This window comes from Corynebacterium singulare (assembly GCF_000833575.1).
Classification (GTDB): Bacteria; Actinomycetota; Actinomycetes; order Mycobacteriales; family Mycobacteriaceae; genus Corynebacterium; species Corynebacterium singulare.
In genome coordinates this window covers 1433188-1489657 of sequence record NZ_CP010827.1, presented here as the reverse complement: position 1 = coordinate 1489657, position 56470 = coordinate 1433188, and the positions used below count along the sequence as shown (strand labels likewise).

Sequence of the window (56470 nt, the reverse complement as noted above, 5' to 3'; positions counted from 1 at the left end):
CCTGCGCGGCAACGCGCTGTGCGGTGGAAGAGGACAGGGCGCGGGCAAAGACAGACTCAGCAATGCCGGTAATGGGCACACCGAGCTCGAGGCCATTGATGGCGGTCCAGCGGCCGGTGCCCTTCTGTCCGGCGGCGTCCACGATGACGTCGACAAGCGGGGCGCCCGTCTCCGGATCCTTCTGTGCCAGAACCTCGGCGGTGATTTCAATGAGGTAAGAGTCGAGGTCACCGGAGTTCCACTCGCGGAAAATTTCTGCGATTTCGGCTGGTTCCAGCCCTGCACCGTAGCGCAGCAGCTGGTAAGCCTCACCGATGACCTGCATATCGGCGTATTCGATGCCGTTGTGAACCATCTTGACGAAGTGGCCGGCGCCATCGGGGCCGATGTGGGTGACACAGGGAGTGCCATCAACGTTGGCCGCGATGGACTCCAGGATGGGGCCGAGGGTCTCCCAGGACTCGGCTGGACCTCCTGGCATGATGGAGGGGCCGTTGAGCGCGCCTTCCTCGCCACCGGAAATGCCGGCACCGACAAAGTGGCGGCCCTTTTCAGCGACCTCCTTCTCACGGCGAATGGTGTCCGTGAACAGCGCGTTACCGCCGTCGATGATGATATCGCCCTCATCCATGGCGTCAGCCAGCTGGTTGATGACGGCATCGGTAGCCTTTCCTGCCTGAACCATGATGATGGCCTTGCGCGGGCGCTCCAGCGAGGCAACGAAATCCTCGACGGTTTCAGACGGAATGAAGTGACCTTCCTCGCCGTGCTCTGCGATGAGTGCACGGGTCTTCTCGGGGCTGCGGTTGTACACCGCAACTGTGTTGCCATTGCGAGCAAAGTTGCGCGCCAGGTTAGAGCCCATGACGGCAAGGCCCACAACGCCAATCTGAGCGAGATCTGTCTTTTCAGCAGTTTGAGTCATGTCCACCATCCTACGTCACCACAATCGACTAGCCTTGTGTGGCATGGAACACTCTGAAATCTTTACTCAGCTCCTCGGAGCCGCCCAAAACCGCCCGCTCAACGAAGAAGAACTTGGCCTCATCAACTCCAACCCACAGGGCTTGGCAGGACTGATCGGCCTGCGCTATACGCACGTCTCGGAAGACGAGATTCGCTCTGAGGTTGAGGTTGTGCCGGATCACCACCAGCCGTGGGGCGTGGCGAATGGTGGTCTGTACTGCACCATCACAGAATCGACGGCGTCGGTAGGCAGCCTTATCGTGGCCGGCAAGCCGGTGGTGGGCGTTAACAACAACACGGACTTCCTCAAGCCCGTGGCGGACGGGATCGTCACTGCGGTTGCTACCCCCCTTTACAAGGGGCGCCGCACGCAGCTGTGGGAGGTCAAGATCAGCCAGGGTGACGTCCTCCTCGCCGCCTCCACGCTGCGTACGATGACCGTTCAGTAAGCACTGCGGCCTACAGCCAGTGGTTGCGGCGGAACCACCACCACATGGCTGCTACAACCAGCACCATGAGGCCCAGTGCTCCGAAGTAACCCCACCTGAAGTGAAGCTCTGGCATGACATCGAAGTTCATACCGTATACGCCGGCTACCAGCGTCGGAGCCGCCCACATGCCGACGACAGCGGAGATGGTGCGCATGTCGGAGTTCTGTTGCATGGTGACTTTGGCCACGGAGGCGTCGATAAGCGAAGTCAACCGTTCATCGAAGCCCGCCACCTGGTCTTTCACCACGAGCTCATGGTCGTTAACGTCACGCAGATAGGAGCGAATTGTCTTCGAGATGAGATCCTTATGGTCGGAATTCATCGCGCGCAACGCCGCCGAAAGCGGATCGATAGCGTGCTTCATCTCGAGGATCTCGCGCTTGAACATGTAGATACGGTCAATGTTGGGCAGCGAGTTGGGGGTGAAAACCTCCTCCTCGAGCTCGTCGACCTCGATGGCGATGAGGCGACAAATCTCGGAGTACCGGTCCACCATCATGTCGAGGATTTTCCACGCCATCGCGACGGGGCCTTGCTCGACGAGATCCTGTTCGTCCTGCACCACATACGCCAGATTCGGCAACTTGGCAGAGTGGCGCACGGTGATGATGAACGTGTCACCAATAATCATCTGCACCTCACCGGTGGAAATGATCTGGCGCTTATCAGTCACTTCATCATGGTCGCGGTAATTCACCGAGCGCGCGACGACGAAGAGCTGGTCATCGTAGCGCTCCAGCTTGGGACGCTGATGCGCTTGGACAACGTCTTCAACGATGAGTTCGTGGATACGAAACTCTGAGGCGACCTTCGTCATTTGCGATTCGAAGGGCTCATAAAGGCCGACCCAGACAAAGCCGCGACCGTATTCTTCGATGGTTTGCACCGCGCTATGCGGCGTAAATTCGCCGGGCAACGCCTCGCCATCGACGAAGACACGGCAGTGCTCGATTGCGCGCTCTACGGGCACGGAGAACGTAGGTGAGGAGCTGGGGGGATCGTTCTTTTTACGTGGCCTAAAGGGCGACGGTACAGACGGCATCGTGGGACAGCCTCCTTCGCGTGTTCTGGGCCCGGGAGGCGTGCTTCCCCGGCGGTTTTATGTGAGCGGGTAAAGCTTACACCGTGTGAGGGCATATAATCGCTTTTATGCCTACCTGGAAAGAAGTTACCGCAGCTAACCCGGCCCATTCCCACAATTTTGCACGGAAGTGGAAGACGCTTCGAGCCCAGGGCAAGGACATCGACGGCGAAGCCCGGCTTATCGACGCCATGAGTGAACGCTCCTCCCGTGTCCTTGACGCAGGCTGTGGATCGGGGCGTCTCGGCGGCGAGTTGGCCAAGCGCGGCCACATCGTACTTGGCGTTGACGTCGATCCAATCCTCATCGAGCATGCAGAGCATGATTATCCGGAGGCCGAGTGGCACATCGGGGATTTATCGGAAGATGAGATCCCTGAGGGAAATTTCGACATCGCTGTGGCCGCTGGCAACGTTATGACTTTCATTGCGACCGAGGGCCGCGGGGCCGCCTTGCGCAATGTTTTTACGGCACTGCGTCCGGGTGGGCGTTTCGTCGTGGGTTTTGGTGAGGGCCGTGGATGGGGCTTCGGCGAGTTTCTCGAGCTCGCTCAGCAGGTGGGCTACCGCGTGGACTTTACGTTCTCATCCTGGGACATGAAGGTGTTCAAGGAGAACTCAACCTTTATGGTCGCCGTCCTCGCCCGCCCCGGCGCGGACCTGCTTGGCTAGACAAGCGCGCTAACCCTGCGCCGCAAGCCGGCGCATACGGTGGCCGTGGTCAATCGGGCCATGGCCCTTGCCCACGTGCAGTTCGTCGGCATGGGTAATGGCTTCGTGGAGCCAAGCAGTGGCCCATGTGAGGGCATCATCAAGTGAATCGCCCGCACCCAAGCGCGCCGCCAGCGCGGAGGAAAGGGAACAGCCCGTGCCGTGTGTATTTTTTGTCGCCACCCGCGGGCAAGGAACCCGTTTAACCTGGCCTTCCGGGCTCACGGTGGCGTTATCAGCATGCTCGCCGTTGAGGTGTCCTCCCTTGACCACGACCCACGTGTTGTTCTCCCGAGCCCACTCAGTGGCCACGGCGATCGCCTCATCCAAGGTTAGGGGCTCTGCAACTCCCGCCAGCACCGCCAGCTCCGGGAGGTTTGGCGTGACGACGGTGCAGCGGCGTGCCAGCTCCTGTACTGCACGCTCGGCGTCCGCATCGAGGAGACGATCTCCGCTGGACGCCACCATGACCGGGTCGCAGACCACAGGGACACCCTCCGGCAGCGAGGCAACGAACTGACTCACCGTTTCGGTGATGGGGACAGAGCCGAGCATGCCGATCTTGAGGGCGTCGATAAGCACATCGTCCTTCACCGAGTCCAACTGCTCCTGCAGGAAGCTCACCGGAGGAGTATGAATGCTGCGAACACCCTGGGTGTTCTGGGCCACGAGCGCCGTGACCACCGCCATGCCATAGGCACCGGCTGCCTCAAAAGACTTGAGATCCGCATGGATGCCCGCGCCACCGGTGGGGTCAGTGCCGGCAATGCTCAGGACTCGGGGCAATGTCATGGTGAAACTCCTTGGGGCTTGGCAACTCTGATTCTTCTCCACCGTATCTGGGAATGCGCCTCGGTATCTGAGAAAGCGTTGCTGTGGCAGAAAAAAGGGGGAGAGGATTTCTCCTCTCCCCACTGCCGTGAGCCTTATTTAGTGAAGGTCGCGGTCAATTACGTTGCGAGCCACGCGCTGCTGCTGAGTAATCTCCAGGTTGCCGCGGTCACGTGAGACCGCATTGAGCAGCCAGTGCAGGGCCACCAGAACGCGGCTGCGGAAGCCCACGATGTAGGCGATGTGCAGGCCCAGCCAGGACAGCCATGCCGGGAAGCCGGAGAACTCCGTCTTACCCAGCTTGACCACGGCGTTGAAGCGGGAGATAACTGCCATGGAGCCCTTATCAAAGTAGTCAAACGGCTCAGCCTCATTCGCGGTGGACTCCTCATCGATCTTGGCCTCGATGAGCTTGCCCACGTGGTTACCGCCCTGGATGGCCACCTGGGCAACGCCCGGAAGGCGGTTGAGAGAAATCATGTCACCGACGATGTAGACGTTCTTGTACTCGCCGACGGTCAGGTCCTCGTTGACGGCGACGCGGCCTGCACGGTCGGCTTCCACACCAGCCTGGTCAGCAATGAGCTTGCCCAGCGGGGAAGCGGCCACACCGGCGGACCAAATCTTGGTTGCAGCCTCGATGGTGACCTCTTCGTCGTTCTTCATGTTCTTGTAGGTCACAGCGTCCGCAGTTACGTCCGTCACCATGGCGTTGAGGCGAACATCGACACCGAGCTTCTCCAAGGTGCGCTGAGCCTTGCGGCCGAGACGCTTGCCGAACGGCGGCAGCACCTGCGGGGCGCCGTCGAGGAGGTAAATCTTGGCGGACGTGGATCCGAAGTTCGAGTACTCGCCGGCGAAGGTGCGCTGCGCAAGTTCAGCGATCTGACCGGTGAGCTCCACACCGGTCGGGCCAGCACCAACGATGACAAAGGTGAGCAGCTTCTCGCGCTTTGCCGGATCCTCTTCCAGCTCTGCCTTCTCGAAGGCGGAGATGATGCTGGAGCGGATCTCAAAGGCATCATCCAGGGTCTTCATACCCGGTGCGTACTGGGCGAAGTGGTCGTTACCAAAGTAGGACTGGCCGGCACCAGCAGCGACGACGAGGGAGTCATACTCGTAGGTGCGGGTAGCCCCATCGAGCTCAGCGGTAACGGTTTGGTCCTTGATGCTGATATCAGTGACCTCGCCGTTCACGAAGTGGGCATTGTCCTGGTTGCGCAGGATCTGGCGCGTGGACGGGGCGATCTCGCCCGCGGAGATAACACCGGTGGCTACCTGGTAGAGCATCGGCTGGAAGAGGTGGTGGTTCTTCTTGTCGATGAGGGTGATCTCAACGTCTGCGTCCTTGAGCTTCTTAACGGCATTGATGCCGCCGAAACCTGCACCGATAACAACGACGTGGTGGCGGCCGTTAGCTGGACGGTGGGGAGTGTGCGCCATAGCGATTGGTTACCTTCCTCAGAAAGCTAGAAAATTTTACGCGAGTTAGTCTAAACCTTTCTAGCGGTACATGCATACTTTTTGGGGGATTAACTGGCTTTTTGGGCCGCGCCTCCGTCCCTCCCAGTGCCCCGCGCTTTATTGTTAACGATACGTGTGTGCGATGAGGAGGCTGGCTTGACCGTGTATTCCCACTTGGCTTCGATTGATGCTGAGGCCTGGCCGGGTGTGGCGACTGTGCCGTCCTCACGCCTGTTGCGGTTCTCGGCGGGGCGCGCCGAGTCGGAGTTTGCGCAGGCCTGCGCCAAAGCGGGGGTGGAATTAGAAGGCAGCGACCCCGATATCGCTGTGCTTCACGACGCCCTCTTCTCCCGCATCGCCGATTCCGGTTGGCTTGGCCTTGCGGAGTCCTACATGGCAGGGGAGTGGACTACCCCCGATTCAGACCGATTGGTCAAGGTTCTTCTGCGTTTGCTGGGCGTAGGCTACCGCCCGAAGGCAAAAGACGTTGCGGTGGAGGAATCCACTCCGGGGGAACTTCCACTAGATGTGGTGAAGCTGTATGCGGGGGATGCGCTGAGTCATTCCGGCGGAATTTTCGCCAGCGGCGTGCCCACCACTGTGCGTGAGGCCGTGCGCAGCTATAGCGCGCATGCGGGCCGCAAGGAGCCCAAAGAGCACTTCGTCGATGTGACGTCAGTGAGCGAGCCCACCTCGACGGACCGCGAGGATTTGGGTGATGCCCAGCGTCGTTCGGCGCAGTGGCTTCTCGACGCTACCCATACCGGCGCCGGCACACACCTTCTGGTTTATCCCGCCACCGGCCTTCAAGTGGCGGTGCAGGCGGTCGTCCGGCGCGCCACGGTAGACGTGCTCACCGGCGATGAAGAGCAGCGCGCGCTTTTCGACGAACAACTGCTCCTTGAAGGAGCCGCCGATTCGGTGCATGTCCAGACGATTAACTCCCCGCTGCCGGATCCGCGGCAGTGGCGCGGTCGCTATGACGCCATTGTGAGCGTGGAGAAGCTTGAGACGTTGTCGCCACAGGAGCGTCGCCGCTTTGTGCAGGTGTTGGACCGTTCCCTCGTTCATGGCGGCCGTGTGGGCTTGGCGTCGCTGTTCGCCACGGAAAAAATGTCCCCGGCGGCACGCTCCGCAGTGCAGGTTATGCGTGGCTATATCTGGCCCGGGCTGGACTATCCTACGCTGGAGGAAACCCACCAGCTCTTTGATAAGCGCGCCAACCTGCGCATTGTGGCGCAAACCCACGTGGGTACGCACTATCTGGAGACCGTGCGCTTTCAGCGCAGTTTCTTCGACGGACGCCTGCGGGAGGCAGCAGCCGCCGGCTTTGACCACGTCTTCCGCCGTCTGTGGACCTTTCAGTTTGCCCTGCGTGAGGCTTTGCTCACCCTAGGTATGTTGGACGCGGTCCATGTTGTGGCGACCCACCGCCACCGCGAAGGGCGCCGTTAGCGGTCTACACTGGGCGGCGCCACCATCACAACCCACCTCGCAGCCTGGAGGAAAAGCATGTCAGACCGCACAGGAATTATCGCACACCGAGGTTATAACGGCTGGTACCCGGAAAATACCCGCCGCTCCTTCGAAGAAGCCCTCAAGCTCGATGTCGCTGGTGTGGAGTGTGACGTCAACCTGACCAAGGACGGGGAGGTCGTGGTCATCCACGACCTGACGGTGGACAGGACATCTGACGGCAGCGGTGCAGTAGGTGATATGACTCTCAAGGAGCTGCGCGCACTTAATGTCGGCACCGCTGAGGATCCGCAACGCATCATGCTTCTCGACGAACTGCTTGACCTCGTCGAGTCCTATCCCGGCAAGCAGCTACTCATTGAGACTAAACACCCGTCCCCGTTCGGTGCGGGGCTGGAGGAATCGGTGGCGGAGGTTATGCACAACCGGCAGCTCGATGCCGATCCACGGATTAGCCTGATTTCCTTTGACCCTGAGGCAATTGCCCGGTTCCGAAATCTGCTGCCGTCCCTGCAATCCTTTTTGCTCCTAGAACCGGAGGACGTACGTCCGGCGTCGCGTGAGGGCGCGACAGGTTTCGGGCCTTCCATTCGCCAGGCACGGAGTGAAGCTGATTTCTTTGGCGGCGGTGAAAGCCCGTTATACGTGTGGACGGTGAACTTGCCCAAGGACATGGCGTGGTGCCGCGATAACGGAGTAGAGCTCATGGCAACAGACTTGCCTGAGCTGGCGCTCGAGGTGCTTTCACACAGCTAACCAGCACCAAGCTATGCCTGCATAGACTGCGCGCTTGAGCTGTAAAGGTCTAGCCATAAAAGCAGTGGAGTTCCTTCTTGAGTAGCGCGTGACTCGACCCATTTCACGGCTGTGCATGTGACTGAAACCACTTTTATACTGAGATTTCGTGGGTCAGCCCCTTGAAATTCGCCCGCAGTTTTTCTTAGCAAAACTTTCAGTCAACTTTTTGTTTACCGCCTTGGTCTAGCTTTCTCTCCATGGCAGTATCCAACCCGGCACACGGGCAAATGACTGCAATCCCTGCAGTCACCGAGAAGCCGGTCGTCTCCGAGGAGTACGCGCGTCACCCACGCAAGCAGAAGCTCGACTGGAGACAGATCGGCCTCGCGGCATTGCTCATTGGACCGAACCTTCTCCTTCTCATTCTTTTCACCTATCGGCCGCTCATCGATAACATTCGAATCTCCTTCTTTAACTGGAATATCTCTTCGCCGGCGATGACCTTCGTCGGCCTGCAGAACTACATCGACTGGTTCCAAGCGCCGGATACCGGACGCGTGGTGTTCAACACTGTCGTGTTCACCTTCTTCGCAGTGGCCGGCTCGATGGTGCTTGGACTAGCGCTGGCATTACTGCTGGATCAGAAACTGTTTGGTCGCGCGGCAGTGCGTTCGATGGTCTTTGCACCTTACGTTATCGCTGGCGCGGCCATTGGCGTGGCGTTCCAGTTTGTCTTCGATCCTAACTACGGTCTCATCCAATATTTTTTGGGCCTTATTGGGGTTGAGGTGCCCAACTTTTATCAGCAGCAGAACTGGGCACTGTTTATGATCACGGTGACGTATGTGTGGAAGAACGTCGGCTACGTCTTCGTCATCTATCTTGCAGCCTTGCAGGGCCGCCGCCGTGATCTTGATGAGGCCTCGGAGATTGACGGAACCCCGGCCGCGCGGCACTTCTTCCGCGTGGTCCTTCCGCAGCTTCGCGGCACGACCTTCTTCTTGTTGATTACTGTGCTGCTCAATTCCTTCCAGGTCTTCGACATCATCAATGCGATGACCGGTGGCGGGCCCTTTGGCTACGGAACTTCCACGATGGTCTTCCAGGTATACCAGGAAACCTTTATCAACAATCGCGCCGGCTATGGCGCTGCCGTGGCCACCATCATGTTCCTCGTGGTGCTAGTCATTACGGTGCTGCAGATCAAGCTGCAGGAAAGGATGGATAAGTAAATGTCCGACAATCGCGCAATTCCGGCGTCCGTACGCGTAGGCCTGCCACAAGCTCAAGGTGAGCTGCCGCCGGTTCCCGGTTCCCAGTCCATCGCAGCGCCCGTCATCACCGAGGCCCAGCGTAAACGCAAAGGCGAGCCAATCGATCACAGCCATCCAGCAACGAAGGTCGTCGGCTACATCGCCCTCGTTCTTACAGTGCTGATGATTTTGGTGCCGCTGTACTTCATCTTTATCACCAGCTTTAAGTCTTTCCAGGACGTCTACTCAGATCCGATTTCCTTCTGGCCAAATCCTTTCAAGGCAGAAAACTACTCCTACGTCTGGCAGACCTCTGGCTTTTCGAGCTACCTGAAAAACTCCGTCATCATCACGCTTGTCCTGACGGTGGTGGAAGTGGTCCTCGGCGTTCTGACTGCCTATGCTTTCGCCTTCATTCGCTTTCCAGGTCGAAATCTGCTGTTCCTGCTCATCATTGCCTCGCTGATGGTGCCCAACCAGATCACCATTATTTCGAACTACTCGCTGGTTGCGTCATGGGGTTGGAGAGACACCTACGCCGGCGTCATCATCCCACTGGCGGGCGTGGCGTTTGGTGCCTTCCTCATGCGCAATCACTTCCAGTCATTGCCCCCGGAGATTCTCGAGGCCGCTCGCATGGACGGAGCGGGATTCTTCACCACCTTGTTCCGTGTGGTCCTGCCGATGTCGTGGCCAACGCTATCCGCGTTTGTCCTCATCACCGTGGTCAATGAATGGAACCAATACCTGTGGCCCTTCCTGATTACGGATACACCGGCTGCAGCCACGCTGCCGGTGGGCCTGACCCATTTGCAGGACGCGGAAGGCGTCACCAACTGGGCGCCGGTGATGGCTGGCACGGTGCTGACAACCCTGCCCATGATCATTATCTTCCTGATACTCCAGAAGCCGATGATTAAGGGCCTGACTGCGGGCGCAGTCAAGGGTTAGTCCGCCGGCCTGTCATCCCAACGCCCAACTCAATCAAGTCCCCCTCTACTTTTCACTTTTCTAGGAGAACCTCCACCATGTCTCGTAAGACTTCTACCCGCATCGTTGCCGTTTGTGCAGCACTCCTGACCACTGTGTCCCTGACCGCCTGTGCTGGTGGCTCGACCACCGCAGGAAGCGGTTCCAAGGACGGCGGCGACGCCAACACCATCACCTTCTGGTCCAACCACCCGGGTTCCTCCCGCGACTTGGAGCAGGAGCTCATCGATGAGTTCGAGAAAGAAAACCCCGATCTGAAGGTTGAACTGGTCACCGCCGGTTCCAACTATGAGGAAGTTGCACAGCGCTTCAACGCTGCCCTCGCAGGTGGCGACCTGCCTGACGTCCTCGTTGCGTCTGACGTCACCTGGTTCAATTTCGCGCTGAATGAGGCCACCACGCCGCTCGATGAGCTGTGGGAGATGAACGATATTGACTCTGAGAGCTACGTGGACACCCTGCGTGAGGACTACAAGTACAAGGACAAGCACTACGGCGTTCCGTACTCCCGCTCCACGAACCTGATGTACTGGAATACTGATGACCTCAAGGCAGCTGGTCTTCCCACCGACCGTGGTCCGAAGGACTGGGAAGAGTTCGACGAGTGGGCAACCAAGATCAAGGACAAGCTCGACAAGCCTGCCGTCACCGTACCGGATGGCTCCAACTACCTCGACTGGTACTTCCAGGGCATGATTTGGGCCTTCGGTGGTTCTTACTCTGATGAGTGGGAACCGAACTTTACCTCCAAGGAGTCCATCGAGGCCGGTAAGTTCCTGCAGGACCAGGTCAAGGCCGGTCACATCGAAATCTCTACCGACCCGACCGTCGCATTCGGCTCCGGAAAGGCCTCCGGTCTTCTGGAGTCCACCGGTTCCCTGGGTGGTCTGAAGGAGACGGCGACGATCCCGTTCATTACCACCTACCTGCCGGGCCCGGGCCCCTCGGCAGCCACCGGTGGTGCTGGTCTTGCCGTCCCGGCTGGCATTTCCGACGAGCGCAAGGCTAATGCGGTCAAGTTCATTGACTTCCTGACGAACACCGAGAACACCATCAAGTTCTCCCAGAAGACGGGTTACATGCCGGTGCGCAAGGACGCCCTGGATGATCCGGAAGAGAAGAAGTTCTTGGAGGAGAACCCGAACGCTCAGACCGCAATCGAGCAGCTCAACGAGAACACTAAGCCGCAGGATTACGCACGCGTCTTCGTGCCAGGCGGTGGACAGCGTATTGGTGGCGTTCTTGACCGCATCACTGTGGGCAATGAGGACGTGGAGTCCGCATTCGGTGACCTGCAGAAGGAGACTCAGAGCGTTATCGACCGTGACATCACCCCGAAGCTGAAGTAACTCTTCGCATCGTTTGAAAGGACATCATGGCTACTGTTGAATTCCGCCAAGCTTCCAGGATTTACGATCCGAAGAAGCCTCCGGCGGTCAGCCGCATTAACCTCGATATCAAGGATGGCGAATTCTTGGTACTCGTCGGACCGTCGGGCTGCGGTAAGTCGACGACATTGCGCATGCTCGCTGGCCTTGAGCCAATCGACGAAGGGCAGATTTTCATCGATGGGGCTGACGTGACTGAGACCCGTTCGCGGGACCGCGATGTAGCCATGGTGTTCCAGTCCTATGCGCTGTATCCCAATATGACAGCGCGCCAGAACATGGCGTTTGCATTGCAAAACGCCAAGGTGGATAAGGCAACCATCGAAGAGCGCGTGAACTTTGCCGCAAAGATGCTCGAGCTGGAAGACCTTATCGACCGCAAGCCGTCCGCGATGTCGGGTGGCCAGCGCCAGCGTGTGGCCATGGGGCGCGCTATCGTGCGCCAGCCCAAGGTCTTCCTTATGGATGAGCCGCTGTCTAACCTGGATGCAAAGCTGCGTGTCTCCACGCGTGCGCAAATCCTGCAGCTGCAGCGCGAGCTCAACACCACAACGGTCTACGTTACCCATGACCAGACTGAGGCGATGACCATGGGAGATCGCGTGTGCGTTCTCAAACAGGGCATCATCCAGCAGGTTGATGCGCCGAACACGCTGTATGAGAACCCCGGCAACTCCTTCGTGGCGACGTTCATCGGTTCGCCGGCTATGACCCTCATCGAGAACGTCCCGTTCGTTGACGGGCGTGTCGTTGGCGGCAAGGACCATGCTCTGGACTACTACATGCCACAGGAGCAGGCGGCGAAGGTGAATTCGGATCGCGTTATCGTCGGCGTGCGCCCAGAGAACTGGGAAATCGTCGGCGTGAACCAGCCCGGTGAGCAGTATGGTCTCCCGGTCCGGGTCGATATTGTCGAGCACCTAGGCTCCGAACTGTACGTCTACGGCAGCCGCGAGGAGTCGGCTGACGACGTCATCGCGGTCCGTGGTGACCGGATCACGGTGAAGGTACCGCGCGGCATTGACGTGCACCAGGGCGACACGATCTACTTGCGCCCGATGAAAGGCGGTTGCGTGTTCTTCGCCCCAGATACCGAAATCAACTACGACTACCTCTAAAACTGGTTTCACCACATCCGACGCGCCGGTGGTAGGGCTTCCCGCGCAGGGAACCGCCACCGGCGCGTTGCTATGGGGTCACGACCGGGCGAGACGCGCGTTCGAGAAGCACAGCAATAGAATCATAGGTCTTGCCCGCGATCATCTCGAGCCCCATCTCGCAGGTGCGGTTATCGGAGACGTACGCTTCGAAGTGCTCAGCGTCGAGCGAGGCGCGTTCCTCGCGAGTAGCGGACTCGACGAGCTCCGGGTGGAGCATGACGCGGTCACCAGCGGAGCCGCAGCACATCGCACCTTCGGGTACTTTGGCGTCACCGCAGAGGTTGGCCAAGTCGACAAGGTCTTGGCTGATGCCCATGTGATCCGTCGAGCACGTGGGGTGAACGGCAATGGATCCCATGTTTTTGACAATCGGTAGGTGCGGTGCAATCTCATCTCGTAGCCACTCCACGAGATCAAGGATGCGCAGGTCCTTCCAGAGTTCTTGGTCGGCCGCAGACAGTGCGTCCGGAACCGAATCCAGCAGACCGTGGGTACAGCTGGCAGCATCGACCACGATGGGCAGGCGGCCATGCTCAGACCAGTGCCACAGGTCGCGAACGATCTTCTGTGCTTGGTATTCGAAACCTTCTTTGTAGCCCTTGGAGGACCACGGCGTGCCGCAGCAATCACCGGCGACATCCTCCGGGATCCACACCGGCTGGCCCGCACGGCGCCCGAGTTCCACGACGGCGCGGGGCAGGTCCACTGAATCCTGGGCCGAACCAGCCGGGCGGCCGAAAATGCGGTTGATGCAGGCAGGGAAGTAGAGCGCCTGGGCACCCGCGCGCGGGGTCTGTGGCAGGCGTGATGCGCCCTTCGGCAGCGGGCCGGGAACAGTCGGCAGCAGGTCGGGCGCCACGACGTTGCGGGCCATGTTCGCACCCAGCTCTAGCGGCTTGTGTGGCACCCTGTTGGCGGAAATAACACCGGCGCGCGCTAGTTTTTCCACCACATCCCAACGCTGGGCCGTGGTCAGCGCCACCTTCTCGCGGGCGGGCGTCGCCTGCTTGGTGCGCAGCTGCTTCATCACTGCACCAGTATCGATGCTGATGGGGCAGGGGATTGAACACGTGCCGTCGGCCGCGCACATGTCCACCGCGTCATACTGATACTCCTGCTGTAGCTGGGCGAGGACTTCAGAGCCCTCTTCCTGGCGCGCCATCTCGCGGCGCAGCACAATACGCTGGCGCGGGGTCACCGTGGCATGCCGCGAGGGACACACCGGCTCGCAGAATCCGCACTCCACACACGGGTTAATCTCGTCTTCGACCTTGGGGAAGGACTTGAAATTGCGCAAGTGAATGGTTTCATCCCGGGTGAGCTTCACATTGGGAGCGAGGATGCCCTTGGGGTCGATCATGTTCTTGACTTCCCAGAAAAGCTCAAAAGCCTCCGTACCCCATTCGTGCTCTAGGTAGGGAGCCATGTTCACGCCGGTGCCGTGCTCGGCCTTCATTGATCCCTGGTACTTGTCGATGACCAGTTCAGCGAGGTCATCGAGGAAGTTAGCATAAGACTCGCGTTCTTCTTCGCGGTCAAAGCGCGGGGTGAAGAAGAAGTGGAGGTTGCCAAAGGCGGCGTGGCCCATAACAGACTCGGGATACCCGTACTTGGCCTGCAGATCCATAAGATCTGCTGCAGCTTCGCCCACCTGGGACGGTGGGAAGCAGACGTCTTCGGTGATGTAAGCCGTCCCATTGGGACGGTCAGCGCCGAGCAGACCATAGAGGCCATTGCGCAGCTCCCAGGCTCCACGCATCCCCTCTGGGGTGGTGAGGAATTCGAGGGGGCTCAGCAGTGGGGCGTCGGCAAGCACGGCGCGAAGACGCTCCATAGCCTGGTTGAGTTCCTCTTCATCGCTGCCGCCGACCTCCACGAGAAGGGCCGCCGCGTCATCGTCGAGGGTGCGCCAGGACTGCGGTGCGTGGGCGTAGTGCTCGGCGGAGCGGCGCATCACAGGAGCAACAAGGAGCTCGCAAGCTTCCGCACCGGTCTCCATGATGGGGTGGACAAAGTTGGCGGCATCGCGCAAGTTCGGCAGCTCGACCCACGTCGTGGCCTTCACGCGCGGCAACTTCACTGTGCGGATGACGGACTCGGTGATGGCACCAAAAATGCCCTCGGAGCCCACGAGCAGGCGCTTGAGAATGTGCACCGGCTCGTCCTCATCCAAGAACGCGTCGATGCGCAATCCGTTGGTGTTGCGGATGGAGAACTTCGTGCGCAGGAACTCCACCATTGTAGTGTTGGCGCGTAACTTGTCCCGGAAAGCCAACAGATCAGCGTGGAGCTTCGGCTCTTGGGCGCGGAAGACCTCATCGCCGCGAGCCGTGTCCACGATGGTGCCGGAGGGCAGGACGAAGGTGAGGTCCTCAACGCAGTGATAGCTATCGCGCTCGAGCGAGCAGCGCATACCACCAGAGTTGTCCGCGAGAACGCCTCCGATGGTGCAGACCGAGGTCGACCCCGGATCGGGGCCCAGCATGAAGCCGTGGCGGGAGAGCACAGCTTGGGCATCACCGAGGATCACACCCGGGCGTGACCAGAGCTTGGTACCGCCATCGCGCACCTCCATGCCGGAGAAGTGCGTTTTGACGTCGACGAGGATGTCATCGCTCATGGCCTGGCCGTTGAGGGAAGTACCGGCGGCACGGAAGGTCATGTGGCGGTCGTTGGCCTCGCAGTACGCCATGAGTGCGGAGAGGTCAGCGGCATTGCGCGGGGAGACCACGATGTTGGGGATGGAGCGGTAGGGGCCGGCGTCGGAAGAGAAACGAACGAGGTCGGTGAGGCGCCCGTGGACGTTATCTGCCCCAACGATGGCTTCCATGTCCGCGACGAGCTCGGCGGGGGAGCCGTGGCGGTAGCGGGCGGAGACGGCGTCGGCCTGGCTGGTGGTTCCTTCTGGGCGGGTAAGGCGAGAGGTATCGGGGCTGAAGAGCTTTGACATATCTCTAATCTATCGCTTGACAGTAAATAGGGACTAAATGGGGTACACCTCGACTGTGATGTGGGATACTTAGTTCACTCAATGAGATGTGATAAGGAAAGGACACGTTATGAACAGCCCGCGCACGGAGGGGGAGGCTGGCGAGAAACTCGCCGTCTATGCCTTCCCCCTCGTTATTGTTGCCTGCGCCGCCGTGGCCTTTATGTCCCCGAGTACTTTCGAGCCGGTGGGGCAGTACACCAAGCAGTTGCTCATGGTGATCATGTTCTCCATGGGTCTCACGCTCACCTTTCCGGACTTGGCTCTAGTGGCGAAACGCCCGCTGCCCATTTTCCTCGGGGTTCTCTGCCAATTTGCCATTATGCCGACGAGCGCCCTGCTGGTGGCGAAAATACTGGGGCTTTCCGACGCCGCCACTGTCGGCCTCATCCTCCTCGGCTCCGTCCCCGGCGGCACGGCCTCCAACGTCATGGCCTATCTGGCGAAAGGAGACGTTGCATTATCCGTCGCAATGACGTCGGTGTCCACGCTGGTATCACCCATCATGACTCCGCTGCTCATGCTGTGGTTGGCCGGTGAGACGGCGGATGTCGACGGCGCCGGCATGATGTGGTCACTAGTGCAGACCGTTCTGATCCCCGTGGGACTCGGCCTGCTACTGCGGGTCATCGCGAGCACGGTCGTGGACAAGATCCTTCCCGTACTGCCGTGGGTGGCCATTGGAGGTATCGGCGCCGTGGTCATGGCCGTGGTCTCGAAGTCGCAAGACAAGCTGGTGACCGTCGGGCTCATTGTGTTTGTCGGCGTGGCCATTCAGAACGTCATTGGCTTCCTCTTCGGCTACTACTTGGCCAAGCTAGCCCGTGAACGCGAGTCCGCTGCCCGCACCACGGCCATTGAGGTGGCCACCCAGAACTCCGGCCTGGCCTCTGCGCTGGCGCTGCAGTTCTTTAGCCCAGAGGCGGCCTTGCCTGGCGTGGTTGCTGCCGTGTGGGCAAATGTCACGGGGGCCATTTTCGCGGCTATTGTTCGACGCAAGCCCCTCGACGACGAGCTTGCTCAACCCTAGACCTCGCTGAGATCCTGATCCTTCAGCTCCTTCATGGCCAAGATAGCGATGAGGGAGATGAAGCAGACAATGATGAGGTAGTAACCCACATAGTTCACGTTGAACTCACGGACCAGCCACGTGGCGATAAACGGCGCAACTGCTGCTCCCAGGATGGAAGAGACGTTGTAGGCGATTCCCGAACCCGTGTAGCGGACATTGGTGGGGAAGAGCTCTGGAAGAACAGCGGACATGGGGCCGAAGATGAGTCCCATGGCGAACATGCCGATGAGCAGGAAGCCCAGCACCGAGTTGCGGTCAGCAACCTCAAGGCCCAGGAAGTACGGGAAGCTGAAGCCGAAGGCAATCATCACGATGGAGGTTGCCACGAGGACCGGCTTGCGGCCGTACTTATCGGACAGCATGGAGGAAATCGGGATGCCGACAATGAACATGAAGATGGAAATGAGCTGAATCTCCAGGAACTCCAAATAGGGAATGCCCAAGCCGAGGCCCAGTTCCTTATCACCAATACCGTAGGACAAAATCCACGTGGTTACCAGGTAGAACTGGGTGTAGCAGGAGACCATGACGAAGGTGCCGATGATCATTGGCTTCCACGAGGTCTTGAAGGCTTCGACCATAGGAGTTTTAGCCTTCTTGCCTTGGTCCACGGCCTTCTGGAAGACCGGGGTTTCCTCCAAGCGCAACCGCACGTACAGGCCAATAAGGACCATGACCGCCGAGGCCAAGAAAGGCAGGCGCCAGCCCCATTCCATGAACGCGCCCGTGGTATCACCACGGTTGTAGTCCAACGTTGCAACCAGGGTCAGGAAGAAGCCATTGGCCAACAGAAAGACAACCGGAGCTCCGAACTGAGGCCACATCGCGGCAAATGCACGTTTTCCGTCCTTAGCAGTCTCGGAGGCCAGCAGCGCAGCACCGGACCATTCGCCGCCCAGGCCCAGCCCCTGGCAGAAGCGCATGAGGGCAAGCAGCGCCGGGGCAATAATGCCTGCCGTCTGGTACGTGGGCAGCAGACCGATGATAAAGGTCGCGATTCCCATGGTCAGCAGGGCACCCACTAGGGTGGCTTTGCGGCCGATGCGGTCGCCGAAGTGTCCAAAGAGGACTGAGCCCACGGGGCGGGCAATAAACGCTAGGCCGAAGGTGGCGAAGGATTGCAGCAAGGCAACCGTCGGATCCTCGGTCTTGGGGAAGAAGAGGAAAGGAAAGACGGCTACAGCTGCGGTGGCATAAATATAGAAGTCATAGAACTCAATTGTGGTGCCGATGGTTGAAGCTACGGCGATGCGTACACGGTCTCGTGAGGTGAGCTCAGCCGGGCTGCTTGCTTGCGCAGGTCGTGCGCTGTCTATTGCAGTCATTGGGGCGTCCTCCTTGGAATTTCAATAGGATGATTGGTTATTAGAAATCATAAAGTCTCACAGTCTGGAACACAAGTCTCATGGGGTGAAATATTTTCCGGCGGAGGGCCTGAGGCGCTATGTGATGAAGCGGTTAGCCTTGCGATGAAGCGCTTGCAGTGTTGTTGATAGCCCGCAAGGTGCCGTGTAGCTCGGGGCAGCCTTATGTAAACCCCCAGACCTGGCCCCCCAGACATGCTGGTCGGCGGGAAGGTGCCGGAAAGCGCAGGCGAAGAGTGACCTGCATGTCTGGGGTTTGAGGTCTGGGGAAATGGGTGCCAGGTAGCGCGAGGGAGGTAGCGCGATGTGCGCGGTTGGCGTAGTGGCGGGGAACTGAGGTCGCCGCATTATCTGACATAATGTACATTATCGGACAATAACGTTAACGTGCTGGCCAGAGGTGTGAGCATCTGCAAGGCTCTAGCATTCCTAAGTTATCGCCATGCGGCGTGGCTACACTGAGATATATGACTATCCAGCACATCGTAGATAAGCCGTCCCGCGCTGCTCTGTTTCTTGTCCTCGGGATCAACCCCGGCGGCGAAGATGCGGTTCGGGATCTGCTTACCGGATTCAGTGGCCTGTACAAGTCCGTTAATTTTCGTTACAACGAGGCGGACTTGTTTACCGTGGTTGGTATCGGCGCTTCCATGTGGCCGCGCCTGACCACCGCGCCCGCCCCTGAGCATCTTCGTGAGTTTGAGGCGATTGACGCCGCCCACGCGGCACCGGCAACTCCTGGCGATATCCTGTTGCACTTCCGCGCCAATAGCTACGACCTCTGTTATGAGCTTGCCCGTCAGGTGCTCGCGCAGCTAGGTTCGGCTGCCACCGTGATCGATGAGACGCAAGGCTTCAAGTATCTCGACCAGCGTGACCTACTAGGCTTCGTCGATGGTACGGCAAACCCGCTGGCACAGGAAGCTTTAGACGCTGTGCTACTCGGTGACGATGCTGATTACCCGCGCGGCTCTTACGTCACGGTACAAAAATACATCCACGATATGGACAAGTGGCACGAGCTGAGCACCGAGGAGCAGGAACGCGTTATCGGCCGCACCAAGGCAGATGATATCGAGCTCAGCGAGGCGGATATGCCCTCCAATTCTCATGTTGCGCTCAATGATCTCGATGAAGATATCTACCGTGAAAACATGGTCTTTGGCTCATTCGCTTCTGGTGAGACGGGAACCTACTTCATCGGCTATGCGAAGGACCCGGAAAACATCAATAAGCGTCTGCGTCAGATGTTTATCGGCGAACCTGCCGGCAACTACGACCGCATCCTGGACTTCTCCACTGCGCTTACCGGAACGAATTTCTTCGTCCCTAGCGCAGACCTCATGGAGAGCTTCGATGAACTTCCCCATTAACGTCAAGTGACGTTAATGGGTGTATGTGGAAGTGTGCGAGAAAACCCGTATTTCAGCGCTGTCGGTACGCCATGACGAGTTGGACGGCGGTCAAAGCTACGAGCAGCGCGGAGAACGCCACCATCAGCTTCGTTCCCGTGAACCAGATGAATATGCCGAATCCAACGAGTACGGCTAGGCGCACCCACAAGACGGTAATGAGGTGTTGCGATTTCATGATCGCTATTTCTGAAGGGTCACGCGGACGTTGACTTCGCCAACCTCGGAAATCTTGGCAGCAATCATTTCCGGGGTCTCCACGCCAAAGTCCAAACGATTGATCGGGATGTCACCGCCGAGGATGATGCTGTCGCCGTCGCGAACGACCTGGAAATCGGTGGTCACGTTCTTAGTTTGACCGTGGATGGTGAGGTCACCGGTGAGCGGGATGGTGACGGGTGAGGCGTCGTCAGGCACGGCAGAGAGGTCGGCCGACTCAGTCAGAGTGAAGGTGGACTCAGGGAACTTCGACACCTCAAAGAGCTTGGTCTTCATGTTCTGGTCGCGCACCTTCTTATCCGTGGTCAGCGTGGTCATGTCGACAGTTATCGTTGCTTCCTCGACCGTAGAGTCCGAAATAACGGCTTGACCAGTAACGTCCTTGGTGGAACCGGAGGTTGTGCGTTTATCAGCCGGCAGGATTTCATCGATGGTAAAGCCGGCCGACGTAAAGTTATAGGGAGAGCCTTTCACAACGTTCCACTGCCCATCGAGCTCGGTAGTTGCGGCCTTGACTCGATCCAGGTTAATCGGTTCTGTCTTCACGCCACGTCCCATGACCAGTGAAAACACCATCGGACCAAGGGCCAGTGCTGTCGAAGCTAGGATCAGGATCACGAAGACAGTGATGACTAGTTTGCGGTTACCTAACAGCGATTTCATGTTCTATCTCAATTCCTCCAGATTGCGAGCCAACGTCACCAGTTCGGTACACAATTCCTTCATCTCTTCGGCGCTGGCGCTTTCCGACGCCGCCGTAGCCACATCCTCCGCACAGCACCGCAGTTCAAAGAGTCCATCCCGGAGCTGGTCGGCTTTGTCCGGGGTTAGGATGACGGCATCGGCAGGAATCGTGGTTCCGGCAACATTCTGACGCTGTTCATATGCACGCTGCTTGCAGGAGGCCGAGCAGAACTTGCGTGGGCGTCCTCGGCCGCCTTGCGCAATCTCCTTGCCGCACCATTGGCAGGTTGCGGCGTTGTTGCGACGCGGCGACCCCGGCTGCCGATCCTGTGTACCAATCACTCCACACACCTTAGCCCATAAAGCTGAGGGTGGGAACAAAGGCTAAAGCCTGTTCGTTATACTGGAGGAACTTTAAGTGATAAAGGTCGATCCTGATCCCTCCCTCACTACTTGAAAAGGATGATGTTGCATGGCAGATCGCGTGCTTCGTGGCAGCCGTATGGGCGCTGTGAGCTACGAAACCGACCGTGACCACGACTTGGCACCGCGCCAGATGGTGAAGTACCGCACTGAGGACGGCGATATTTACGAGGTGCCGTTCGCTGATGATGCGGAAATCCCTGAGGAGTGGATGTGCAAGAACGGTAAGCTCGGCACCCTTGTCGAAGGCGAAGGCGTGGAATCCAAGCCCACCAAGCCGCCGCGTACCCACTGGGACATGCTGCGTGAGCGCCGCTCCATCGAGGAACTGGATGAGTTGCTGACGGAGCGCATTGATAACCTTCGCTCCCGCCGCCGCGCTGCTGCCCGCCTGCTCAAGGAGCAAAAGGAACAGGAAGAAAGCGAGTCCTAGCTGGACTGCGCTTTGGCAAAGTTAAAGGGTAGAGGCCCCATGGGAGCCTCTACCCTATTTTTGTTCTATTGATGCTGCGCGTCGGTCATTGCTAGTTCTGGCCACTGCAGCGCTAGCTCAGACGGCTAGCGCTTGCTCGAGCGCTGAACCAAGTGGGTAACGTCACCGATAAACTCGCTCACGGCGTTCTTGATCTTGGTGGCCTTTGCGCCGAGTTCGAGATCTTCCACGGTGCGGCTGGCCAGCTTGGACACTTCACCACTGAAATCGCTGACCTGCTCGGAACGGTGAGCAACGCCCCACTTGGTGACCTCAAGGAGGGAGTCCTTAACAAAAGAACCGTCCAGCTTGGATTCTCCCAGCTCACGCTCGGTAAAGGTGATCGGCACCTCGCGAACGTCAAAACCATCCTTGATGGCGCGGAAAGCCACGTCCACCTGGAAGATGTAACCAGCCTTGGACAGGTCATCGAAGTCAAGGTGCTCGAGCAGCTCACGGCGGAAGGCACGGTAGCCGGCGGTCATGTCACTGATTCCTGCGCCGAGTGCGACGGAGATGTACTTGTTACCCAGACGCGAGAGAAGCTCACGGTTGGCCGGCCAGTTGACGGTTTCGCCGCCCGGCACGTAGCGGGAACCAATGACGAGGTCGGCTCCCTTCTCAATCTCCTCGAGCAGCAGGTGCAGCTGCTCTGGTGCGTGGGAGCCATCCGCATCCATTTCACACAGAACCTGGTAATCCTTCTCCAGACCCCACTCAAAGCCAGCGATATAAGCTCCCAGCAGGCCACCCTTGCCCTCGCGGTGCAGCACGTGAAGGTTGGAGTCCTCCGCTGCCAGCTTGTCGGCTGCCTCGCCGGTGCCGTCCGGGGAGTTATCGTCAACAATGAGGATGTGAACCTCAGGCGTGGCTTTACGCACGCGGCCGGTAATCAGCGGCAGGTTCTCAATCTCATTGTAGGTAGGGATAATGACCAGGGTGGATTCGCGGGTCGAGCTCACTAGTTCTTTGCTCCTTTAGGTTTAAGACGAGGCGTGCTGCTCCGGGTAGTAAAGGAAGTGGAATAGACCGCCAGCAGCGCGCAGACCGTTCCAATAATAGTCATGAGCCATTGCAGGATCGAACCATAACGCACCGCAAAAGTACGTCCTTCTCGTAGCGGGAGTTCTTCTTCAAGGTAGGCAGGCTCAAAGATGCCACTAGCTTGGCTCACGCTGCCGTCTGGATGAACGATGGCGGAGACTCCAGAGGTCGCGGCCACGACGACGGCCCGGTCAGCTTCCATCGCTCGCAACCGGCTCATCGCGAGTTGCTGGTAGGTCATGTCGGAATCGCTGAAGGTGGCGTTGTTGGTAGGCGTGGTCAGGATCTGCGCGCCGTTATCGATGGCAGTGCGGACGGCCTGGTCAAAGCTCACCTCATAGCAAGTGGCAATACCCACCGTCGTGCCAGCCATGGTGACTACACCGGGCCCATCTCCGGGTTTCATATCCCCTGCAAGCTCCACCAGATCGGTGATCTTGGCAAAGAAGTCGCGCATCGGCATGGTCTCGCCAAAAGGCTGCAGGTACTTCTTGTGGTGATGCTCACCTGCCGAACCATCCGGGTTGAACACCTGCATGGTGTTGCGCGCGCCCACCTCATCTGTCGTTAATGTGCCGACGAGGATGGGGGCGTTGATGTCGCGGGAGGCGGCGTCGATAAGCATCCGTGCGTCCTTGTTAGTGAACGGATTGATATCGGAGGCATTCTCGGGCCAGATGACGATGTCAGGGTGTGCGCCGTCGTGGGCGGCCTGTTCAGTGACGCGCACGTGGTTGTCCAGCACCGCGCGGCGTTGCGCTGCGAAGTCCAGGCCAAGCCGCGGGACGTTGCCCTGCACTGCCGCGATGGTCACCGTTCCCGTGGTCCGTGAATCACGACCTATCCCCTGTCCTGCCAGAATGCCTGCCAACAGGGGAAGCGCAATGAGCGCGCAGGCGAGCCTCGGTGCACGAGCCAATCCCACAAAACCTGCCGCTGCACACACTGCTGCGAAGGTGATGAGAGCGGGGCCTCCCCACGGTGCGAGGTTAGCCAGTGGCCCCTCAATTTGCCCCCAGGCCAGGCGGACCCAGGAAAAGCCGCCGAAAGGTACCGAAGAGCGCAGCATCTCCACCGCAACATAAAAGAAAGGGAAGAGCGCGAAGCCGTACTTCCAGCGCAGCAGCGCAGACCCGCCGATGCCGAGCAGGATGCTGTAGAGGGACAAAAACAACGCCAGTGCGATATAGGGCATCGAGCCCACAAGCTCGCCAATCCACGGCAGTGTGAACACGTAGAGCACAGCACTGTGCACTGCGGCGATGAGTGCGGACCATGCCAAGGAAGGCTCAGTCGTGCGCCACGGCGCGAGCGCAGCCACCAGCAGCGCCACGCCGATAATTCCGGCTGCCCACCAACCCCGCGGTTCGATGGCGAGGTAGGTGACGGCGCCGGATGTGGCCGCCAGGATCAGTCGAGCGATAATCCCCAGCACTAGTTCTTGCCGTCCTCAAAGTCCTCAGGCTTGACGTTCTTGGTCCAATCCCGCAGCTCGTCCTCGTCGATCACTTCAGGAGACGGAGCATTCGGCGTCATCGGGCCGGCGTTGCCGAAGGAACCATAGGAGTCTCGGTGCTGAGCCATCGGAGAGGCCTCATAGGCGCGGATGCCCATGTCCTCAATCTTCTTAAACATCGACGCTGCTAGCATCATGCGAATCAGCGAACGCGTTGGTGCAAAGATAAACAGCGCACCGAGCACAGTAGACACGAAGCCAGGCATGGATAGCAGAATGCCTCCCACCATCGTCAGGCCCACGTTGCCGGCTGTCTTTCCAGGGGTCGGATCCTCCATGACGTACATGCCATCACCTGCCTGGCGGATGCGGCTCGACATCATGCGGCGCACCTCCAGGCTGGCAATGGTCATGCCGAAGAACATGGTCAGCGCTAGGGCAAGTAGGGCCCAGAGGACGCCGATCCACTGCGCGACGGCCCAGAAGGCGAGGGTTTCCAGAAGGATGTACGCGATGAACAGAACAAAGGGCATGCTGCCTACCCTACTTGCTTTACCAGCCGGTTCGCTGTTGCCCCTCCTAAGCCCATTAGACTAGCCCACCATGTCCCATACTCTGCACTTCTATCCCGCCGGCGGCGTGGTCACCCCTGAGCAGTGGCTAGCGCTGGGCCAGGTCGCGCGCGAGCACGCCGATGGCTATGTGTATCTCGAAGAGCACAGCGTGCTCACCCTTCGCGGAGTTGATGATGAGGCTGCGGTGAGCAGTGTGTCTCTTCCACGGACTCCTCCACGCGTCGTGGCCTCTCCCCTGTCTGCGCAGGCGCGATCGGTTGCTGCCCGCGTGGCTGAAGAGATCTCGGCTGCACTTGCTGAACACGAAGCGGAGGGGAACGCTTTACGTGAGACCGTTATCGGGGTCGATGGCGGCCTAGGTGACATCCTGAGCCAGGGCGTGTCCACTGGCTTGCAACTGCGCACACCTGAGGACTCGACGGTTGTTCGCCTCATCGAGGCAGGTCAGGTAAAAGGCGAGGAGCTTGCGCTTGACGACGCCCTCCCCGCCCTCATCACCGCCCTCCTAGAGACCATAGATGAGGTAGATAGCCCTACTTCAGATTCAGCAGCGGAGGCAGCGGCATCCCTGCACCCCGCACCTATTGGTTGGCTTACCGAGCACACTGCCGAAGGACGAGTCGATCTGGGCGCGGGTCTCCACAAGGGCGCTTTGCCAGGTGAATACGCCGGACTGATTGCGCAGCTCGATGCGCCGGTAACGGTCACTCCGTGGCGCGGCCTCGTTATCCACGACCTTGCCGATGGCGATGCCGACGTTGTTCTGCGGGTGCTTGCCCCGCGGGGCTTTATCTTCGACGTGAACTCGCCGCACCTTCAGGATTAGCGCGGCATATGCCGCCAGATGGGACGCGGCACGAGCTTCATGACCCAGGCTAGGAGTTGGAGCGCACGAGGGATCCACACGGTTCGTGACTCAGTCCCCGACTCGATAGCTTTCGTGACGGCCTCAGCCACACTGTCTGGCGTAACGGACAACGGAGCAGGTTTCATTCCCTTGGTCATAGAACCGATAACGAAGCCTGGCCGTGCAGTGATGAGGGCAAGATTGCTGCCGTGGAGACGATCAGCCAACCCTTGGCAGAAGGCATCGAGTCCGGCTTTGGTCGAGCCGTACACATAATTGGCGCGGCGGGCTCGCCATCCAGCGATGGAGGAAAAGGCGACGATGTGGCCCGACGTCATGACATCAGCTAGCACGGTGAGCATGGACACCTGCGCTGCATAGTCCACCAGCGCGATATCGAAAGCGTGGGCTTCATCGTGCTCTGCGCGGTTGTGATCCCCCAAGATGCCGAAGGCCACCACGGCGGTTGTGATCTCCTCGCCGGCCAGCTGGGCAGCTTGTGCCACTACTTCGCGGTGCTGGTCTACCTGGATGGCATCAAAAGATAGTGTATGGACGGCGGTTGCCCCGGCATGAACGAGTTCCTCGCTGAGGGCTTCCATGCCTTGCTCACCACGCGCAGCCAACACCACCGGGCGGCCCTGGCAGAGCCTGCGGGCGAGTTCGCCACCTATGTCGCTGCGTCCACCCAGAATGAGCAGTGCTCCCATTAGCGCAGCTCCCTCGGTGCCTGGTTGAGGGACTCATAGCCATCCTCAGTGGTCACCACAATATCTTCCAAGCGCATTCCCCATTTCCCGGGCACGTAGATGCCCGGCTCGATGGAAAAGGCCATAGACGCAGCTAGTTCTAAACTGTTTCCCTCCATGATGAAAGGCTCTTCGTGGGTTGAGAGCCCGATACCGTGGCCAGTGCGGTGCGTAAAGAACTCTCCCCAGCCAGCTTCCTCAATGACCTCACGGGTGGCGCGGTCAATGTCCTGGGCGGTCGCTCCCGGGCGGATGGTTGCGCGGCCGGCGGCTTGGGCCTGCTCCAGCACCGCATAGGCGTCCAGGAAGTCCTCTGGTGCAGCACTTGGATCGCCGCCTACGACATAAGTCCTCGTGCAATCGGAGTGATAACCCGAGGGCACAGTACCTCCGATGTCGACGACAACCGGATCCCCTGCTGCAAGAATGCGTTCTCCGAAGTCATAATGCGGGTTCGCGCCGTGGGCACCGGAACCAACGATGATGAAATCCACCGACGTGTGCTCTCGCAAGATGAGGGTCCGAAGGTCCTCGGCAACCTCGGCTTCGGTACGTCCAGGCTGCAAGAGTCCAGGTACCTGCGCATGTACCGCATCGATCGCTCGTGCGGCGTGGCGCAGTTCCGAAATCTCCTCGTCCTCTTTGCGCGTAAACAGATCAGCGAGGGCGGTGGTGGCGAGAACGAAGGAAGAGCCATCAAGCACTTCCTGGAAACGCAACACGTGATCGGCCGTCAGGGTTGAACCCAGCGCCACCTTTCGCGGAGTGCACCCCTCTAACGCCAGTGCGTAGGGATTCTCGCCGTCACTCCAACCACGCAAACGGGCAGCAACGCCCTCAAGGGATTCGATATCCGTGCGGGGAGCCACGATAACTGGCTCAGCATCAGGGCGAATCACTAGGCAGGTCAAACGTTCATGGGAGGACACCCAGGAACCGGTGAGATAAGCAAACTCGGCACCGGTGCCTACCAGTGCCACATCGATTCCTTGGGCAGCCACTGCCTCACGGGCGCGCTGAAGGCGGGAAGGATAATCAGTCATGCCCGCCAGCCTACCGCGCTGCACGCGGGCTCCTCGTTAGGCTGGAGTTCATGGAGCCTCATCCCGCTGCCGTCAAGATCCGCACCCGACAGGGCTACTGCTCGGGTGTGCTTGTTGACGCCTCCCTTCTACCCCGCCCGCAGCTCCGCGCCCAGCTGGTGCTCACCTGCGCCCATTTCTTCCGTGATGGGATTGAGGAAAGGGACCACTACAAAGTTAGCGGCGGATTCAACCGGAGGCTCACAGCCGTGCGCACCATTGATGGCACAGACATGGCCCTGTGCTTGCTGGACAGCCCAGCTCCTCCCCGTGATGTGCCGGGGCTGACCACACGGACCCCAGGCTTCCGCGAGGAGATTGTGACGTGGGGCTACGGCGGTAAGGCTCGGCGCGCCCAACAACGCCGAGGGCGCTTTCTCATGCCTTTCTTCCGCACGTGGTCCGTTGACTTTCGGACGACCGTCTCCCCCGCCGGCATGGTGTTCAACACAGTGCCCGCGGTGAAAGGTGATTCCGGCGGACCGGCGCTGGTGGGCGATGACGTCGTGGGCACCCAAGCGCTCATACTCAATCCCTTCGGGAAGAACCTGCGCATTGCCACGCTCGCACTCGTTGGTACACACCGCCCAGCACTCGTGGCTGCTGCGACCGCGCTCCTTGCAGGGGCGGATAAACATGAGACCCGGTCCAAGAAGCCGTGAACTGAGCCTTGGGGTGGGATTAGGCGCCGATGGCGACGACACCGCGCTGGATAGCATCGATGGCGCGCCGGGCATTGCGGCGAATGTCCTCTTCGTAGCCGGTTTTAGCCACCTGCTGAAGCAGGTCCACTACTTGGCGGCACCAGCGCACAAAGTCACCGGGGGTGAGCTCGGCGCCAGCCTCGTTGGCCGCTGCCATGCAGTAGGCCAGCGGCGCGCCCGCGGTCCACTGATGGATGGCCAGTGCGAAGGCAGGTTCCGGCTCACGCGTCTGCGGAAGGTTGTGGCGCCTCTCATCCGCCACGAGCTCGGTGTAGATACGCCAAGTGGCGTCCATGGCATCCGCCATAGGATCCGTGGCCGCACCGGGCTCACCGCGCGTGGCCTTGCGATTTTCAAAGACACACAGCGATGCCACGCCTGCCAGCTCCGCGGGATCCAAGTCATTCCAGATACCGCGCTTCAGGCACTGCGCCACGAGGAGATCCGATTCGGAATGGATCTTGGCCAGGCGTTCGCCCTCATCAGTGATCACTGGCTCACGGTCCTCGCCGAAGCCTTCAAACTCCACGTAGTCCATTTCAGAGAGTAGATCAACAATGCGCTCAAAGGTGCGGCCGAGGGTGTCGGTAGCACGCTCTACCTTGGCTTCGAGCTTGGCCAAGTCGCGCTCGCGGCGGGCAAGTTTCTGGGCTACACCAGCAAGTTGCTCTCGATCAGTTGCCGGCCAGTGGTGAACCGGGTGTTGGCGGATGGCGTCACGCAACTCCCCGACCTTTCTGTTGGGGCGATTCCGCGGCGCTGTGCGCATCTTTTTCGGACGCTTATAAAAGTCCCGCTTAAAGGCATCCTGAACGTACTTGATGTGGCGGCGCGGATTCTTCTGCGCCGCGCGCGGCAGTTTCATGTGGCCAACGGAGATGGGAGGATTCTCAATGCCCTCGGCGTCGATACGCCCGGACCATCCCGATTCTGTGGTCACCCATGGGCGGGGGTCAGCAGATTGGTTGGCAGGGGTAATGACAACGGCTAACGTGGGGCGCTTCCTTGTTGCGATGGCGATAACCTCACCGACCTGGAGACGCGCGAGAACAGCGGCGACTTCTTTACGGCGCTCATTCTTCTTGTTGGCTTGGGCTGCCTTTTCCTCATCGCTCAAGGCGCGGCGCAGCCGCATGTAGTCCATAAGGACCTCCGCGGCATCCTCACCATCTGTGGTGGGTGGTGCTAAATGAGAAATCGTGTCGTCGAGCTGTGTGCGTAGTTCGCGAACGCGATGCTCAGCACGCTCGATCTCACGGGTCTCCTCCACCACGGAGCCATCCGCCTGGAACTGGGCAAAGGACTTCTCCAACAGGCGCAGGGATTCTTCGAATCCCAGCATCCCCAGCAGGTTGATGGCCATGTTGTAGCCGGGTTCAAAGGTGGAGATCAATGGGTAGGTACGGGTCGATGCGAGGCCTGCCACCGCCTGCGGGTCCATCGCCGGTGCCCACTGCACGACTGCATTGCCTTGGGTATCGATGCCTCGGCGGCCGGCGCGGCCAGTGAGCTGCGTGTATTGGCCTGGCGTGAGGTCAACGTGCGCTTCGCCGTTGAACTTGATGAGCTTCTCCAACACCACGGTGCGGGCAGGCATGTTGATGCCGAGGGCAAGGGTTTCAGTGGCAAACACGGCTCGGACGAGACCCTTGACAAAGAGCTCCTCAACGATATGCCGAAATGCCGGAAGCATGCCTGCGTGGTGAGCAGCGAACCCACGCGACAGAGCTTCACGCCAGCGCTTGAAATCCAGAACCTGGAGGTCCTCCTCGGGGATGCCTTCCACACCTTTATCCACGATGGCTTTGATCTCCGTCGCTTCCTCCGGGGAGGTGAGCACCATGCGCGAGCGCAGACACTGGTAGAGCGCCCCGTCACATCCTGCACGGGAGAAGATGAAGGTAATTGCCGGCAGCATGTTCATGGACTGCAGCTCTTTGAGCACTTCTGGGCGGCCGAGCGGGCGATAGCGGTCCTGTGCACGGGGTGCACCACTACGCCTGTCGTGACCGCCACCGTTGCGGTCACCGTGCCTGCCACGACCCCCGCCCTTGTGGCGTGCCCGCGAGCGGAAGCTAGCTCGCTTATTCTCGTAGGCGTCAGAAGAGCTACCAGCCGAGCGCTCCCCCGACTCCAAGCGCTCGATGCGCCGGGCAAGCTCCGCGTTGACCTGACCGCCAGAATTCGGTTCGAACAACGGGTATATCTTGCGGCCCACCATCATCCACTGGTCCAGTGGTACGGGGCGGTTCTCGCTGACGATGACAGTGGTATCACCGCGCACGGTGCTCAGCCAACGTCCAAACTCCTCCGAGTTCGACACGGTGGCGGAGAGGCCAATGATGGAGACGTGTTCATCAAGATTGAGGATGACCTCCTCCCAGACTGCACCGCGCGAGGCGTCCGCAAGGAAGTGGATCTCATCCATGACCACGTGGGTAAGCCGCTCTAGTGCGCCGGAGCCAGCGTAAATCATGTTGCGGAGCACCTCAGTGGTCATCACGAGGATGTCTGCAGAAGAGTTGATGGAGACATCACCCGTCAACAGGCCCACGGCGTCTTCACCATGGGCTTCGACGAGGTCGTGGTACTTCTGATTACTCAGTGCCTTAATCGGCGTGGTGTAGAAACAGCGGGTGCCCTGGCTCAGCGCAAGGGAGACCGCAAATTCGCCGACGATGGTTTTACCAGCACCAGTAGGCGCGCATACCAGCACGCCGTGGCCGTCCTCGACGGCTTGGCAACCCTCGATTTGGAAGTCATCCAGGGAGTACGGCAGGGCGCGGGTGAACTCGTCCAGATGCGTCAATGTCATAAGCACCCAGGGTACCTGCCCAGCGTTACCGCGGCGCAGTCGGTGACCGCTGCGCGAGGAGAAACGCGGTCAGTGCCTTTGCCAGGTCGGCTTTAACGAGTATGTCCTTAAAGGACGTCATCGAAGAATCCGCCCTGTGGCGGCTGCGTGGTGCGCGGAGCGGTGCTGGTGCTTGGCGACGCCCCCGTGGTCCGTGGAGATGGGCTACTCACTGGTGCAGCGGAGGCAGAGACACTCGTCGGGGCCTCGACTGGAGTCGGCGTGCCAATGCCCCCGGGGCCTTCGCCCAACGGCGAGGCCGTCTCATCATCGAGGTCCATCCACGCAGGACGTTCACGCTGAGCGCGCTTATCGTGGATTCGGCAGAACTGGAAGGCAATCTCCACGAGTAGTACGAGTGCGAATGCCAACACCAGCATGGAAAAAGGTTCTTGTCCTGGAGTCACCACGGCCGCGAAGATCATGATGACCACAATGATGATGCGGCGCTTGTCCTTGACGTGCTCGTACTCCAGCACACCGATAAGGTTGAGGCAGACAATGAGCAGCGGAATTTCGAAGCTCACGCCAAAGATCATGAGCAGAGTGAGCAGGAAGTAGAAGTAGCGCTCACCGGTGAGCGCTGCGGTCTGGAACTCCTCACCCATCCCCATGAGGAACTCCAGTCCCACCGAGAGGATAAAGTACGCCAGAACGGCACCGAGAACAAAGAGAACCACGGCGCTGGAGACAAAGAAGAAAGTGAAGCGGCGCTCGTTCTTGTGCAGACCAGGCACGATAAAGGCCCAAATCTGATAGAGCCACACTGGGGAGGCAAGCACCGCACCGGCGAGAGCACCAACCTTCAGACGCAGGAGAAGCATCTCAAAAGGACTGGTAGCAAGCAGACGGCATTCACCGTCTGCGCTAAAGGAAATACGGCGCTCTTCTGGCAAAGAGCAGTACGGGCCACGCAGGATTTCGCCCAACGGTGATAATCCGAAGGGTGAATGCTGGTACCACAGAAAGCCAAGAATGGTGCCCACTATCAAGGCGAGCAAGGAGATAACAATGCGCTTGCGCAGCTCCTGAAGGTGCTGCACTAAGGTCATTTCCCCGGTTGGGTTTTTCGGCTTGCGCCGTAGCTTTGAGGTCCACTTCTGCCTGCTCGTGGGTTTACTTGTAGCAGATGGTGTGCGCATATCGCTCAAGGCACACGTCCTCCCCTCTCAGGCAGAAAGATGGCGTGAATGGTGTTTAGTTCTGGGTACCGTCTACCGGCTTGGTGGAGCGCGGCTGCATCTCCGGGCTGTTCCAGAAGTCCTCGTCGTTCTTCTTAGCGGCAGCGATCTGGCCTTGACCGTCAGCGGTGTTGTTCTCGTCCTTCATTTCTTTGACCTCGGACTTGAAGATACGCATGGAACGGCCCACGGAACGAGCGAGCTCCGGAAGCTTCTTAGCGCCGAAGAGCAGCACGATTACGAGGACGACAAGGCCGATTTCCAAAGGTCCCACAGTCATGGGGAAGCCCCTTCTTTCATAGTCGGTGGTGCGTGTTACGGATGTGGAGAACACCTCGCAACGAGCGCACGCGGAGAGCACTTAATCTGGGAGTTGAGTATAACGCTCGATGGCGCGATTTCTATGCTGCGAAATAGCGCGGACGAGCTTTGCAGGGCCAGTAACCCGCAACCTATCGCCTTGGCCGAGCGCAAAACGGGTGAACCACGCCTCAGAGCCAATCGGCATCGTTGCAGCTATGAGGCCATTTCCAAGGTTCTTACCCAGGGTGATGTCATAGTGCTCTGCTAGCCAGGTGAACTCTTGGTGAATCTCGAGCTCAGCGGTGAGAGTGTGATCTAGACCAAACGGTGAATCAGGGTTGAAGTCTAGCTCGCGGAGGTGCGGGGTTGCCGGTGCGTCCAGCACCTCCACGTCCTTCATACGGTCAAGACGGAAGGTGCGATGCTCTCCCGTCGCTTCTCCACCAGCGGACTCATCCCAGGCCACGAGGTAAGGTTCACCATCCACGATGAAGATACGAGCGGGGTGCACAGTACGCTCGCGTGTGCGGTTGGAGGACATACTCCAGTAAGTGAAGCGCACCTGCTTGTGGTTGTCTACAGCTCCTGCCAATGCCGCCTGGACCTGGGATTCTTCCGGGTCAGTTGCGGCAAGAGAGTCATAGATAGCAGCGGTCTTCTCATCCATGATGTCGCGCAGCTTGGCGGCGGCGGAATGGACAGCGGAGACGTCGACAAGCCCTGGCATTGCCTCTAGAGATTCAAGCGTCAGCAACAGCGCCCCGGCCTCCGTCGGAGTAAGGCGCAGTGCCTGGGTCAAGCCCTGGTCGTTGTAGATCTCAATGCCGTCGCGGTAGCTGAAGCTTAAGTCAATGAGTTCTTCGGTATTACGCCCCACGCCTGAGCAGAAAAGTCTATCCACGGCATCTTTCAGCTCCGCTGGGGTCATGCCGAGATCCTCTGCCGCTTCCATCGGGGTGAGATCCGGGTGGTTGCGCAGATACGGAATGAGATTGAGCGAGCGAACGAGCGCCTGCAGCTTACGTGAGTGATCAGTCATGAGGCCCCTCCTCAGTGCTGCCACCGCGCAGAAGGCTAAGGATGTCGACGCGGATCTCCTCAGGCTCCAGCACGATGACATCGGGCGCATAGCCAGCGGCAGTACGAACCAGCCAATCGCGCTGAACGTCTGTGAGCTCGAGCAGGCCATCGTTGCGGCGGTTTCCCGCCTCGACGAGTTCGGCTGCTTGGCCTTCCGGCACGTTGAGAATGGCACTGATGGTTTCACCCCGATCCAGTGCGGCGATAACGAGGTCTTGCAGTGGTGCACTTGGCTCCAGATGCGTGGCTTCCTGGCGGGAGCGGCGAACATTTCTCATGCGCGTGGCACGGAAAGTACGGGGAGCCTCGCGATCAGCATCCCAACCGACGAGGTAGACACGGTCACGGTGGTTGACAAGCCCCCACGGGTCCATGAGGCGGCGTATAGGTTCGGAGGCCGGCGTAGGGTAATAATCAAAGGAGATGCGCACTCCGGCCCGTACCGCGGTGATAATTGCCTTCACCAGCTCCGGACTGAGTTTTGTCATGTCATTGACTGCGGTATACACCGGAGCCCCAGAAAGATCGCGCGACGCACCTGAAGCTGCGATCTTGGTCCATGCCGAAAGACTGAAATCGCTCAACCCACCGGGCGTGCCAATGCCCCCGGCAACACCCAGAACCATGGCTTCTTCGGGGGTGAAATCCACAGGTGGTAGCTGGTAATCCTCGGGGTTAAGCCGGTAGAGCGGACCTTCTGGCCCACTGGTGTGAACGACGGGAACACCCGCGCGTTGCAGAGTTACGATGTCGCGGGACAGCTGCTTGTTAAAGGCTTCATCGCTCTTCCCCTGATAACCCTCAACGTGAGTTTGGATCCATGCAGCGCTGCGGTCAGGGACACCGCCTTGGTGGGCGGCTCCATGAAGAGCGAAAGTGAGGTTGGTGAGCCTTTCAACGGCTGTGTCCCAGGCCGGAGCCCGGTGTGCGGTGCGGTCAGCTGACGCCATGGTGGCAGGCTCCTTCGTGCTAAACGCCGTGGTGTGAACGCATATAGTCTAACAACCCGTCCAAACGCTGATCCTCGGATACGAAGGGATCGGAGAACTCCTCCGTCATAGGTTCTGGCCGGTTGACCTTCATCCGCGTCCAATCCACCGTCACAGCGGCATCAAGTTGGCGGGCAGCCGCGAGGAACTCCCCGCGCAGTTTGGCACGGGTTGTCTGTGGTGGGTTATCAACGGCAGCCTCGATGGTCGCGTCATCAATCCAGCGTTTCACCATCCCACGCTGTTCCAACACGCTGAAAAGCCCCCGGCCGGGGCGGATATCGTGGTAGGTCAGGTCGATTTGGGCCAATTTGGGGTGGGCCCACTCCCCTCCCAGGCGCGCGCGGTAGCGTTCAAGCAGGCTGCGCTTGATAACCCAATCGATTTCGCGGTCCACTCCAGAGAAATCTTGGGTCTCAATGGCTGTGAGCGTCCGCTGCCAGAGGTCGACGACTCGGGCCATCTCCGCGGTCGGCGTGCCGGCATCCTCGCGGTGCTCAAGCCACGTCTGCGCCGCTGCGCAGAGCGCCTGCTGCACCTCAAGGGCGGTAGCTGTGCCGCCGTCATCAAGCGGCAACCGCGTACGGCCCGTGGGATCGAGCGCAATCTCACGAATGTGGTGAATCGGGTCCTGCACGGCGAACTGCGGAACGTCAAAGCCCGCCTCAAGCATCTCGAGCATGAGCAGTGTGGAACCAACCTTGAGGGCCAAGGTGGGCTCAGCCATGTTGGAGTCTCCCACGATGACGTGCATTCGGCGGAAGCGTTTGGAATCGCCGTGCGGCTCATCGCGGGTATTGATGATGGGGCGGGAGCGAGTTGTTGCTGAAGATACGCCCTCCCACACTTGGTCAGCGCGCTGGGAGAGAACGAAACGAGCTGGTTGCTCGCCCTTAGGCTTTTGAATCATGCCGGCACCGCAGATGAGCTGGCGGGTAATCATAAACGGCAGCAGGGCTCGACCGAAGTCTTTGAGCACAACGTGACGTCCGATGAGGTAATTCTCGTGGCAGCCATAAGAATTTCCAGCGGAATCGACGTTGTTCTTGAACAGGTACACCGCGCGCTCTTCGCCCTCGGCGGCCAGAGCTTCTTCAGTTTGCCGTGCCATTCCGTCCACCATGCGGTCACCGGCACGTTCATAGGCGATGAGCTGGCTGAGACTGTCGCATTCCGCGGTGGCGATCTCTGGGTGGGAGCCGACGTCGAGGTACAGGCGGGAGGCATTAGGAGCGAAAATATTCGAGGAGGAATATGACGCTACGACCGGCCGGAAGAGAACGCGGGCGATTTCATCTGGGGACATCGCTCGTTGTCCAGGAGCCGTCGAAGCCGTGATACCGTACTCGGTTTCAATGCCCATGATGCGCCGCGCGTAGACCGGGGCGTTACCGGAGGATTGGCCCACCCTTATTCGCCGCCCTTTTGCACGTAGGAGCGCACAAACTCTTCGGCGTTGGACTCAAGCAGGCCGTCAATCTCATCGAGGAGATCATCTGTGCCCGCGCTATTGATGCTGACCTGTCCGGCGTCAAACTCCTCGGCATTATCGCCCGAGTTGTTGCCGCCGCCGGCGTTGACCTGGGATTGATTTCCACTCATGGTGAATGCTCCTTTCGTGAGCTACAAGCGTGCTGAAGGGCTAAAAGCTAAGGCGAGAAGCCGATTATGCTCAATACAACGTAGGGTACTCGATGGCCACGCCCAGCTGACGCAGTCCTTCGACAAAATCCGGGGCGGTGGCAGCGGAATCGAGCAGCGTGCCGATATCCTCCTCCCCCAGCCTGGTTGTCTCATCCAGCGCCACACAGGCAGCACCGGATTCCGCGCCGTTTTCCGGACCAATGCGGAAGGTCAGCGACTGCCACGAGGCAGCGAGCACATCTTCCCCAAACTTCTGGGTGGCGCGCCCGCGAAGAAAAGCTCGGGTGTCACTCGGCGGGTTATCCGCCGCACGCGCGAGCTCATCGTCGCTTACGAGCGTGCGCATCTGACCCTTGCGTACCAGTGCGTGGTACAGGGACTTTTCCGGATCGATGTCCGAGTACTGGAGATCAATAAGAGCGAGCCTGGGATCATCCGCTGCAGCACCGCGGTCCAGATAGCCCTTGATCAACCGGTACTTGGCCACCCAATCCAGAAGATGAGCGGCCTTGAGTGGATCCTCAGCAAGCAATTCCACCACCTCATCCCAGGCGTCAAGAACTTTTTCCTCTGCAGGAGAAGTAGCAGTGACGCGTTCGCGATAGACGGCGAGGATATCCAGGGCGGTGAGACGGCGGCCGTCGTCAAGCACCAGCTCATGCGTCAACGACAGATCGCGGCTGACGCGCTGGACTTCGGCGACAGGTTCCGCCAAACGCAGATCGCTAAAGTCCACGCCGTCCTCGATAGCATCCAGAACTAGAGCGGTCATGCCGAGTTTGAGCAACGTCGAGGTGTGGGACATGGTGGCGTCCCCGATGATGACGTGCAGACGTCCGTAGTCCTCAGCCACCGCATGCGGTTCATCGCGGGTATTAATGATGCCGCGGTTGAGAGTAGTTTCCAGGGAAATCTCGGTTTCGATGTAGTCTGCGCGCTGCGAGATCTGAAACCCTGCCTCTTCGCCGTCAGCACCGAGACCCATGCGGCCGGCACCCGTGACCACCTGGCGGGTCACGAAGAAAGGAATGAGTCCCTGCGCGATGTCCTCAAAATTGGTGTCACGGGAGTATTGATAGTTCTCGTGGCTACCGTAAGAAGCGCCTTTGCCATCGACATTGTTCTTGTAGAACTTCAGAGGCGGACACGGATCATGGTTCGTTAGCACGGAGGTTCCCTGGGCTGTCAGCTCGTTGACTGCCTCCGCGGCGCGGCGCAGGATGAGATCCCCGGCGGCGTCGTACACCATGGCATCCCACGCGTTCGTGCACTCCGGTGAGGAATACTCCGGGTGGGCATGATCGACGTAAAAGCGTGCGCCGTTGGCGGTGACCACGTTGGCCACACCGATAGCGTTTGGATCAACAACGGGCACCGTGTGATAGCGCTTGAGATCGAAGCCGCGGCTGTCACGTAGCGGGTGCTCCTCACGGAAATCCCAGCGTGAGCGCGCCCCCGTGTGCAGCGCAGCATAGGCTACGACGGCATGCGTAGAGGACACGATGGGTGACAAGGCGGGATTCGATGGCGTCGAGATGCCGTATTCGGTCTCAGTACCAAGTACGCGTTTCATTCTTCCCATGTCTACGCTCCCATCAACTCAACACCGGTGACATGTGCCCCCACAGAGGTTCCGGCGACGATCTTGGCCCACTCCTCCGGGTTCGCGGAAGTGGGCACGTACTCTGATTCTGCTTGCTCGGCGGCAATAGCCTCATGAAGGTGCGCTGCGGTAATACCTGATACCGAGCCGTCGGCTGCTGTCAAGGCTTCCTTGATAGCCAGCTTCTTTGCGCGGGACACGATATTGGCAATCATCGCACCGGACACAAAGTCCCGGTAATGCAGTACGCGCGGCTCCGCGTTGGCGAAGCGCAACTTGACGAAGGGCCGGTCAGCGTACAGGTCCTCCACTGCATCATCGATGAGCGCGTCAAGCTCGCCTTCGTGCGGCACCGAGTCTGGGAAGTGACGGGCAAAGATTTCTCGCGCTCCCTGTTTGGTTGGACGGTTGACACGGATCTTGATGTCGAGACGGCCCGGACGCATGATGGCCGGATCAATAAGTTCTTCACGGTTGGTAGCACCAATAACGATAACGTTGTTGAGCTTTTCTACGCCGTCCAGCTCCGTGAGAAGCTGCGGAACCACGGTGGTTTCCATGTCGGAGGACACACCGGAACCGCGGGTGCGAAAGATGGACTCCATCTCGTCGAAGAAAATAATGACTGGACGCTGGCTCCCGTCCGCGGTCTGCTCGGAGGCCAGCTCGCGTGCTCGCTCGAAGATGAGGCGAATACGCCGCTCCGTTTCGCCCACGAACTTATTGAGTAGCTCTGGGCCCTTAACGTTGAGGAAATAGCTGGGCGCAGTGGTGCCCAGGGAGGCAGACAGCGAATGAGCCACGGCCTTGGCAATCAGAGTTTTTCCGCAGCCTGGAGGGCCATAGAGCAACACGCCCTTGGGCGGCTGAAGATCGAACTGGTGATACAGATCTGGGTGCACGAAAGGCAGTTCCACAGAATCTCGAATCTGGGAAATCTGCTCATCAAGGCCACCGATATCCTCGTAAGAAACATCGGGGACTTCCTCCAACGTCAGTTGCGCCACTTCTGTCTTGTGGACACGCTCGGAAGCCACGGCTGACTTCGGCTCAATAAGCAGGGTGTCCCCGGCACGGACGGTATCACGCAAGTCTGCAGCTAACAGGATCACCTGCTCCTCGCCCGCGGAATTGGTCACCACCGCTCGGTCAGTGCCAATGCGTTCTTGAAGTGTTCCCAGCGAGCCGGTACTTACAGGCGCACAGGCCTCTACCACAACGAAACCTTCACCCAAGCGGACCTGCTGCCCCACCTTGAGCGAGCCTGGTTCGAGGTTAGGAGAAATCTTCACCCGCATGACGCGCCCATTGGTATAAACCTCGGCATCGCGGCGCGAATCGTGAGGGCGGCCGGAATAACCCAGGAAGACACCGTAGGTGGACGCGGGTTCTGCGAGGGCATCAACCTCAGCGAGTAGCTGCTGGAGCTTGACGCGTGCATCCTTCAGCAAGGCGGCGAGCTTGGTGTTGCGCTCAGAAAGCTGGTCCATCTGGCGGCGCAACTGTGTGTGCTCGGAACCGTAGGGGGCATCGTTCATAGGATCCACCCTAGCGCGCGGTGAGGGCCGATCCCCCTACTTTCGTGCGCGGCGCTGCGGACGAGGCGGCGTGACGCCGTCTGCAAGGCGGCGTGTCCAAATAAGGAAGGCCGTGTGGGCATTCATGCGGTGCTCTGGACGGGTAGCTAGGCCCTCGACCTTCCATTCACGCACGAGGGACTCCCAGGCCTTTGGCTCCGTGAAGCATTTGAGCTCACGAATGCCTTCCATGACCTTCATCAGTTGCGGAACTGTGGCCACGTAGGTCATGAACACGCCGCCGGGAATGAGGATGTCGCGCACCTTCTCCAAGTGCTCCCATGGTTCGAGCATGTCAAGGATCACGCGGTCAACCGGGCCCCCGAGATCCTCGACGCTGACATCAGCCAGATCTCCCAGTCGCGGGCTCCACCACTCTGGCTGCTCGCCGAAGTACTCCGTGACGTTGTCCACGGCATACTCCAAATGGTCATCGCGGACCTCATAGGAGTAAACGTGGCCCTGCGGGCCTACGGCGCGCAGTAGCGTCATGGACAGCGCGCCCGAACCTGCGCCGGCCTCCAGCACGCGGGCTCCCATGAAGATGTCGCCCTCGACCAAAATCTGTGCGGAATCCTTGGGATAGATCACCGCAGCGCCACGCGGCATGGAGAGAACGTGATCCACCATGAGGTGGCGGAAAAGCAGGAAGGAGCTGCCCAGCGTGGAGTCGATGACGGAACCTTCATCGAGGCCCACGATGTCATCGTGGTTGATGATGCCCTTGTGCGAATGAAACTGGCCTCCCTCCTCGAGGATGATGGTGTAGTGACGGCGCTTAGCATCAGTAAGCTGCACGCGGTCGCCGTAGCTGAAGGGGCCAGAATAAGCCATAGCGTCAAGGGCCTTTCACAGAGTGCGGGGTACGGGGTTAACCCACCAAGTATGCCTCAAGAGCCTGGCCGAGCCATAGTTGGTCACGCTCACCTACCAGCTCACGTGCTGAGTGCATGGACAGCATCGGGACTCCGACGTCGACCGTCGGGATGCCCAGACGGGTAGCAGAGATGGGCCCAATGGTGGAACCGCATGGTACGTCATTGTTGCCCACAAAACGTTGGAAAGGCACGTCAGCGCGGCGGCACGCGTCCTCCCACAGCGATACAGTCTGGGCATCAGAGGCATAGCGCTGGTTGCCATTTATCTTGGTCACCGGCCCCTGGCCAATGATGGGGTGATGAGTGGGATCGTGCTTCTCCGCGTAGTTGGGATGCACTGAGTGCGCGGCATCTGCGGAGACGCAGCTGGAGCGAGCGAACATCTGAAAACGCTGCTCCTCAGTGGCGCCCAGTGCCCGTGCGGTGCGAGTAAGCACATCCCCCAGGATGGGCCCGCCAGCACCGTAACGTGACGAGGAGCCGACCTCCTCGTGGTCAAAAGCGGCCATGACGAGGATGTCGTTGTGGCTCGAATTATCAGCCACGCCCAGCTGCTCAGCAGCCGATATCAGCGCCCGCAGCGACGCATGGACGGAAGACAGGTTATCCATTCTGCCAGCAGCGATGAGCTTCTCTCCGGCGCCAAACACCGCTCCGCGCTGGGCGTCGGCAGTAATGAGATTGAAGGAAGCGATGTCTTCTGAGCTAATGCCGAGCTGCTTGCCGACGACCCCCAGGACCGACGTCTCCGGTGTTCCTACGGACAGCACCGGCTGCATGTGGCGTTGGCGGTCAGGCTTGAACTCATCCTTGCGGTAGAGGTGGATAGCCAAGGACGGAAGCCGCAGTAGCGGGCCGGTAGTGACTAGGTGGCGGGTGCCGTCCTTCGTCATGACTTGACCACCAACGGTCAGCTCGCGGTCAAACCAACTGTGAAGAAGCACGCCGCCATAGACTTCCACAGCAACCTGCTGCCAGCCGGCGGAATCGAAATCCGGAGTAGGTTTCAGGGCCAAGCCCGGGGAATCGGTATGGGAACCGATGATCCGGAAACCCGAGTCCGGGCCAGCGCCCTCCGGAACGTACCAAGCCATGACGGCTCCGCCGCGCACCATCACGTGCCCACCTGGCGCTGCCGACCACTCATCAGTCTCCTCTTGGCGGCTAAATCCAACGTCGATTAGCTGGCGCGCTACTTCTTCCGCAGCGTGATACGAGGATGGGCTGGCAGCAATGAAGTCGAGAAAATCTTCCGTCGTTTTCCTAGTAGTCATACCTCCAAGCTTGCCATGCCGAGGAGACGCGCGTCTGCTGCATTGTGTATCGCAGTGCTGATATCGGCATGCGCTAGGCTGAGGAGCATTATGCCACAGCGAATAGCACTTTCTCCTTCCCGCGCCTCCAACTACAACCAGTGCCCCCTGCTCTATCGCTTTCGAGCGATAGACAAGCTGCCGGAACCCAAGACGAAAGCACAGGTCAAGGGAACATTGGTCCATGCAGTGCTGGAAAACATGCACAAGTTGCCGCGTGAAGAACGCGATTACCCGGTGGCAGTCAAGATGATTAAACCGGAGTGGACCTCCATGGTGAATACCGATCCTGACCTGCGCGAGCTCGTCCCGGAAGAGGAAGAGCTGGACTTCTTCGTGGAGGCGCGCGAGCTGGTCAAGGGCTATTTCCAGATGGAGAACCCGCAAGGCTTCGATGCCCATGAGTGCGAGATGTACGTCGACACCGTCCTCCCCAACGGTGTCCCAGTTCGCGGTTTCATCGACCGCGTGGACGTGGCTCCCACCGGTGAGGTTCGCGTGGTGGACTATAAGACCGGCAAGAAGCCTATCCCCCGCTATTCTCATGACGCACAATTTCAGATGCGCTTCTATGCTCTCGTGTACTGGCGCCTGTTTAACACCATCCCCACGCAGCTGCGGCTCATGTACCTCAAGGTCTTGGACTCCATGTTCCTCACGCCGGGGCCCGAGGAACTGGAATACTTCGAGCGCGACTTGGGCGAGTTGTGGGCGAAAATCGAAGGCGACGGCAAGTCGGGTGATTTCCGCCCTAAGACCTCGAAGCTGTGCGGCTGGTGCTCCTTCCAAGACCTGTGCCCTGCTTTCGGCGGCACGCCCCCCGTGTACCCCGGTTGGCCAGATTAGGGCGCTGCGCGCATGACGCAACGCCTGACTGCCCTGACTTACTGAGGGTCCTTAGAACAACCCCGAGATCGTCCCTTCAGCATCGACGTCGATGTTATTGGCCGCTGGCTTCTTGGGCAGGCCTGGCATGGTCATGACATCGCCCGTGAGAGCAACAATGAAGCCCGCTCCAGTACGAGGCTGGAGTTCACGCACATGTAGGGTATGGCTCTCAGGAGCACCGAGTTGGCTTGGGTCATCAGAGAAGGAATACTGCGTCTTCGAGATGACCACTGGGAAATTTTCCCAGCCGTTGTCTTTGATGTACTTGAGATCTTTGAGTGCTTTGCTGGAATACTCCACTCGTTCAGCCCGATAGATCTCCGTTGCGATGGTTTCAATCGAGGCCTCAACCCCCTTCTCTGGGTCATAAAGTTGGTGTGAGGTGCCCTCGGAGAGGTTCTCCAACAGAAGTTCTGCGAGCTTGATTGCGCCATCGCCGCCCTGAGACCACACATCAGCTTCTTCCAAAGCGACGTTGGCGTCCTTTGCCCATTGGCGCATGAACTCACGCTCGGCGTCTGTATCGCTACCAAAGAGATTGAGAGCTACTACCGGCGTGAGACCGAAACTGCGGAGGTTGTCTACGTGGCGCTCAAGGTTGACCACGCCCTTCTTCAGAGCATCGAGGTCTTCCGTGGTGAGTTCTTCACGGGGTTGGCCACCGTTGTATTTCTGGGAGCGAATGGTGGCCACGACGACAGCACCGGCGACGTCGAGGTCTCCAAAGCGAGCCTTGATGTCCATGAACTTTTCGCCGCCGAGATCAGCGCCAAAACCAGCCTCAGTAAGAACGATGTCACCAAAGCGCATCGCGGTCTGGGTAGCTAAGAGCGTGTTGCAGCCGTGCGCAATGTTGGCGAAGGGGCCACCGTGAACAAAGGCGGGTGTGCCAGCAAGAGTTTGAACCAAGTTCGGGTTGAGCGCGTCGCGCATCAACGCGGTAAGGGCACCTTCTGCGCCCAGCTCACGCGCGGTCACGGGCTTCTGGTCGTAGGTGTATCCGACGGTGATGTCACCAAGGCGCTTCTTCAGATCTGCCAGATCGGTGGCTAGACCAAGAATGGCCATGATTTCCGAGGCCGCAGTAATCGTAAAACCAGTCTCGCCGGGGATTCCGTGGGCAGGACCGCCCAAGCCGGTGACAACGTTGCGCAAGGCGCGGTCGTTGACGTCAATACAGCGCTGCCACGTCACGCGGCGTGGATCGATGTTCAGTGCATTTCCCTGGTGGATGTGGTTGTCAATGATGGCGGCTAAGGTGTTGGTGGCCGCCGCGATGGCGTGAAAGTCACCCGTGAAGTGGAGGTTGATGTCCTCCATCGGTACAACCTGTGAGTACCCGCCGCCAGCAGCGCCACCTTTGATGCCCATGACTGGGCCCTGGGAGGGCTCGCGCAGCGCCACGACGGCCTTCTTGCCGATTTTTGCTAAGGCGTCAGTGAGACCGATCAGGACAGTGGACTTGCCTTCGCCTGCCGGCGTGGGCGATACACCTGTGACGAGGACGACCTTGCCCTTCGCAGGGAAATCGCCGATCTGCGTGATATCTACCTTGGCCTTCGTGCGGCCATACGGGATAAGCGCGGAATCGGGAATGCCGGCGCGGGCAGCAATGTCAGTGATGGGCTCGAGCTCGTGAGCCTGGGCAATGTCAACGTCAGAAGGTTGCGTACTCATGCCCACCAGTTTAGCGCGCCAGAGTGCGGGAATTTGCGGTTAAAGGAAGACACAAGGCCCTCGGCAACCAGTGTGTGCTGTTGACACTCGTTGCCGGGGGCCTTTGTCTGGCATGGCGAGTAGCTACTAAATGATAACTGCGCCGAAGATGTAGCAGAAGAGAATAGACAGAACGATGCTCACGACACCCGGGATGATGAACGGGTGGTTGAACACTGCCTTGCCGATGCGGGTAGAGCCTGTATCGTCCATCTCAACCGCTGCGAGGAGTGTCGGGTAGGTAGGCAGGATAAACAGAGCGGACACAGCCGGGAAAGCAGCCACTGCCGTGAGCGGATTGACGCCGAGGGCCAAGGCGGCCGGCATGAGTGCCTTAGTGGTAGCTGCCTGTGAGTAAAGGAGCGCTGCGGCGAAGAAGAGAACGACCGCCAGCAACCACGGTGCGGAAGCGATGACCTCGCCAGAAAGCTCCTGAATGTCCTCCATGTAGTGGTTAATCAGGGATGTGCCGAGCCACGCAACACCCAATACACAGATGCAGGCGGACATACCAGACTTAAACACCGGAGTGTTGAGGACATCACCGGCTGCAATCTTGGTAACCATCACGATGAGCGTTGCCGCCGTGAGCATGACGGTCATGATCGCCTCGTTGCGAGGCAGCGTCGGTTCCTCAATCAAACCCACCTGCGAGGAAGTGAGAGTGGCCCACAGCATGACGATGACAATGGCGACAAGGAAGATGATGACGGAGGACTTGGCGCCCTTGCTTGGGCTGTAGTTGGAGGAGCCTTGGGGGACCTTTACTAGGCCCTGAGCCTTGCGTTCTTGGTAGACGGGATCATCCTCAAGCTCCACTCCTGAGCGGTTGGCAAACCACGCCGCCGGGAAGATAGCGAGGAAAGTAGCTGGGATAAGAACGGCGAGGATCTGCAGGTAACCAACGCCTTGCGGCTCCAATAGCGAAGCCAGAAGAACCACGGCTGCCGAGATCGGCGACGCACAGATCGCCATCTGAGAAGCTACAACGGCGATGGACAGCGGGCGGGATGGCCGGACTTTGCCTTCCTTGGCTACCTCAACGATCACCGGAAGCGTGGAGAAAGCTGTATGTCCTGTACCAGCGAGCACCGTCATCAGCCACGTGACAATCGGAGCATAGAAGGTAATCTTCTTCGGGTTCTTGCGAAGAAACTTCTCAGCTAGGTAGACCAAGTAATCCATACCGCCCGCGCGCTGCATAGCCGCGATGGCAGCGATCACCGTCATAATAATTCCGATGACGTCGAAGGGAATGTCCTCGCGGGTAATTGGTACTCCGGTAAGACCGAGTAGAAGGACACCGAGGCCACCAGCCATACCAATGCCGATTGAGCCAATACGGGCACCCAAGTAGATCGCCGCAAGGACGATGATGATGTGCACAACAACCATTGTGTGACTCCAATTTTTGCAGCAGAGCTGCACGTTAGGAAGTGGGTCGCGTCAAGCCTGAGTTGGGCCGACGAACGACATTTGACTATTTTTATTCTTCCCTATTCGCGCCCAAAAGTGGACATTTACGCCCGATTGTGTCCACTTACACACCCGTAAGTAGGTGCTTCTCTTCCCGCGGAAGACGCCAAGATGAGGAGAAAACGGAGACAGCGCCCGTGCAAACCAAGAGGGCTGCACAGGCGCTGTCAAGCGCACTTTGCACTTTGCGCCAGTAAGGACTGGCGCAGATGTAAAGCTCTATTCGTCGATGTAGAGCTGGCCGCGGAACTCTGGGTGCATCAGGTTCTCAACGGACAGAACGCGGTTCAGGGTTTCCTCGTCGAGCAGGCCCTTCTCCAGGACCAGTTCCTTGACACCCTTGCCAGTCTCCAGGGACTCCTTAGCAATGAGGTCACCGTTGTGGTGGCCAATGAACGGGTTCAGGTAGGTGACGATACCGATGGAGTTCTCCACGTAAGCACGGCAGACATCGGCGTTAGCGGTAATGCCCTCAACGCACTTCTCACGCAGGGTGTCCACGGCGTTGCCCATAATGCGGATGGACTGGAACAGTGCTTCACCAATAACCGGCTCCATCACGTTGAGCTGGAGCTGGCCAGCCTCAGCGGCCATGGTGACGACGTGGTCATTACCAAAGATCTTGAAGCAGACCTGGTTGACAACCTCTGGGATAACCGGGTTGACCTTACCCGGCATGATGGAGGAACCAGCCTGGCGCGGCGGCAGATTGATTTCCGCCAGACCTGCGCGCGGACCGGACGACAGCAGACGCAGGTCATTACAGATCTTGGCCAGCTTCATGGCGGCGCGCTTGATGGTGGAGTGCAGAAGCACGTAGGCGCCACAGTCGGAGGTGGCCTCAATGAGGTCGCGGGCGGTCTTGATCTCCAGACCCGTGACCTCCGACAGAGCGGCGGTGACCTGGTGGCGGTAGCCAGCCGGGGTATTCACACCGGTACCGATAGCAGTTGCGCCCAGGTTGACCTCGAGGAGGCGCTTCTGCGAGTCACGCAGAATGGCCTGCTCTTCAGCAAGGTTATGGGCAAAAGCCTTGAACTCGTCACCGAGGGTCATCGGCACAGCGTCCTGCAGCTGGGTACGGCCCATCTTCAGGATGTCGTAGAACTCGTTGCCCTTGGAGTGGAACGTGGCCTGCAGCGCATCGATGCGGTCAATGAGGTCTTCCATTGCGTAGTACAGGCCGAGGCGGAAGCCCGTCGGGTAGGCATCGTTGGTGGACTGGGACATGTTGACATCATCGTTCGGGTTGATGACGTCGTAAGCGCCCTTCTCTTCGCCGAGGTGCTCAAGGGCCAGGTTGGCAATAACCTCATTGGTATTCATGTTGAGGGAGGTACCAGCACCACCCTGGAAGACGTCCAGCGGGAACTGGTCCATGCAGCGGCCTTCCTCCAAGATCTGGTCACAGGCCCAGATGATGGCTTCGGCCTTCTTCTTGGGCAGAACGTGAAGGCGGCGGTTGGCCATTGCGGTGGCCTTCTTAACCTGAACCATGCCACGGATGAAGTCCGGGATGGTGTTGATGGTCACGTAGGAAATCTGGAAGTTCTCAATAGCGCGCAGCGTGTGAACACCGTAGTACGCGTTGTTGGGAACTTCCATGGAGCCGAGAAGGTCGGTCTCAGTACGAGTCTTCTTGGTTGTGGTCGACTTCGGGGCCTTGTTGGTGGCCTTCTCCTCAACCTCAGACTTCGTAGCCTTGGTCTCGGACTGAGCATCCTTCTTAGTGGACTTTGCCATGATGGCTGACTCCTTGCATATAAATCGAAGAACGATGGTGGACACCGTCCATCGTAGCTAGGAGTCAGAATAAAATGTTTGGAATGTGCCCCTAAAATCGGGCAATTCGGAGATCCGACGCCAAGATTGCTTCCGCTCCGATTCCAGACAGGCTATCCATAACCTGGTTAGCGAGTTTTCGAGGAACCATAACGCGGACCGCGACCCAGCCCTCGCGGGCTAGCGGGGAGATAGTCGGTCCAGTCAGACCTGGGGTCACCGCTTCAACATCCGGGAGCTTGTCCTCAGCAACGTTGTAATCCAGCATCACGTAATGACGGGCATTGAGGATACCGCGAATGCGGCCAAGAACGACGTTTTCTTCGTCGTTAAGCTCTTCCCCAGCGCGCTTGATGACCACTGCCTCAGAGGTCACGATTGGCTCGCCGAAGGGCTCGAGGCCCTGCTGGCGCAGCGTGGCCCCGGTAGAGACGACATCCGCAATGACGTCAGCCACACCAAGGTGAATAGAAATCTCTACTGCACCGTCGAGACGAATGACCTCGGCTTCAATGCCGTGAGCGGCCAGGTGGTCGCGCACTACGTTCGGATACGACGTGGCAATGCGTTTGCCCTCAAGCTTGGCGACGTCCCACTCCTCACCCGCCGGAGCCGCGTAGCGGAAGGTGGAGGAACCAAAGCCCAAGTCGAGAACCTCGTTGAACTTAGCGCGGGAGTCCTGGGCCAAATCGCGGCCGGTAATTCCTAAGTCCAATACGCCCTGGGCAACATAGATGGCGATGTCCTTTGGCCGCAGGAAGAAGAACTCGACACCGTTGTCCTCGTCAACGACGTTGAGGGACTTATTGTGTCCACGGCCTTTGTATCCGGCCTCCTTAAGAATCTCGAGGGCAGACTCGGACAGTGAACCCTTATTGGGGACAGCAATCTTAATCATGGGAGCGGCTTTCTAGAGATAGCGGTAAATGTCGTCGAGCTTAAGGCCTCGTTTGTGGGCCATGACCTGCAGCCAATACAGCAATTGGGACATTTCTTCGGCGAGTTCCTCATCAGACTCGTACTCGGCGGCAATCCAGACCTCGCCAGCCTCTTCGACGATCTTCTTGCCCAGATGGTGAACGCCTTTGTCATAGGCCCCCACTGTGCCGGAGCCTTCGGGCCGCTCGGCGATCTTTCGGGACAATTCCTCATACAGGCTCTCAAAATTCTTCACAGGTGCATATTCTTCCATACAGGTGCATAGAATTCTGCTCTCCAGCCGAAATTCTTGAGTCAGTGGCTAGGTGCGGATTTGAGCAAACCAAGCATGGACGTCAGCTGCGGTCACACCGTCAAGGTGGCGTGAAGAGTGCAGCTGCGAAATCTCCGTTGCTTCAGCAGGAACCGCAACGTGGTCTCCTTCGGGCAACCCGATGACGACGCAGCCAGCATCAACTGCCGCGCGCATGCCGGCCGCGGAATCTTCAAAGACCAAGCACTCCCCCGGTTCCAGGCCCAAGCGCCGTGCGGCTTCGGCATACATGTCCGGCGCTGGCTTGCCGCGAGGTACCTCATCCCCGCAGATCGTGTCCACAAAATATTCTCGCCCCAAGGCCTCAATGGCCGAGTCGGCGACATAGCGCTCGGTATTCGTCGTCACCATCATGGGCATGCCTTGGTCCTTGAGCTCGCTAAGGAGCTCCGGAATACCCGGAAAGATTTCGAGGTGTTGGGCGAAGAGCGACTTTACATAGTCGAACATCAGCGTACGGTAGCGTTCGGTATCACCTGGTTGCAACGTGACGCCAGCTATATCTGCGCAGATGTTGAGGGTGTCCTCAAAGGTGGCACCCACAGTAGCGAGGCGCTCTGTCGGAGTAAGACGGCGCCCTAGGCTCTCCGAGAGGTGAAAGGTCGCTTCTTCCCACAGTGGTTCAGAATTGGTGAGTGTGCCATCCATGTCCCAAAAGATCGCGGATGGACGTGCAGTCTGCTCAGCCAATTAGAAGTCCAGCTCCGGTAGCTGGGACAGGGCCACGTCATCGGCGCCGGTGGCCGCCGAAGCGGAATGAATGAGCTCGGAGAGCTCTTCCTTTTCCTCCGGCTCAAGCACAGCATCGGCATTCTTCCGGTTGAAGGCCGCGAGATTTTCTACCGACGGTTTAACTGCGGTGCTGAGGATGGAACCCTCTGGATCGTCCGGGAGCTTGTCGAGGTCATCGAGAAAACTTTCCAGAATCTTTCGTAGCTCCGGGAGGACGGAGGCATCGAACGGCGCCTCCCAAAACTCCTTCTCGTCTTCCTTAAGGTAATCACCAGTAGCAAAGGACTGAAGGTTGGAGATGAACTCGTCAACGGTGGGCTGGAATTCTGCGCGAATGCTCATGAGCTAGATAATGCCTGAAGATCCTTAGAGGCGCACGCCCAGCAGAGAATTAACTGCTGTACGCATCACGTCAGCTGCCTCAGCAGCATCGTCATGCTCACCGTCAGGACCGCCGTCGGCCGCGTGGGCCGCCCAATCATCCAGTACCTTCAGTGCACGCGGTGTATCGAGGTCATCGGCCAACGCCGCACGTACGTCGTGGATGACGGCTTGCACGGATTCGAGAGACCCCGGGGTCTTCATGGCCGATCGCCACTGCACCAGGCGGTCCTGCGCCGCGCTGAGGACACTATCTGACCAATCGCGGTCACCGCGGTAATGTCCGGAGTAGACACCCAGACGGATGGCAGAGGGGTCAATTCCTGCCTCCACCAGCTTGTGCACGAAGACAAGGTTGCCCAGGGACTTCGACATCTTCGTGCCGTCAAGACCGATCATTCCGGTGTGCACGTAGAACTGCGCCATGCGGTCCACCTTGAGTGCGGCTTCCGCATGAGCCGCAGAAAACTCATGGTGCGGGAACTTCAGATCGGAACCACCGCCCTGAATATCGAAACTGGAGCCCAAACGGTTGGTGGCGATGGCAGAACATTCGATGTGCCATCCCGGTCGACCAGGGCCGAAGGGAGACTCCCATGCAGGTTCGCCGTCGCGGTGGGCACGCCAGATCAGTGCATCCAACGGATCACGCTTGCCGGGGCGGTCGGGATCACCGCCGCGCTCCGCAAAGAATGTCTCCATCTGCTCGCGCGAGTAATTGGACTCGTAACCAAAGTTGTCGGTCGCCTCGATAGAGGCGTAGATGTCGGGGTACTCGGGGTCGTCGACGACGTAGGCCGCCCCGACGTCGAGAAGCGCCTGCACCATGACAGTGATCTCATCGATGGCCTCCATCGCGCCGATGAAGTGCTGAGGTGGGAACACCGAGAGCAGTTCCATATCGGAGCGGAACAGATTGATCTGGGAGGTACCCAGTTCACGCCAATCCACGCCATCGCGCTCCGCGCGCTCGAACAGAGGGTCGTCCACATCGGTGATATTTTGCGCATAGTTCACCGCATAGCCGTTATCCAACAATTGACGGTAAATAAGATCAAAAGTCAGATAGGTTGCCGCGTGGCCCAAGTGCGTGGAGTCATACGGGGTGATGCCACAGACATACATGGTGGCTGTATCCCCGTCAATATTCACCTGCGATACAGACTTGTCAGCTGAATCATACAGGTGAAGCGGCACGGGTGCGCCAGGAACGGAGTCGACGTGTGGAACGGGCCAAGAATGCATGCCCACAATCCTAACGCGCGCCGAAGTCCACTGGCGCCTCCGGCACCATTGAGAGCCCCGAAAAGGTCTCGTTTAGGGCACCAGTACGCCCAAGGCCAGCAGAATCATGACGAGGATGCCCACGGGGATACGGTAGGCAGCGAACCACTCAAAGGAATGGTTGCCCACGAACTTCAGCAGCCACGCAATGGAGGCATAGCCCACGACGAACGCAATGCTTGTACCCACGAGCAGCTGCATGCCTGTGGCGGACTGGCCCACCGTGGGGCCGAAGGCGTCTTTCAGCGAAAACAGTCCTGACGCCATAACCGCGGGAATGGCAAGGAGAAAGCTGAACCGGGTCGCCACCTCGCGTTCGAGGCCCAGGAACAAACCACCTGAAATAGTGCCACCTGAGCGGGACACACCGGGGATAAGAGCGAGGCACTGGCAGAGTCCCATCACGATGGCATCGCGCATGGTGAGTTCTTCGAAGCTGCGGGTCTTGTTGCCCATGCGCTCAGCCAGGATAAAAACGAAGGAAAAGAGCACGAGCATGGATGCTGTGATCCACAGGTTGCGCAGGTTGTCCCGGATGAGGTCCTTACCAAGGAAGCCGAGGATGCCGATTGGAATGGAGCCGACGATGACCATCCACCCCATCCGGTAGTCTTGCCCGCGCTTGTCCTTGTTGGCTATGCCGATGAACCAGCCTTTGAGTATCTGCCAGATCATTCTGGCGAAGTAGACGATCACGGCCAGCTCCGTACCGAGTTGGATCACGGCGGTGAAGGATGCGCCGGCGTCGTGCCCCCAGAAAAGCGTCGAGACGATGCGCAGATGGCCGGAGGAGCTCACGGGAAGGAATTCGGTGAGGCCTTGAACGAGAGACAGGACAATGACCTGCATCCATGTCATGGCGTCAGAAGCTGCTGTTGTAGTCACTCGCGACAGCCTACTAGTGCGCCCTGCGGCTTCCGGATTTCACCACGCTGACTGCTAGGATGAGGAATCGTGAAAATGAGTCGAGTTCTGCTTTCTTGTGCCCTTCTCACCAGCGTGTCTGCCCTTGCAGCGTGCGATCCCACGGTGGGAGTTGGTGGAGATCCCAACTCAGCCGTCTATGGCCAAGCAGAGCCCGCCGACTCCCCCGCGGCACAGGAACCGGTGGGTAAAGTTGTCGACTTCGACGCAGTGTCAGACACCGTTGCGCTGGACGATGTACTCGCTGTACGGACGAAGAAGACTCTCAGCATAGGAACCCAAGAGGAATTCGAGTCGTCGAAGGCACCGAGCATTGACGTTTCTGAACACTGTGGGGACCTCACCGCTTCGCCTCAACACTTTGTCTTGGCCTGCGGCGATAAAGTCCTGCTGTTTGATCCACAGAAGCCGGATTCCCCACAGGAACTCGCGGTGGAAGAGGAGACCCCAGTGACGGTGGCCGCTGAGGCCTCGACCGGAGAAATCTTCGTCGGCTCGGCGGATTCTGCTTCCATCGGTGTCTATGAGGAGGGCGAGCGCACCGCCGAAATTTCTGTGGAGGGCGGGTCTGATCAGCTTATTTCCGTACCCAATCCCGACGGGGCGGACGGAATCGTGCGCGTCTTGCGTCAAGACTCTACGATTCAGTCGCTTGATTGGGAAAAAGATCGCGCCGGTGGCCGCCTTCGCGTTGGTCAAGGTGTGGGTCAGATCGCCGGTGGTGACGGTGCGGTAGTCGTAGCTTCCGATACTGTGGGCAAGCGCGTCGCTATCTACACAGCGAGCGACGTCATCCGTCTGCACCAATTTGGTAACACCGAGGGCACACCGTGGGCGGTCGCCTGGGATAATGAGCGCACCTTGGCGTGGGTTACCACGACTGACAACAACCTTCTCCACGCCTACTCAGTTTCTACCGGCGTGCCGGAGTTGGTTGGGAGCGTAGCGACGGTTGCGGGTGCGCAGAATATCGCAGTGCTTGGTGACGGCACACTGGTCGCCGCCTCCGCCACTGGTGACGGCCTCCAGTTCATCACCGATGCCAAGCTCAGCTCATCCTAGCTGTGAGCTTCTCACTCGGCTTCACTCTTTTTAGACTTCCACCAGCAACTACGGACCAGAAGGATTCTTCATGCAGTATTCTGCGCTCGACCGCGCTCGCCACGCCGCCTACCAGGTAGCACTCAAGGGGATGTTCCGGCTGAGTCCGGAGCGCATCCACGGCATCATCATCAGTGGCCTTGCCGGACTTCAGGCAGCGGGCCCAGCCAACCGCCTGCTGGCTAAGGTTCTTCCAGTCAACGACCCGGTCCTCGAGCAGGAAGTATTCGGCGTGCGCTTCCCGCGCCCGCTGGGTCTTGCAGCTGGCTTTGATAAGAACGCAGCCTCTCCGGACGCGTGGGCGCCGTTGGGCTTCGGCTATGCCGAGCTGGGCACCATAACTCCGAAGGCACAGCCGGGAAACCCTGCACCCCGCTTGTTCCGACTCAAGCCGGACAAGGGCATCCTCAACCGCATGGGCTTCAACAACGAAGGTGCACTTCATGCAGCACGTAACCTTCGTAAGCGCCGTTATAACGATGTCGTTGGAATCAACATTGGTAAGAACAAGGTGACCGACCCAGAGCGCGCTGTGGACGACTACCGCCAGTGCGCCTCGGTTCTCGGTGACCTGTCGGACTTCGTTGTGGTCAACGTCTCCTCTCCCAATACCCCGGGCTTGCGTGACCTTCAAGCAGTGGAGTCTCTGCGCCCCATCATGGAGGCAGTCGTGGAATCCACGTCGCGCCCAGTCCTCGTAAAAATCGCACCAGATCTCTCTGATGAAGATATCGATGCGGTGGCGGATATGGCCGTCGAGGTCGGGCTCGCCGGAATCGTCGCCACCAACACCACCATCTCCCGCGAGGGCCTCGCTACCCCGGCGGATGAGGTAGCGGCCATGGGTGCAGGCGGAGTTTCCGGCCCTCCAGTAGCGGCTCGTTCGCTCGAGGTGCTCAAGCGGCTCAACGCTCACGTCGGTGACAAGCTCGTGCTCATCTCCGTGGGTGGTATCTCCACTCCGGAAGAAGCATGGGAGCGTATCACTTCTGGCGCGTCACTCCTGCAGGGCTACACCGGCATGATTTACGGCGGACCTGACTGGATTCGCGATATTCATCGCGGCATTGCCCTGCAGATCCGCAACCACGGCCTGAGCAACATCTCTGAGGCCGTGGGATCTGGCTTGGGCTGGATTGACTAACGCACAGTGCGGCGGATAACCGCTGCACACAACGCCGCGCCCACGGCGTAGAGGAACACGACGTACTGCCCCATCGTTGTCAGAACCGTAGTCGGCAGCGCACGGCTCGCGACAATGAGAACAAGGGCAAGAATCAGCGCAATGATTTGTTCGCGACTGCCACGTTGATCGTGCCGCTGGGTGCTAAAGGCCCCGACCAAAAGCGCCGCGCCCACGATGGCAAGGCGTCGCCACGTCCATTCGAAGGTGGCTCCCCACCCGTCCGTGAAGATGGAAATAAGCCCGAAGAGCGCTAGCACAGCGGCCAGTAGGGCGAACGCGCCACCCACACGCAGGCCGGCCGGGATCGATACTCCTTCGGAGTCGGGTTTAGTACTCATTGCGATGAGTTTAACGGGGATCCTTAATGAGCCTCGTACCAACCCCACGTAACTGCACGGCCCAGTGTATGGAAGAAGAGGTTGAAGCCCAACACAGTGGGCGTCGAATCAGGGTCGATGTCCAACTTCTCCACGTCCACCGCGTGAACCGCAAAGAGGTAGCGGTGCGGGGCATGACCAGCCGGCGGCTGTGGCCCGTAGTAGACACGCTGGCCAGAATCACCGCGCAAGCTGATAACGCCCTCGTGACCCAAATCTTCGACAGCGCCAGCCCCTGTCGGGAGTTCACGAACATCCGCCGGGATGTTGAAGGCTGCCCAGTGCCAGAATCCGGAACCGGTTGGTGCATCTGGATCGAAGCACGTGACGGCGAAAGATTTAGTGCCTTCAGGTACATCACTCCACGACAGCTGCGGGGACACATTCTCCGGTGCACGGAAACGCTCTGCAACTTCCGCGCCTTCCTCGATATCGGAAGAGGTCACGGTGAACGCGGGCACGTCTCCCAACGGCGCGTAGGGGTCGGGGCCCGGAAAGCGAGCGTCCGCAGCATAGTTCGGAGTGGAAGCACTGTTGTTGGATGTGTTGCTAGTCATATTTCCTTTGTACCGGACTTCACTTTTGAGCGCGGAAGATTTGACTGACGTCCTCAACACGACTGTTGATCCTCGCTTCTCGCCCTACTGGTCGCGGCACCGACTTCTGCTGACACACACGCTACTTCCATCGGTGTGTTTTAAGCCCTTCAATGAGGGCTTAAAACACGTAATAACGTGGCGATTTGTGTAGTGCACACGAATCGGGATACAGTATGCGAGTGCCCAGCCGAGAGGCTGAACAAACACCCTAGCCCGGGTGGCGGAATGGCAGACGCGCTAGCTTGAGGTGCTAGTGTCCTATTAACGGACGTGGGGGTTCAAGTCCCCCCTCGGGCACACTGTGAAGTCTCGAGACATCGTGAATACGATGGCTCGGGACTTTTCGTTTCACGCTCATCACGCAGTGAAACCGGGTCCTTTTGAAGGGACCCTTAACCCCCTTTTCTAGACACACTGAGTGCGGTGTGAAGCGTCGGGAGAAAGCTCTCCGATTAAAGGGCGCCACTGGGGATTGTTGGGACGGTACAGTAGATTGCGTTACATGGGCCACGAAGCTCGTGTCCCCCTACCTATCCGTTCGTACCCAAGGAGCACCGGATGACGGTAACCTTTACTTACCTCGACCCTTTTACAGCACAGCGCAAAGTTATTGAAGCCCCAGAGGGCTCGGAGTATGTAGTTGTCAAGCGCCGCGGCGAGGCTGTCGTTGACGGTGAAGTCATGAGCTTTCATGCCACGCACGCAGAAGCCCGTGATGCTGTCATGGCAGGACTAACAGAAGAGTTCAAGACTGCGGTGGATAATGAGCCCATCTATGTCACCCATGCGCGCCTCCGTGGTGAGTTTGCTCGCTATGCCACCCGCTAGGCGCGGGAATAAGTTCTCACCACGCTCCGTAGCTTGAGCCACATAGGCCACGTTTGTGGAACGCTTAGGACGTTTCCACAGCCGTGGCCTTTTTCTTTCCCTCAATGTAGCTGTAAAGGCTCTTAATAACGATCGGCGTCACAGAGAGAGCAACGATGAGAAGCATGATCTTCTCAATCGAATCTGCGATGCCGGGGATGGTGCCAAGAAAGACACCGACCATATTCATGGACGCTACCCATGCGACGGCACCACTGACGTTCCACCCCACAAAGTTCTTATACTGCATCCCTGCTGCGCCGGCAGCGACGGGAACGAAGGTGCGAACAATCGGGACGAAGCGGCCGAGAATCAATGCGAGAGGTCCGTGCTTGCGGAAGAAATCTTCGGCTGATTTCAGGTACTCCAGCTTGAGAAGTTTCGCTTCATCTTTAAATAGTCCGCGGCCCCAGCGGTGGCCAATCCAATACCCCACTTGGTCTCCCGCAACAGCCGCAGCAATGCCGACAAGTACAAGCAGCCAGATTGACACATGCAGGTCTTCTCGGAGGATTGCTGCGGTCACCAGCAAGGAATCTCCCGGAAGGAAGGGAAAAAGCACACCGGACTCCACGAAAACTACTAGTGCGATGCCGGCGATAACCCACGGACCAAAGGCTTGCAGGAGGGTCGCCGCGTCCATGTATGACGCAAGGTGATGGATCGTGTTCACGGGGAACTCCTTGTGAGATGCTCGTCGAGATAATCGACGAAGGATGACGTGCGCGGACGACGAAAAGTAGTGCGTAGTCGCATGCACGGAGCTTTAATCAGTTAAGTATCGCTCCAGCGACCTCCACTTATAGCGATCAGAATCGGCATTGACAGATACTTAGTGCCAAT

General features: G+C 59.1%; 54 protein-coding genes and 1 tRNA gene (1 of these 55 cut by a window edge). 18 read left to right on the top strand and 37 right to left on the bottom strand.

From position 1 onward, the window contains the following. Nucleotides 1–925, bottom strand: partial view of an NADP-dependent phosphogluconate dehydrogenase gene (gene gndA / locus CSING_RS06930; protein ID WP_042530908.1) — the 5' portion only. 533 nt of this gene lie to the left of the window's left edge; only the first 925 of its 1458 coding nucleotides appear in the window; it begins with the start codon at nt 923–925; the stop codon falls past the left edge of the window. A gap of 43 nt (nt 926–968) precedes the next feature. On the opposite strand from gndA, the gene CSING_RS06925 reads away from it, so the two are divergent. Continuing rightward, the gene (locus CSING_RS06925; protein ID WP_042533251.1) at nt 969–1415 is read left to right on the top strand and encodes a PaaI family thioesterase; all 447 of its coding nucleotides are present in this window, start codon (nt 969–971) and stop codon (nt 1413–1415) included. A 10-nt stretch (nt 1416–1425) separates the two neighbouring features. Here the strand turns inward: CSING_RS06925 and corA are convergent, their stop codons facing one another. Beyond that, a complete protein-coding gene (gene corA, locus CSING_RS06920; RefSeq protein WP_042530906.1) occupies nt 1426–2499 on the bottom strand; it encodes a magnesium/cobalt transporter CorA in 1074 nt (357 codons plus the stop codon). Nucleotides 2500–2606: 107 nt separating this feature from the next. On the opposite strand from corA, the gene CSING_RS06915 reads away from it, so the two are divergent. Beyond that, a complete protein-coding gene (locus tag CSING_RS06915) occupies nt 2607–3209 on the top strand; it encodes a class I SAM-dependent methyltransferase (protein ID WP_042530903.1) in 603 nt (200 codons plus the stop codon). A gap of 9 nt (nt 3210–3218) precedes the next feature. Here CSING_RS06915 and thiD read toward each other — a convergent pair whose 3' ends face one another. Together thiD and CSING_RS06905 are read right to left on the bottom strand one after the other, a co-directional pair. Then, a complete protein-coding gene (gene thiD, locus CSING_RS06910; RefSeq protein WP_042530900.1) occupies nt 3219–4040 on the bottom strand; it encodes a bifunctional hydroxymethylpyrimidine kinase/phosphomethylpyrimidine kinase in 822 nt (273 codons plus the stop codon). A 138-nt stretch (nt 4041–4178) separates the two neighbouring features. Then, a complete protein-coding gene (locus CSING_RS06905; protein ID WP_042530898.1) occupies nt 4179–5522 on the bottom strand; it encodes an NAD(P)/FAD-dependent oxidoreductase in 1344 nt (447 codons plus the stop codon). A 183-nt stretch (nt 5523–5705) separates the two neighbouring features. Here CSING_RS06905 and CSING_RS06900 point away from each other — a divergent pair, with 183 nt between their 5' ends. From CSING_RS06900 to CSING_RS06875, 6 genes are all read left to right on the top strand, one after another. Further along, nucleotides 5706–6998: a class I SAM-dependent methyltransferase gene (locus CSING_RS06900; RefSeq protein WP_042533249.1), complete on the top strand. Its 1293-nt coding sequence runs from the start codon at nt 5706–5708 to the stop codon at nt 6996–6998. Nucleotides 6999–7055: 57 nt separating this feature from the next. Beyond that, a complete protein-coding gene (locus tag CSING_RS06895) occupies nt 7056–7775 on the top strand; it encodes a glycerophosphodiester phosphodiesterase (RefSeq protein WP_042530896.1) in 720 nt (239 codons plus the stop codon). Nucleotides 7776–8014: 239 nt separating this feature from the next. Further along, on the top strand, nt 8015–8989 hold the full coding sequence (locus CSING_RS06890; RefSeq protein WP_236683939.1) for a carbohydrate ABC transporter permease: 975 nt from the start codon (nt 8015–8017) through the stop codon (nt 8987–8989). Continuing rightward, nucleotides 8990–9961, top strand: a complete 972-nt coding sequence (locus CSING_RS06885) for a carbohydrate ABC transporter permease (RefSeq protein WP_042530892.1) — start codon at nt 8990–8992, stop codon at nt 9959–9961. It abuts the gene before it with no gap. Nucleotides 9962–10038: 77 nt separating this feature from the next. Continuing rightward, a complete protein-coding gene (locus CSING_RS06880) occupies nt 10039–11349 on the top strand; it encodes an ABC transporter substrate-binding protein (protein WP_042530890.1) in 1311 nt (436 codons plus the stop codon). Between the two features lie 26 nt (nt 11350–11375). Beyond that, nucleotides 11376–12506 carry an ABC transporter ATP-binding protein gene (locus tag CSING_RS06875; protein ID WP_042530888.1) on the top strand — a complete coding sequence of 377 codons (1131 nt, stop codon included), beginning with the start codon at nt 11376–11378 and terminating at the stop codon, nt 12504–12506. Nucleotides 12507–12576: 70 nt separating this feature from the next. On the opposite strand, the gene CSING_RS06870 is transcribed toward CSING_RS06875, so the two are convergent. Beyond that, nucleotides 12577–15498, bottom strand: a complete 2922-nt coding sequence (locus tag CSING_RS06870) for an FAD-binding and (Fe-S)-binding domain-containing protein (RefSeq protein WP_042530886.1) — start codon at nt 15496–15498, stop codon at nt 12577–12579. A 109-nt stretch (nt 15499–15607) separates the two neighbouring features. Here CSING_RS06870 and CSING_RS06865 point away from each other — a divergent pair, with 109 nt between their 5' ends. Beyond that, nucleotides 15608–16567, top strand: coding sequence for a bile acid:sodium symporter family protein (locus CSING_RS06865; protein ID WP_042530885.1), 960 nt, complete (start codon nt 15608–15610; stop codon nt 16565–16567). On the opposite strand, the gene CSING_RS06860 is transcribed toward CSING_RS06865, so the two are convergent. Next, nucleotides 16564–17934 carry an MFS transporter gene (locus CSING_RS06860; protein ID WP_042530883.1) on the bottom strand — a complete coding sequence of 457 codons (1371 nt, stop codon included), beginning with the start codon at nt 17932–17934 and terminating at the stop codon, nt 16564–16566. The genes CSING_RS06865 and CSING_RS06860 overlap by 4 nt on opposite strands. 506 nt (nt 17935–18440) lie before the next feature. On the opposite strand from CSING_RS06860, the gene CSING_RS06855 reads away from it, so the two are divergent. Beyond that, nucleotides 18441–19346: a Dyp-type peroxidase gene (locus CSING_RS06855; protein ID WP_042530881.1), complete on the top strand. Its 906-nt coding sequence runs from the start codon at nt 18441–18443 to the stop codon at nt 19344–19346. Between the two features lie 52 nt (nt 19347–19398). Here CSING_RS06855 and CSING_RS13830 read toward each other — a convergent pair whose 3' ends face one another. The 3 genes from CSING_RS13830 to CSING_RS06840 are packed head-to-tail and all read right to left on the bottom strand — an operon-like array spanning nt 19399 to nt 20630. Beyond that, a complete protein-coding gene (locus CSING_RS13830; protein WP_042530879.1) occupies nt 19399–19563 on the bottom strand; it encodes a hypothetical protein in 165 nt (54 codons plus the stop codon). Nucleotides 19564–19568: 5 nt separating this feature from the next. Then, nucleotides 19569–20267 (bottom strand): YceI family protein, encoded by a 699-nt coding sequence (locus CSING_RS06845; protein ID WP_042530877.1) that lies wholly within the window; start codon nt 20265–20267, stop codon nt 19569–19571. Between the two features lie 3 nt (nt 20268–20270). Further along, the gene (locus tag CSING_RS06840; RefSeq protein WP_042530875.1) at nt 20271–20630 is read right to left on the bottom strand and encodes a hypothetical protein; all 360 of its coding nucleotides are present in this window, start codon (nt 20628–20630) and stop codon (nt 20271–20273) included. Between the two features lie 130 nt (nt 20631–20760). On the opposite strand from CSING_RS06840, the gene CSING_RS06835 reads away from it, so the two are divergent. Continuing rightward, nucleotides 20761–21144, top strand: a complete 384-nt coding sequence (locus tag CSING_RS06835; protein ID WP_042530873.1) for an RNA polymerase-binding protein RbpA — start codon at nt 20761–20763, stop codon at nt 21142–21144. Nucleotides 21145–21269: 125 nt separating this feature from the next. On the opposite strand, the gene CSING_RS06830 is transcribed toward CSING_RS06835, so the two are convergent. The 3 genes from CSING_RS06830 to CSING_RS06820 are packed head-to-tail and all read right to left on the bottom strand — an operon-like array spanning nt 21270 to nt 24216. Then, nucleotides 21270–22145 (bottom strand): polyprenol monophosphomannose synthase, encoded by an 876-nt coding sequence (locus CSING_RS06830; protein ID WP_042530871.1) that lies wholly within the window; start codon nt 22143–22145, stop codon nt 21270–21272. After that, nucleotides 22145–23662: an apolipoprotein N-acyltransferase gene (gene lnt, locus CSING_RS06825; protein ID WP_407637919.1), complete on the bottom strand. Its 1518-nt coding sequence runs from the start codon at nt 23660–23662 to the stop codon at nt 22145–22147. The genes CSING_RS06830 and lnt overlap by 1 nt, the downstream gene beginning before the upstream one ends. Continuing rightward, a complete protein-coding gene (locus CSING_RS06820; RefSeq protein ID WP_042530869.1) occupies nt 23662–24216 on the bottom strand; it encodes an FxsA family protein in 555 nt (184 codons plus the stop codon). The genes lnt and CSING_RS06820 overlap by 1 nt, the downstream gene beginning before the upstream one ends. 70 nt (nt 24217–24286) lie before the next feature. On the opposite strand from CSING_RS06820, the gene CSING_RS06815 reads away from it, so the two are divergent. After that, nucleotides 24287–25084, top strand: coding sequence for a cobalamin biosynthesis protein (locus tag CSING_RS06815; RefSeq protein WP_042530867.1), 798 nt, complete (start codon nt 24287–24289; stop codon nt 25082–25084). Here CSING_RS06815 and CSING_RS06810 read toward each other — a convergent pair. After that, entirely contained in the window at nt 25081–25815 is a 735-nt protein-coding gene (locus tag CSING_RS06810; protein WP_042530865.1) for an SDR family oxidoreductase, read from the bottom strand. The two genes, CSING_RS06815 and CSING_RS06810, sit on opposite strands and share 4 nt — an antisense overlap. Continuing rightward, complete coding sequence (locus CSING_RS06805; RefSeq protein WP_042530863.1) at nt 25815–26897, bottom strand: M24 family metallopeptidase; 1083 nt, start codon at nt 26895–26897, stop codon at nt 25815–25817. The genes CSING_RS06810 and CSING_RS06805 overlap by 1 nt, the downstream gene beginning before the upstream one ends. A 50-nt stretch (nt 26898–26947) precedes the next feature. Between CSING_RS06805 and CSING_RS06800 the strand changes: the two genes are divergently transcribed. Next, a complete protein-coding gene (locus CSING_RS06800) occupies nt 26948–27598 on the top strand; it encodes a trypsin-like peptidase domain-containing protein (protein WP_042530861.1) in 651 nt (216 codons plus the stop codon). Nucleotides 27599–27617: 19 nt separating this feature from the next. Here the strand turns inward: CSING_RS06800 and CSING_RS06795 are convergent, their stop codons facing one another. From CSING_RS06795 to CSING_RS06745, 11 genes are all read right to left on the bottom strand, one after another. After that, the gene (locus CSING_RS06795) at nt 27618–30455 is read right to left on the bottom strand and encodes a DEAD/DEAH box helicase (protein ID WP_042530859.1); all 2838 of its coding nucleotides are present in this window, start codon (nt 30453–30455) and stop codon (nt 27618–27620) included. A gap of 107 nt (nt 30456–30562) precedes the next feature. Continuing rightward, nucleotides 30563–31546 (bottom strand): twin-arginine translocase subunit TatC, encoded by a 984-nt coding sequence (gene tatC, locus CSING_RS06790; RefSeq protein WP_042530857.1) that lies wholly within the window; start codon nt 31544–31546, stop codon nt 30563–30565. A gap of 145 nt (nt 31547–31691) precedes the next feature. Continuing rightward, nucleotides 31692–31955, bottom strand: coding sequence for a Sec-independent protein translocase subunit TatA (tatA, locus tag CSING_RS06785; RefSeq protein WP_042530855.1), 264 nt, complete (start codon nt 31953–31955; stop codon nt 31692–31694). 81 nt (nt 31956–32036) lie between these two features. After that, nucleotides 32037–33017 (bottom strand): helix-turn-helix transcriptional regulator, encoded by a 981-nt coding sequence (locus CSING_RS06780; protein ID WP_042530853.1) that lies wholly within the window; start codon nt 33015–33017, stop codon nt 32037–32039. Continuing rightward, a complete protein-coding gene (locus tag CSING_RS06775; protein WP_042530851.1) occupies nt 33010–34008 on the bottom strand; it encodes a helix-turn-helix transcriptional regulator in 999 nt (332 codons plus the stop codon). Before CSING_RS06775 ends, CSING_RS06780 begins: the two co-directional genes overlap by 8 nt. Before the next feature lie 19 nt (nt 34009–34027). Beyond that, nucleotides 34028–35410, bottom strand: coding sequence for a Pup--protein ligase (gene pafA / locus CSING_RS06770; protein ID WP_042533245.1), 1383 nt, complete (start codon nt 35408–35410; stop codon nt 34028–34030). A gap of 47 nt (nt 35411–35457) precedes the next feature. Further along, nucleotides 35458–35649: a ubiquitin-like protein Pup gene (locus CSING_RS06765; protein ID WP_042530849.1), complete on the bottom strand. Its 192-nt coding sequence runs from the start codon at nt 35647–35649 to the stop codon at nt 35458–35460. A gap of 70 nt (nt 35650–35719) precedes the next feature. Next, nucleotides 35720–37264 carry a depupylase/deamidase Dop gene (dop, locus tag CSING_RS06760; protein WP_042533243.1) on the bottom strand — a complete coding sequence of 515 codons (1545 nt, stop codon included), beginning with the start codon at nt 37262–37264 and terminating at the stop codon, nt 35720–35722. An 11-nt stretch (nt 37265–37275) separates the two neighbouring features. After that, nucleotides 37276–38832: a proteasome ATPase gene (arc, locus tag CSING_RS06755; RefSeq protein ID WP_042530847.1), complete on the bottom strand. Its 1557-nt coding sequence runs from the start codon at nt 38830–38832 to the stop codon at nt 37276–37278. A gap of 36 nt (nt 38833–38868) precedes the next feature. Next, nucleotides 38869–39705, bottom strand: coding sequence for a tRNA (adenine-N1)-methyltransferase (locus CSING_RS06750; protein ID WP_042530845.1), 837 nt, complete (start codon nt 39703–39705; stop codon nt 38869–38871). A 37-nt stretch (nt 39706–39742) separates the two neighbouring features. Beyond that, nucleotides 39743–41023, bottom strand: a complete 1281-nt coding sequence (locus CSING_RS06745) for a M18 family aminopeptidase (protein ID WP_042530843.1) — start codon at nt 41021–41023, stop codon at nt 39743–39745. Nucleotides 41024–41113: 90 nt separating this feature from the next. Between CSING_RS06745 and CSING_RS06740 the strand changes: the two genes are divergently transcribed. Then, nucleotides 41114–41908, top strand: coding sequence for a RecB family exonuclease (locus CSING_RS06740; RefSeq protein WP_042530841.1), 795 nt, complete (start codon nt 41114–41116; stop codon nt 41906–41908). A 51-nt stretch (nt 41909–41959) separates the two neighbouring features. Here CSING_RS06740 and CSING_RS06735 read toward each other — a convergent pair whose 3' ends face one another. From CSING_RS06735 to CSING_RS06695, 9 genes are all read right to left on the bottom strand, one after another. Further along, the gene (locus CSING_RS06735; protein ID WP_042530839.1) at nt 41960–43627 is read right to left on the bottom strand and encodes a formate--tetrahydrofolate ligase; all 1668 of its coding nucleotides are present in this window, start codon (nt 43625–43627) and stop codon (nt 41960–41962) included. Between the two features lie 126 nt (nt 43628–43753). Then, nucleotides 43754–45061, bottom strand: coding sequence for an anaerobic C4-dicarboxylate transporter (locus tag CSING_RS06730; RefSeq protein ID WP_042530837.1), 1308 nt, complete (start codon nt 45059–45061; stop codon nt 43754–43756). A gap of 300 nt (nt 45062–45361) precedes the next feature. Then, nucleotides 45362–46885: an aspartate ammonia-lyase gene (gene aspA, locus CSING_RS06725; protein WP_042530835.1), complete on the bottom strand. Its 1524-nt coding sequence runs from the start codon at nt 46883–46885 to the stop codon at nt 45362–45364. A 91-nt stretch (nt 46886–46976) separates the two neighbouring features. Next, nucleotides 46977–47822 carry an ATP phosphoribosyltransferase gene (gene hisG, locus CSING_RS06720; protein WP_042530832.1) on the bottom strand — a complete coding sequence of 282 codons (846 nt, stop codon included), beginning with the start codon at nt 47820–47822 and terminating at the stop codon, nt 46977–46979. Between the two features lie 12 nt (nt 47823–47834). Next, on the bottom strand, nt 47835–48116 hold the full coding sequence (locus tag CSING_RS06715; protein ID WP_201773936.1) for a phosphoribosyl-ATP diphosphatase: 282 nt from the start codon (nt 48114–48116) through the stop codon (nt 47835–47837). Nucleotides 48117–48164: 48 nt separating this feature from the next. Then, nucleotides 48165–48824 (bottom strand): HAD family hydrolase, encoded by a 660-nt coding sequence (locus CSING_RS06710; protein WP_042533241.1) that lies wholly within the window; start codon nt 48822–48824, stop codon nt 48165–48167. Nucleotides 48825–48866: 42 nt separating this feature from the next. Further along, on the bottom strand, nt 48867–49250 hold the full coding sequence (locus CSING_RS06705) for a hypothetical protein (RefSeq protein ID WP_042530828.1): 384 nt from the start codon (nt 49248–49250) through the stop codon (nt 48867–48869). Nucleotides 49251–49274: 24 nt separating this feature from the next. Beyond that, the gene (mshC, locus tag CSING_RS06700; protein WP_042530826.1) at nt 49275–50534 is read right to left on the bottom strand and encodes a cysteine--1-D-myo-inosityl 2-amino-2-deoxy-alpha-D-glucopyranoside ligase; all 1260 of its coding nucleotides are present in this window, start codon (nt 50532–50534) and stop codon (nt 49275–49277) included. A 72-nt stretch (nt 50535–50606) separates the two neighbouring features. Then, nucleotides 50607–51431, bottom strand: a complete 825-nt coding sequence (locus tag CSING_RS06695) for an undecaprenyl-diphosphate phosphatase (protein ID WP_186302181.1) — start codon at nt 51429–51431, stop codon at nt 50607–50609. Between the two features lie 141 nt (nt 51432–51572). On the opposite strand from CSING_RS06695, the gene CSING_RS06690 reads away from it, so the two are divergent. Together CSING_RS06690 and CSING_RS06685 are read left to right on the top strand one after the other, a co-directional pair. Continuing rightward, on the top strand, nt 51573–52559 hold the full coding sequence (locus tag CSING_RS06690; RefSeq protein ID WP_236683938.1) for an NHL repeat-containing protein: 987 nt from the start codon (nt 51573–51575) through the stop codon (nt 52557–52559). 70 nt (nt 52560–52629) lie between these two features. Beyond that, the gene (locus CSING_RS06685; RefSeq protein ID WP_042530821.1) at nt 52630–53742 is read left to right on the top strand and encodes a quinone-dependent dihydroorotate dehydrogenase; all 1113 of its coding nucleotides are present in this window, start codon (nt 52630–52632) and stop codon (nt 53740–53742) included. Here the strand turns inward: CSING_RS06685 and CSING_RS06680 are convergent. Together CSING_RS06680 and CSING_RS06675 are read right to left on the bottom strand one after the other, a co-directional pair. Next, entirely contained in the window at nt 53739–54122 is a 384-nt protein-coding gene (locus CSING_RS06680; RefSeq protein WP_042530820.1) for a hypothetical protein, read from the bottom strand. The two genes, CSING_RS06685 and CSING_RS06680, sit on opposite strands and share 4 nt — an antisense overlap. 23 nt (nt 54123–54145) lie before the next feature. Beyond that, a complete protein-coding gene (locus CSING_RS06675; protein ID WP_042530818.1) occupies nt 54146–54718 on the bottom strand; it encodes a YbhB/YbcL family Raf kinase inhibitor-like protein in 573 nt (190 codons plus the stop codon). 253 nt (nt 54719–54971) lie between these two features. Here CSING_RS06675 and CSING_RS06670 point away from each other — a divergent pair. Then, nucleotides 54972–55057 (top strand) — tRNA-Leu (locus CSING_RS06670). A 261-nt stretch (nt 55058–55318) separates the two neighbouring features. Continuing rightward, on the top strand, nt 55319–55588 hold the full coding sequence (locus tag CSING_RS06665; RefSeq protein WP_042530816.1) for a hypothetical protein: 270 nt from the start codon (nt 55319–55321) through the stop codon (nt 55586–55588). A gap of 64 nt (nt 55589–55652) precedes the next feature. On the opposite strand, the gene CSING_RS06660 is transcribed toward CSING_RS06665, so the two are convergent. After that, entirely contained in the window at nt 55653–56300 is a 648-nt protein-coding gene (locus CSING_RS06660) for a DedA family protein (protein ID WP_236683937.1), read from the bottom strand. Between the last annotated feature and the right edge of the window lie 170 nt (nt 56301–56470).

Excerpts from the sequence above, each read along its gene's own strand:
- CSING_RS06810 (WP_042530865.1), bottom strand. The coding sequence starts at position 25,815 with ATGGGAGCACTGCTCATTCTGGGTGGACGCAGCGACATAGGTGGCGAA.
- CSING_RS06665 (WP_042530816.1), top strand. The coding sequence starts at position 55,319 with ATGACGGTAACCTTTACTTACCTCGACCCTTTTACAGCACAGCGCAAA.
- CSING_RS06805 (WP_042530863.1), bottom strand. The coding sequence starts at position 26,897 with ATGACTGATTATCCTTCCCGCCTTCAGCGCGCCCGTGAGGCAGTGGCT.
- CSING_RS06815 (WP_042530867.1), top strand. The coding sequence starts at position 24,287 with ATGTCCCATACTCTGCACTTCTATCCCGCCGGCGGCGTGGTCACCCCT.
- aspA (WP_042530835.1), bottom strand. The coding sequence starts at position 46,885 with ATGGCAAAGTCCACTAAGAAGGATGCTCAGTCCGAGACCAAGGCTACG.
- CSING_RS06800 (WP_042530861.1), top strand. The coding sequence starts at position 26,948 with ATGGAGCCTCATCCCGCTGCCGTCAAGATCCGCACCCGACAGGGCTAC.
- CSING_RS06750 (WP_042530845.1), bottom strand. The coding sequence starts at position 39,705 with ATGGCTTATTCTGGCCCCTTCAGCTACGGCGACCGCGTGCAGCTTACT.
- hisG (WP_042530832.1), bottom strand. The coding sequence starts at position 47,822 with ATGATTAAGATTGCTGTCCCCAATAAGGGTTCACTGTCCGAGTCTGCC.
- pafA (WP_042533245.1), bottom strand. The coding sequence starts at position 35,410 with ATGGGCATTGAAACCGAGTACGGTATCACGGCTTCGACGGCTCCTGGA.
- CSING_RS06845 (WP_042530877.1), bottom strand. The coding sequence starts at position 20,267 with ATGAAATCGCTGTTAGGTAACCGCAAACTAGTCATCACTGTCTTCGTG.
- corA (WP_042530906.1), bottom strand. The coding sequence starts at position 2,499 with ATGCCGTCTGTACCGTCGCCCTTTAGGCCACGTAAAAAGAACGATCCC.
- CSING_RS06680 (WP_042530820.1), bottom strand. The coding sequence starts at position 54,122 with ATGAGTACTAAACCCGACTCCGAAGGAGTATCGATCCCGGCCGGCCTG.
- CSING_RS06730 (WP_042530837.1), bottom strand. The coding sequence starts at position 45,061 with ATGGTTGTTGTGCACATCATCATCGTCCTTGCGGCGATCTACTTGGGT.
- CSING_RS06925 (WP_042533251.1), top strand. The coding sequence starts at position 969 with ATGGAACACTCTGAAATCTTTACTCAGCTCCTCGGAGCCGCCCAAAAC.
- CSING_RS06695 (WP_186302181.1), bottom strand. The coding sequence starts at position 51,431 with ATGACATGGATGCAGGTCATTGTCCTGTCTCTCGTTCAAGGCCTCACC.
- CSING_RS06865 (WP_042530885.1), top strand. The coding sequence starts at position 15,608 with ATGAACAGCCCGCGCACGGAGGGGGAGGCTGGCGAGAAACTCGCCGTC.
- CSING_RS06715 (WP_201773936.1), bottom strand. The coding sequence starts at position 48,116 with ATGGAAGAATATGCACCTGTGAAGAATTTTGAGAGCCTGTATGAGGAA.
- dop (WP_042533243.1), bottom strand. The coding sequence starts at position 37,264 with ATGAAACGCGTACTTGGTACTGAGACCGAATACGGCATCTCGACGCCA.
- CSING_RS06905 (WP_042530898.1), bottom strand. The coding sequence starts at position 5,522 with ATGGCGCACACTCCCCACCGTCCAGCTAACGGCCGCCACCACGTCGTT.
- CSING_RS06740 (WP_042530841.1), top strand. The coding sequence starts at position 41,114 with ATGCCACAGCGAATAGCACTTTCTCCTTCCCGCGCCTCCAACTACAAC.
- mshC (WP_042530826.1), bottom strand. The coding sequence starts at position 50,534 with ATGCATTCTTGGCCCGTTCCACACGTCGACTCCGTTCCTGGCGCACCC.
- CSING_RS06880 (WP_042530890.1), top strand. The coding sequence starts at position 10,039 with ATGTCTCGTAAGACTTCTACCCGCATCGTTGCCGTTTGTGCAGCACTC.
- CSING_RS06895 (WP_042530896.1), top strand. The coding sequence starts at position 7,056 with ATGTCAGACCGCACAGGAATTATCGCACACCGAGGTTATAACGGCTGG.
- arc (WP_042530847.1), bottom strand. The coding sequence starts at position 38,832 with ATGAACGATGCCCCCTACGGTTCCGAGCACACACAGTTGCGCCGCCAG.
- tatA (WP_042530855.1), bottom strand. The coding sequence starts at position 31,955 with ATGACTGTGGGACCTTTGGAAATCGGCCTTGTCGTCCTCGTAATCGTG.
- CSING_RS06915 (WP_042530903.1), top strand. The coding sequence starts at position 2,607 with ATGCCTACCTGGAAAGAAGTTACCGCAGCTAACCCGGCCCATTCCCAC.
- CSING_RS06860 (WP_042530883.1), bottom strand. The coding sequence starts at position 17,934 with ATGACTGCAATAGACAGCGCACGACCTGCGCAAGCAAGCAGCCCGGCT.
- CSING_RS06820 (WP_042530869.1), bottom strand. The coding sequence starts at position 24,216 with ATGCCCTTTGTTCTGTTCATCGCGTACATCCTTCTGGAAACCCTCGCC.
- CSING_RS06735 (WP_042530839.1), bottom strand. The coding sequence starts at position 43,627 with ATGAGTACGCAACCTTCTGACGTTGACATTGCCCAGGCTCACGAGCTC.
- CSING_RS06885 (WP_042530892.1), top strand. The coding sequence starts at position 8,990 with ATGTCCGACAATCGCGCAATTCCGGCGTCCGTACGCGTAGGCCTGCCA.
- thiD (WP_042530900.1), bottom strand. The coding sequence starts at position 4,040 with ATGACATTGCCCCGAGTCCTGAGCATTGCCGGCACTGACCCCACCGGT.
- CSING_RS06795 (WP_042530859.1), bottom strand. The coding sequence starts at position 30,455 with ATGACATTGACGCATCTGGACGAGTTCACCCGCGCCCTGCCGTACTCC.
- CSING_RS06745 (WP_042530843.1), bottom strand. The coding sequence starts at position 41,023 with ATGACTACTAGGAAAACGACGGAAGATTTTCTCGACTTCATTGCTGCC.
- CSING_RS06780 (WP_042530853.1), bottom strand. The coding sequence starts at position 33,017 with ATGACTGATCACTCACGTAAGCTGCAGGCGCTCGTTCGCTCGCTCAAT.
- CSING_RS06765 (WP_042530849.1), bottom strand. The coding sequence starts at position 35,649 with ATGAGTGGAAATCAATCCCAGGTCAACGCCGGCGGCGGCAACAACTCG.
- CSING_RS06835 (WP_042530873.1), top strand. The coding sequence starts at position 20,761 with ATGGCAGATCGCGTGCTTCGTGGCAGCCGTATGGGCGCTGTGAGCTAC.
- CSING_RS13830 (WP_042530879.1), bottom strand. The coding sequence starts at position 19,563 with ATGAAATCGCAACACCTCATTACCGTCTTGTGGGTGCGCCTAGCCGTA.
- CSING_RS06685 (WP_042530821.1), top strand. The coding sequence starts at position 52,630 with ATGCAGTATTCTGCGCTCGACCGCGCTCGCCACGCCGCCTACCAGGTA.
- CSING_RS06870 (WP_042530886.1), bottom strand. The coding sequence starts at position 15,498 with ATGTCAAAGCTCTTCAGCCCCGATACCTCTCGCCTTACCCGCCCAGAA.
- CSING_RS06775 (WP_042530851.1), bottom strand. The coding sequence starts at position 34,008 with ATGGCGTCAGCTGACCGCACCGCACACCGGGCTCCGGCCTGGGACACA.
- tatC (WP_042530857.1), bottom strand. The coding sequence starts at position 31,546 with ATGACCTTAGTGCAGCACCTTCAGGAGCTGCGCAAGCGCATTGTTATC.
- CSING_RS06710 (WP_042533241.1), bottom strand. The coding sequence starts at position 48,824 with ATGGATGGCACACTCACCAATTCTGAACCACTGTGGGAAGAAGCGACC.
- CSING_RS06675 (WP_042530818.1), bottom strand. The coding sequence starts at position 54,718 with ATGACTAGCAACACATCCAACAACAGTGCTTCCACTCCGAACTATGCT.
- CSING_RS06875 (WP_042530888.1), top strand. The coding sequence starts at position 11,376 with ATGGCTACTGTTGAATTCCGCCAAGCTTCCAGGATTTACGATCCGAAG.
- CSING_RS06890 (WP_236683939.1), top strand. The coding sequence starts at position 8,015 with ATGGCAGTATCCAACCCGGCACACGGGCAAATGACTGCAATCCCTGCA.
- CSING_RS06855 (WP_042530881.1), top strand. The coding sequence starts at position 18,441 with ATGACTATCCAGCACATCGTAGATAAGCCGTCCCGCGCTGCTCTGTTT.
- CSING_RS06705 (WP_042530828.1), bottom strand. The coding sequence starts at position 49,250 with ATGAGCATTCGCGCAGAATTCCAGCCCACCGTTGACGAGTTCATCTCC.